This is a genomic window from Leucothrix arctica (genome assembly GCF_003172895.1).
GTDB classification, from domain to species: Bacteria; Pseudomonadota; Gammaproteobacteria; order Thiotrichales; family Thiotrichaceae; genus Leucothrix; species Leucothrix arctica.
Window position 1 is genome coordinate 1 of sequence record NZ_QGKL01000040.1, and the last position, 43,996, is coordinate 43,996.

38 protein-coding genes and 1 other RNA gene are annotated in these 43,996 nt (G+C 42.7%); 27 read left to right on the plus strand and 12 right to left on the minus strand.

From position 1 onward, the window contains the following. The first annotated feature begins 56 nt into the window (after positions 1 to 56). Positions 57 to 596 (plus strand): DUF2058 family protein, encoded by a 540-nt coding sequence (locus tag DKT75_RS16020; protein ID WP_109824595.1) that lies wholly within the window; start codon positions 57 to 59, stop codon positions 594 to 596. Between the two features lie 135 nt (positions 597 to 731). Further along, positions 732 to 1,106 (plus strand): large-conductance mechanosensitive channel protein MscL, encoded by a 375-nt coding sequence (gene mscL, locus DKT75_RS16025; RefSeq protein WP_109824597.1) that lies wholly within the window; start codon positions 732 to 734, stop codon positions 1,104 to 1,106. Positions 1,107 to 1,162: 56 nt separating this feature from the next. Here the strand turns inward: mscL and gmk are convergent, their stop codons facing one another. The 3 genes from gmk to DKT75_RS16040 all read right to left on the minus strand — a co-directional run bounded on the left by gmk (position 1,163) and on the right by DKT75_RS16040 (position 2,774). Then, on the minus strand, positions 1,163 to 1,777 hold the full coding sequence (gene gmk / locus DKT75_RS16030) for a guanylate kinase (protein WP_109824599.1): 615 nt from the start codon (positions 1,775 to 1,777) through the stop codon (positions 1,163 to 1,165). 73 nt (positions 1,778 to 1,850) lie between these two features. After that, positions 1,851 to 2,393, minus strand: a complete 543-nt coding sequence (locus DKT75_RS16035) for a pseudouridine synthase (protein ID WP_109824601.1) — start codon at positions 2,391 to 2,393, stop codon at positions 1,851 to 1,853. Positions 2,394 to 2,396: 3 nt separating this feature from the next. Continuing rightward, entirely contained in the window at positions 2,397 to 2,774 is a 378-nt protein-coding gene (locus DKT75_RS16040; protein ID WP_109824603.1) for an SPOR domain-containing protein, read from the minus strand. A 458-nt stretch (positions 2,775 to 3,232) separates the two neighbouring features. Here DKT75_RS16040 and DKT75_RS16045 point away from each other — a divergent pair, with 458 nt between their 5' ends. Continuing rightward, entirely contained in the window at positions 3,233 to 4,690 is a 1,458-nt protein-coding gene (locus DKT75_RS16045) for a hypothetical protein (RefSeq protein WP_109824605.1), read from the plus strand. Then, positions 4,690 to 6,120: a tetratricopeptide repeat protein gene (locus DKT75_RS16050; RefSeq protein WP_109824607.1), complete on the plus strand. Its 1,431-nt coding sequence runs from the start codon at positions 4,690 to 4,692 to the stop codon at positions 6,118 to 6,120. Before DKT75_RS16045 ends, DKT75_RS16050 begins: the two co-directional genes overlap by 1 nt. Here DKT75_RS16050 and DKT75_RS16055 read toward each other — a convergent pair. The 3 genes from DKT75_RS16055 to msrP all read right to left on the minus strand — a co-directional run bounded on the left by DKT75_RS16055 (position 6,117) and on the right by msrP (position 9,010). Continuing rightward, positions 6,117 to 7,397: an HlyD family secretion protein gene (locus DKT75_RS16055; RefSeq protein WP_109824610.1), complete on the minus strand. Its 1,281-nt coding sequence runs from the start codon at positions 7,395 to 7,397 to the stop codon at positions 6,117 to 6,119. The two genes, DKT75_RS16050 and DKT75_RS16055, sit on opposite strands and share 4 nt — an antisense overlap. Positions 7,398 to 7,469: 72 nt before the next feature. Then, a complete protein-coding gene (locus DKT75_RS16060; RefSeq protein ID WP_109824612.1) occupies positions 7,470 to 8,066 on the minus strand; it encodes a protein-methionine-sulfoxide reductase heme-binding subunit MsrQ in 597 nt (198 codons plus the stop codon). A gap of 11 nt (positions 8,067 to 8,077) precedes the next feature. After that, the gene (gene msrP, locus DKT75_RS16065) at positions 8,078 to 9,010 is read right to left on the minus strand and encodes a protein-methionine-sulfoxide reductase catalytic subunit MsrP (RefSeq protein ID WP_109824614.1); all 933 of its coding nucleotides are present in this window, start codon (positions 9,008 to 9,010) and stop codon (positions 8,078 to 8,080) included. Between the two features lie 130 nt (positions 9,011 to 9,140). Between msrP and DKT75_RS22530 the strand changes: the two genes are divergently transcribed. Continuing rightward, entirely contained in the window at positions 9,141 to 9,428 is a 288-nt protein-coding gene (locus DKT75_RS22530; RefSeq protein WP_109824616.1) for a YkgJ family cysteine cluster protein, read from the plus strand. On the opposite strand, the gene lspA is transcribed toward DKT75_RS22530, so the two are convergent. Together lspA and ileS are read right to left on the minus strand one after the other, a co-directional pair. Continuing rightward, entirely contained in the window at positions 9,425 to 9,925 is a 501-nt protein-coding gene (gene lspA, locus DKT75_RS16075; protein ID WP_109824618.1) for a signal peptidase II, read from the minus strand. The genes DKT75_RS22530 and lspA overlap by 4 nt on opposite strands. Next, the gene (ileS, locus tag DKT75_RS16080) at positions 9,918 to 12,689 is read right to left on the minus strand and encodes an isoleucine--tRNA ligase (RefSeq protein WP_245923248.1); all 2,772 of its coding nucleotides are present in this window, start codon (positions 12,687 to 12,689) and stop codon (positions 9,918 to 9,920) included. Before ileS ends, lspA begins: the two co-directional genes overlap by 8 nt. 333 nt (positions 12,690 to 13,022) lie before the next feature. Between ileS and DKT75_RS21750 the strand changes: the two genes are divergently transcribed. The 7 genes from DKT75_RS21750 to DKT75_RS16110 all read left to right on the plus strand — a co-directional run bounded on the left by DKT75_RS21750 (position 13,023) and on the right by DKT75_RS16110 (position 18,787). Continuing rightward, a complete protein-coding gene (locus tag DKT75_RS21750; protein ID WP_146201398.1) occupies positions 13,023 to 13,496 on the plus strand; it encodes an Ig-like domain-containing protein in 474 nt (157 codons plus the stop codon). Positions 13,497 to 13,705: 209 nt separating this feature from the next. Beyond that, a complete protein-coding gene (locus tag DKT75_RS16085; protein WP_158278895.1) occupies positions 13,706 to 15,499 on the plus strand; it encodes an Ig-like domain-containing protein in 1,794 nt (597 codons plus the stop codon). 159 nt (positions 15,500 to 15,658) lie between these two features. Then, on the plus strand, positions 15,659 to 16,237 hold the full coding sequence (locus DKT75_RS16090) for a redoxin domain-containing protein (RefSeq protein WP_109824624.1): 579 nt from the start codon (positions 15,659 to 15,661) through the stop codon (positions 16,235 to 16,237). Between the two features lie 12 nt (positions 16,238 to 16,249). Then, entirely contained in the window at positions 16,250 to 17,011 is a 762-nt protein-coding gene (locus DKT75_RS16095) for a biotin--[acetyl-CoA-carboxylase] ligase (protein ID WP_109824626.1), read from the plus strand. Continuing rightward, on the plus strand, positions 17,011 to 17,760 hold the full coding sequence (locus tag DKT75_RS16100; protein WP_109824628.1) for a type III pantothenate kinase: 750 nt from the start codon (positions 17,011 to 17,013) through the stop codon (positions 17,758 to 17,760). Before DKT75_RS16095 ends, DKT75_RS16100 begins: the two co-directional genes overlap by 1 nt. 7 nt (positions 17,761 to 17,767) lie before the next feature. Beyond that, the gene (locus DKT75_RS16105; RefSeq protein ID WP_109824630.1) at positions 17,768 to 18,412 is read left to right on the plus strand and encodes a hypothetical protein; all 645 of its coding nucleotides are present in this window, start codon (positions 17,768 to 17,770) and stop codon (positions 18,410 to 18,412) included. A 3-nt stretch (positions 18,413 to 18,415) separates the two neighbouring features. Further along, positions 18,416 to 18,787, plus strand: coding sequence for a sirohydrochlorin chelatase (locus DKT75_RS16110; RefSeq protein ID WP_109824632.1), 372 nt, complete (start codon positions 18,416 to 18,418; stop codon positions 18,785 to 18,787). Between the two features lie 11 nt (positions 18,788 to 18,798). Here DKT75_RS16110 and ssrS read toward each other — a convergent pair. Continuing rightward, a non-coding RNA gene (ssrS, locus tag DKT75_RS16115) (6S RNA) lies at positions 18,799 to 18,977 on the minus strand. A 157-nt stretch (positions 18,978 to 19,134) separates the two neighbouring features. Between ssrS and lexA the strand changes: the two genes are divergently transcribed. After that, entirely contained in the window at positions 19,135 to 19,734 is a 600-nt protein-coding gene (gene lexA / locus DKT75_RS16120) for a transcriptional repressor LexA (RefSeq protein ID WP_109824634.1), read from the plus strand. A 131-nt stretch (positions 19,735 to 19,865) separates the two neighbouring features. Next, entirely contained in the window at positions 19,866 to 20,867 is a 1,002-nt protein-coding gene (locus tag DKT75_RS16125; RefSeq protein WP_109824636.1) for an ankyrin repeat domain-containing protein, read from the plus strand. 28 nt (positions 20,868 to 20,895) lie between these two features. On the opposite strand, the gene coaD is transcribed toward DKT75_RS16125, so the two are convergent. Genes coaD through rpoZ form a run of 3 tightly spaced genes read right to left on the minus strand, consistent with a single transcriptional unit; the run spans position 20,896 to position 23,808 of the window. Continuing rightward, positions 20,896 to 21,396, minus strand: coding sequence for a pantetheine-phosphate adenylyltransferase (gene coaD, locus DKT75_RS16130; RefSeq protein WP_109824638.1), 501 nt, complete (start codon positions 21,394 to 21,396; stop codon positions 20,896 to 20,898). Positions 21,397 to 21,423: 27 nt separating this feature from the next. After that, entirely contained in the window at positions 21,424 to 23,556 is a 2,133-nt protein-coding gene (locus DKT75_RS16135; RefSeq protein WP_109824640.1) for a RelA/SpoT family protein, read from the minus strand. A gap of 6 nt (positions 23,557 to 23,562) precedes the next feature. After that, entirely contained in the window at positions 23,563 to 23,808 is a 246-nt protein-coding gene (gene rpoZ, locus DKT75_RS16140; RefSeq protein WP_109824642.1) for a DNA-directed RNA polymerase subunit omega, read from the minus strand. A 199-nt stretch (positions 23,809 to 24,007) separates the two neighbouring features. On the opposite strand from rpoZ, the gene hemH reads away from it, so the two are divergent. The 13 genes from hemH to DKT75_RS16210 all read left to right on the plus strand — a co-directional run. Beyond that, complete coding sequence (gene hemH / locus DKT75_RS16145; protein ID WP_109824644.1) at positions 24,008 to 25,120, plus strand: ferrochelatase; 1,113 nt, start codon at positions 24,008 to 24,010, stop codon at positions 25,118 to 25,120. Next, entirely contained in the window at positions 25,121 to 26,065 is a 945-nt protein-coding gene (locus tag DKT75_RS16150) for a lysophospholipid acyltransferase family protein (protein ID WP_109824646.1), read from the plus strand. Positions 26,066 to 26,191: 126 nt separating this feature from the next. Continuing rightward, positions 26,192 to 27,070, plus strand: a complete 879-nt coding sequence (locus DKT75_RS16155) for an energy transducer TonB (protein ID WP_109824648.1) — start codon at positions 26,192 to 26,194, stop codon at positions 27,068 to 27,070. Between the two features lie 12 nt (positions 27,071 to 27,082). Then, the gene (locus DKT75_RS16160; protein ID WP_109824650.1) at positions 27,083 to 27,658 is read left to right on the plus strand and encodes a YqgE/AlgH family protein; all 576 of its coding nucleotides are present in this window, start codon (positions 27,083 to 27,085) and stop codon (positions 27,656 to 27,658) included. Between the two features lies 1 nt (position 27,659). Next, positions 27,660 to 28,079: a Holliday junction resolvase RuvX gene (gene ruvX / locus DKT75_RS16165; RefSeq protein WP_109824652.1), complete on the plus strand. Its 420-nt coding sequence runs from the start codon at positions 27,660 to 27,662 to the stop codon at positions 28,077 to 28,079. Positions 28,080 to 28,113: 34 nt separating this feature from the next. After that, complete coding sequence (gene pyrR, locus DKT75_RS16170) at positions 28,114 to 28,635, plus strand: bifunctional pyr operon transcriptional regulator/uracil phosphoribosyltransferase PyrR (protein ID WP_109824654.1); 522 nt, start codon at positions 28,114 to 28,116, stop codon at positions 28,633 to 28,635. After that, positions 28,625 to 29,620, plus strand: coding sequence for an aspartate carbamoyltransferase catalytic subunit (locus DKT75_RS16175; RefSeq protein WP_109824656.1), 996 nt, complete (start codon positions 28,625 to 28,627; stop codon positions 29,618 to 29,620). Before pyrR ends, DKT75_RS16175 begins: the two co-directional genes overlap by 11 nt. Further along, positions 29,620 to 30,912 carry a dihydroorotase gene (locus DKT75_RS16180; RefSeq protein ID WP_109824658.1) on the plus strand — a complete coding sequence of 431 codons (1,293 nt, stop codon included), beginning with the start codon at positions 29,620 to 29,622 and terminating at the stop codon, positions 30,910 to 30,912. Before DKT75_RS16175 ends, DKT75_RS16180 begins: the two co-directional genes overlap by 1 nt. Beyond that, a complete protein-coding gene (locus DKT75_RS16185; RefSeq protein WP_109824660.1) occupies positions 30,909 to 31,778 on the plus strand; it encodes a YicC/YloC family endoribonuclease in 870 nt (289 codons plus the stop codon). Before DKT75_RS16180 ends, DKT75_RS16185 begins: the two co-directional genes overlap by 4 nt. A 202-nt stretch (positions 31,779 to 31,980) precedes the next feature. Beyond that, positions 31,981 to 42,369, plus strand: a complete 10,389-nt coding sequence (locus tag DKT75_RS16190; protein WP_109824662.1) for an Lcl domain-containing protein — start codon at positions 31,981 to 31,983, stop codon at positions 42,367 to 42,369. Positions 42,370 to 42,371: 2 nt separating this feature from the next. Then, a complete protein-coding gene (locus tag DKT75_RS16195; protein ID WP_109824664.1) occupies positions 42,372 to 42,797 on the plus strand; it encodes a hypothetical protein in 426 nt (141 codons plus the stop codon). 280 nt (positions 42,798 to 43,077) lie between these two features. Beyond that, positions 43,078 to 43,254, plus strand: a complete 177-nt coding sequence (locus DKT75_RS22320; RefSeq protein WP_245923247.1) for a hypothetical protein — start codon at positions 43,078 to 43,080, stop codon at positions 43,252 to 43,254. A gap of 167 nt (positions 43,255 to 43,421) precedes the next feature. Beyond that, the coding region (locus tag DKT75_RS16210) for a hypothetical protein (protein ID WP_425451398.1) at positions 43,422 to 43,996 on the plus strand (575 nt) is incomplete at its 3' end.

The following is a 43,996-nucleotide window of genomic DNA, read 5'->3' on the forward strand; positions in this document are numbered from 1 at the left end:
CGTTATTGCTTAAGAATATTCTTTATTTTCAATGTAATAAGAGCGTTTAATTTAAGATGAGTTCGATACGGGATCAACTATTAAAAGCAGGTTTAGTTACTGAAGAACAGGTTAAACAATCTGAAACTAAGCCTAAGCCAAGTGGTAAAAAACACCACAAGCCTACTAATAAGCACAATAAGTCGAAGCCTCAGACTAAGAAGCCTGCAGTGCCCGCTAAAAAGAAAGAGTTGTCAGATCTTGAGCTTTTTTACAAAGAAAGAGAGTCCACAGAAAAAGCAGAGCAAGCAGAGCAAGATAAAGCGCGTAAAGAAGCGGCAAGAATTCGTAAGTTGAACAGGGCCAAAATTGGTGCACTGATTCGAGACAACATGCAAAACGATGAAGCCGCAGATATTAGATACAACTTCGTAGTGGGCAGTTCAGTGAAATATCTGTTCGTCACAGAAGCACAGCAAGACTTGTTATCAGCCGGTAAATTGGCTATCGCATTCCTTGGCGAAAAGCGTTGCCTGATCTCTCCGGAAGTGGGTGATCAAATTAAAGCGATCGAGTCTTCAAGAATTGTAATTCTTTTTGAACCTGAGTCTGAGTAAAAGCAACCTACCGTTGTTCATTGTAATAATAGACAAAATAACCCAGAAATAGCACCTCACTACTTTTAAAAAAATAGCTTAAAGGTGTGCGCGAGATTCTGGGAATAAATAACGTAATAAATAGGTAAGGCACTCATGGGTATGCTCAAAGAATTTAAAGATTTTGCAATGAAAGGCAATCTTGTAGATATGGCTACAGGTATTATTATTGGCGTTGCTGTTGGTAAAGTAGTTTCATCATTAGTTGCAGACGTAATCATGCCTCCAATCGGTGTTTTAATGGGCGGCGTTGATTTCTCAAATCTGTCTTATGTCATTCAGGAAGCTGCAGGTGACGTTCCAGCAGTTGCAATCAACTACGGTACATTTGCACAAACAGTTATCGATTTCTTAATCGTTGCTTTTGTTATCTTCATGATCATTAAGGCGATGCCTAAGAAAGAAGAAGAGCCAGCTGGTCCATCTAGCGAAGATCTACTTGGCGAGATCCGTGACTTGTTGAAGAAATAAGTTATAAACGCATAGGTTATTACTTCAATGCATTAACCTATGCGTGCTTTTTGTGACTAGCTCATTAGTTGCTTAAGCATATCTGGTTCACGCTTTTCAAGCTTTTCACGCTGGGTTCTCGGGCTAATAAAAATACTTTTTAACTCTGTCAAAGCCGTATCAAAGTCTTTGTTGATAATGACGTGGTCGTACTCATTATAATGAGTCACATCTTCTTTAGCCTGAGCGACACGCTTGGCAATAACATCCGCCGCGTCTTGATTGCGTTTTGTTAGACGATTCTCTAGCTCACTAATTGATGGTGGCAGTACGAAAATGCTGCGCGTATTTGGCGCAAGCTGCCTAATTTGTTGTGCCCCCTGCCAGTCTATTTCTAAAATTACATCAATACCTTGTGATAACTGATCGTTAACAGCGGTGTGGGATGTGCCGTAGTAATTACCAAACACGTCAGCATGCTCTAGAAAAAGACTCTTTTCTATGTCCTTTTCAAAGGCTTCTTTATCGACAAAGTGATAATGTTGCCCGTCTACCTCACCTTCGCGCATAGGGCGAGTCGTATGTGAAACAGAGACTTTAATGCCTTTGACTGTTTCTAACATTGCGGTGATAAGACTTGTTTTCCCAGCACCTGAAGGTGCAGAAACGATATAAAGTGTTCCAAGTGTCATTAAGATTTCCTAGCAGCGCTAGTCGATATTTAAAGAAACCAGTATATAACGGAGTGGGAGATAGGGGTATTGCTTATATCTTTTCGCTGCGCCACTGACCATTATCAAGACCATCGATAGTCCATGAGCCGATTCGGTAACGAATAAGACGCAAAGTAGGTAGGCCAACTGCGGCTGTCATTCGACGAACTTGGCGATTGCGACCTTCAGATATTGTAATTTCTAGCCAGTGATCGGGTACTGTTTTGCGCACTCTAACAGGTGGATCTCTGTCCCAAAGAATACTGGGTGCATCCATTACTTGGGCTTTTGCTGGCTTTGTCATGCCATCTTTTAACATGAGTCCAACTCTGAGTTGTTGAAGAGCGGCCTCATTGGGTTCGCCTTCGACTTGGACCCAGTAGCACTTTGACATTTTTTGTGTAGGGTTTGCTATGCGATGCTGAAGTTTTCCGTCATCGGTTAGCGCCATCAAACCTTCGCTATCTTTGTCCAATCGTCCGGCAGGGTAGCAACCAGGTACGTCAATATAATCAGCTAATGTTCTAATGCTATCTTCAGCAGTGAACTGAGATAAAACGCCATAAGGTTTATTGAATAAAATTAGCTGTGACATATATTACCGAGTACTTTTTAGGATGGCTGAACTTAGGAAGCTGAACTGAGGGTAGCGATGTATCACGCTCATTCTAGCCTGTTGAGCAGTATCTAACGACAAAAAAGGGCCAATTTGTACTTGGTAGTATGGTTTTCTTTGTTGTGAATGAATATTGATAAAAGCGGGGAAGCCTTGTTTGAGCAGTGTATTCTTCATGCCTTCAGCTTTGGTCGCGCTGAGAGTAGAAAAAAATTGTACGAAGTGCTGTTTAACTGAGCTAGTAATGACGGCTCGGTGAAAGTTTGTATCGGCTTCGTTAGATGCTATGGTGTTAGCTTGAGTTATTACTGGTGCGAGAAAAAATAACACCAGTAAGCTGGAAGTCTGTAGGGGGGTCATTGGGTGCGTCCTTATAAACAATAACGGGGCATCGGGTATGGGCTTCCTGCCCAACTTTAAGTGTATCACCAGAATTTTAAAAAAGGTCGAGCAAAAAAGCTTACGCTTAATTCTCGACCCTAAAAGTAGCGTTATTTACTTTGGCGCTCGTAGTGCCCTTGGAGGCTAAGTAAATTCCGCTGGTCCCCGAGATTACATCTCAAGACCCATAGTACGTCCCTGTTAAGGCTAGAGTAAGTTAGCAAGGTATTTTACTAGTAATCTGGCTGATTTTAATACGTAGCAACGCTTGTGGTATAACGTTGACTAAACAAGATAACGCGGATTGTACTTACAGACGTATGTCAGTAATATATGGCTTGTTAATAACAGTCAGCGTTAATGATTTTTAAGATGTTTTTCTTATCATGTGCGCGTACTGTGGCATTACTCCCCCGAGCTAATAAGTCCCATCATTGATGATCGATAAAGATAAAATATCTAAGGAATTGGACTACTTGTTGGCATCCTATTCATTTAGAAATAAACCACAAATACAGCGTTTGCTGAGTTATTTGGTTGATCATGCCATTGACGCAAGTGACTCCTCCTACGATCAAAGAGCGATAGCTGTTGAGTGTTTAGGACGTGGAGATGAGTTTGATCCAGCAGAAAATCCCGTTGTTCGTATTGAAATAGGGCGACTGAGAAAGTTACTTAACCATTTTTACAGTGAAGACTCAACTAGGCAGTTAGTCATTACCATTCCACTCGGGCAATACCGTCCAGTCGTTACCCAGCAGGCTGGGCACGAAAGTGAAAACTTCATCCCCTCACTGGTGATTTCTCCTGCAAAACCAGAAAGTTTATCGCTTTTATTGCAGTTTGAAACGGACGCTGAAGAGTGTTCTGAATTGTACCTATTGCGCCACCAAATTAGAATTGGTCTGACTGTCCATATTGGTAAGTTACAAGGTGTCAGGCTCGTTGTCGCACTGCCGGATGAAGAAGGAAATGTTAAAAGCAATATTGACTTCATTGTGCGTGTATCTGTTGGTCATACCAGTAGTGGTTATCAACTGTTTTATTTTGTAGTGACCAAAAGCAGCGGCACCGTTTTGTTTGAAGAGAAAGTAGATCTCCCTAAGCATTATGATACTCAGGACTTAAATAGACTTATTAGTCTATGGGGTACAGGCTTACTGGATCGCGAGATCGGTTTGTTATGGGCAGAGTGGGTGAGTCTGCGTAGTCATCCAGATAGTAATCACTCGCTTCGAGTTCAGGCATTAGTTAATTATCAACGATACCTATTGAAGGAGTCGGATGCAGACCTAGAGGTCGCATTTTTCTCTATTTACAAAGCGCAAAGTGAAGACTCGGATAACAATGTAATTAATGCCGCACTGTCTGAGTTATATTGTCGAATAGTGATGAGGGGCAGCAATATTGTTGCAGACCCTGTGGTTGACGGTCTTTTGCAAGTCCGTACTGCACTTCGAACTAACCCTTCTTGTACAAAATTGCATTTAGTTTTAGCGTTTATGATGTTCTTTTCTAAAGAGTATCAGATGGCTGAGATTGAGCTAAGCTTTTGTCTCGAAAAGCCTTTGGCTACATTTTCATTTAGATTTCACTCTCTAATCTTAAATTGTTTAATGTCAGGTTTAGATGAAGGTTTGAATGAATTAGAAGCGTTATGTAGTCAAGCAGGTGTTTATCCAAAGCTATATTCAGTGATGCTTTATTTACGTGCGGTGTTAGATGAAGATCATGCGCTAGCAACAACGTTATTAGAAGTTTTAGGCAAGGGGTACTTTTTGCCAACGATTCTCCAGTGTTTGGGTTATATGAAACTTCCTGCTAAATATGAATCGAATGGGGGTCGACAGCAATTTAGGAAAGATGTTTCACAGCACTTGTCGCAGGTAAAATGATGGATGAGCTGTTAGTTGCAACTGAAGCTCAGTTATTAGAAAGTCACGGATTTCGTAGCAAGCCTCAAATGCAGCGTCTGTTGAAATACTTGATTAAACACTCGTATGATAATAATGAAACAGCGCTCCAGCAAAAAGAAATAGCAATAGAGTGTCTCGGTAGGACCAGTGACTTTATTCCATCTCAAGATCCTATTGTTCGTATTGAAGCTGTTCGTCTAAGAAAACTGTTAGACGCTTTTTATGAAGACAGCCAGCAAACGTTACCTTATCGCATGTCTTTGCCCAAAGGTTCCTATCGTATTCGATTCTCTCGAAATGAGGATAATACGCTAACGTCAGGGATTGGCTTATTGCTTGTATGCCAAGCGCCAAAACATGCTTCAAAATCGACGTTGACATTAATGTCAAAGATCAGGCATACGTTGTCAGATCGCCTCTCATGTTTTCATCATTTGGAATTAATGGTGGAGCACCTACCTAAGCATCAAGTGGCACAAAAAGGCTCTATCCATTTTTTAGCTGAAAAGCAGCACGACTATGTGCTTAGAGTGGAAGTGGTTGATGATAGACAAGGTGGATGCTTAGTTAGTAGTGTTTTAATTCATCGAATTAGTCAGGAAATTCTCTGGAGTAATTCGACGTTGGTTTCAGCTAATAATCGGACTGAGTCGCTTGAGGTTTTCTATAAAAATTTAGTGCGCTCTTTGGTGGCTGACTCTTTTGGCTTGCTAGGTCAACATTGGTCTAATTTTACAACGCAGGAAGGGCTAGATAGTCTACCTAGTCAGCAGAGGTCATGGGCTTACCTGATAGGGTTGGTAAAAAAACCAAGTGCTAAGTTAGCCAAGAATTATCTCGATTTTCTTAATATAAGGCTACGAAAATATCCTCAAGATTATATTGCCTATGCTGGTTACTCGCATTTGGCTTTCTATGATTTAGTATTCAATTTTGGGCTTATGGATGAGAGCTTAGATGAGCGGTGCGAGCGCTTGCTAAAAATAGTAGGGGAGCATCCTACTTATGATTTTTTTACTGTCTTGTTGGGCGTGTATTGTTTCATGGCTGGAAAATATAAGGATGCAAAAGTGTACTTAGAAACAGGTGTTAGGTTAAACCCTTATAACACCTGTTGGGGTTTTTTTTATGGAGGTGTACTTTTCTTCATGGGAGAAAGAGAGAAGGGGATTAGCGTGATAAATGAGTGTAATAAAGACTTCGGCGATAGCCATGCGTTACCTGGCTATTATTTGCTACCAGAGTTTTTATACCATCTAGATCAAGAGGACCCGCAAAAGGTGCTCCAAATGGGGATGAAGTTAGGCTTAAGTACTGAGCAGTGGAGTGATATCGGGGCGCTAAAAAGTCACCCCGATTTATTGGAATACTGCTGGCGGGCAGTTAAACCGGCACTGTTACAGCCCTAGATAACAAACGGGTGACGGTACGTATTGATACGAATTGTCCATCCACGCATCCACTTAGCTTCGTTGCGACGAGGGTCAGAGTTTCTAACGCGGCGTTGTAATATAGCCGTTGCAGAGTCAGCAAAGTTATTCAATGCTTGTTGACCTGGTTGGCTAGGGCGCATATTTTCTAGCACTTGAAGTAAGCCCCAGTTTTGTCCTTTATAGCCGCCGTTACGACTTAACCCTTCACCTTTGAAGTTGACGTAGTCGATTAGCGCATACCAACCACCGCGAGTGTTAGCCACTGCATTTAGGTTTTGTCCAACAAGTCCTTTAAGATGTGTCGGGGTCGCTTTAACAACTCTCGGCATCGCACGTTTAGCGCGGTCAAAGATGTAAGTTGCCTGTATATATCTGGTTTGGTAAAGCAGATTTTGAAGCTCCTTTACCTGTCTTGAGTGTTTGGCGCTACCTAGTTCATTTTTTGTACGCCAAGGTGCACCAGAATAACGTGCTTGTTGGACCCAAACAGGTAGTTGAACACCGTTTGCCTTGAGGTGATCTAGGAGACCCGGGAACGTGTTACCAAAGCGAGCGCGTCTGCCAGCAGGGTACCATGTGAAATGTCCTATCCCCATTGATGCGAAGTTTTCGCCATTATTCCAATGAACAAGGTTGGCGATATTGCCGCCACTTTCATTTTTGAATATTTTGTCACCGATCGAGCGGATTTCGCTATCAGTTAAGCCGCTAATACCAGCACTACCTTGGGTCGACTCTGGTGGTTGTTGATAGCGCTGTTGTTGCTGACGTTGCTGTAGCATCGCTAATTGCTGCTGTTTTTGCTGTTGGCGCTGTATTTGGGCAAGTTGCTGCTTCTGAGTCGCCTGTTGTTGTTGCCATGCATTACGGGCGCGACTTTGTGTTATTTTTGCCTGTGCTTGGCGCTGAGCAGCTAGTCTATTGTTGTTCGCTTGGCTTTGTGCATTACGCTTTTGTGCAGCCTGTTGGTTTTGCCAAGTTTGATTGTAAGCGAGTCGTGCCTGTTGGTTTTCTTTTTCTTTCTGTTTTTGTAAGGCGATTTGACGTTGCTGGTTTGCAATTTGTTGATTACGGGCAGCATTTGAGAGAGCATAGTTATTGTTATTACTCGTCACTTGATTTGAAGCTTGAGGTATAACTTTAGGTATGCTTTTAACTATCTTCGTCTGATTAGAGTTCGTTGATTGCGTACTACAAGCGGACAGCCCAAGTACCGCGATCAGGGGGATAGTGATGAGGATATAATTCTTCATAAAGTATGCCATTGCTTGTTATTATTATTTTGTAGCGGGTGCAAGTGGTTCAGTTATGAAACCATCATCGTTTTAGCGTCGTTCTAATTTTCCCCAAGCTCTTTCTGCAAAGAGCACCGCCATCAATCCAGCGTAAACGAGTGGTTCAGTGATGTCAGCTTTTACCAGCCACCAAAAGTGTATCACGCTAAAGATGACTGCAGGATAAACGAGCAGGTGAAGGAGCTTCCATCGTCTGCCCATTTGTCGCATCATATTCTTTGTAGATGTTATGGCAAGTGGGAATATACAGAGAAAAGCCAATACTCCGGCAGTTATGAAAGGTCTATCCCAAATATCACTATAGATGGCGAGCCAGTCTAGGCTTTGCTCAAACCAGAGGTAAAATAGACTGTGTAGGCTGGCGTAATAAAAGGTGAATAGACCAAACATACGTCGTAGTTGTAATAACTGTGGCCATCTCAACGCTCTACGCAAGGGTGATAGCAATAGTGTCAGTAGTAATATTCTGAGCGCCCACTCGCCTAAACTATGAAAGACATATTCGGGCGAGTTGGCGCCTAAGGTATCAAAAGAGATGCCTTTAATAAGTAACAGCGTAGGGAGTAGCAACAATACAAAGAATATTGGTTTAATCGTGTTATTAAACAGTGCCGATCTAATGTGCAAAATAGAATCCGTTAAAAGAAACGTTTAAGGTCCATGCCTGTATACAGTTCAGCGACCTCTTTTTCATAGCCATTAAATAATTGTGTTTTACGCTTAGTAAACTCACCTACACGACGCTCTTTCGCTTGGCTCCAGCGCTGATGTGGGACATCAGGGTTTACATTGGAATAAAAACCATACTCTGATGAGCTTGATAGCTGCCAGGAGTTCAATGGCTGCAGTTCAGTAAAGCTAATTCTAGCGATGCTCTTGATGCTTTTAAACCCATACTTCCACGGTACAACGAGTCGTAGTGGTGCACCATTTTGATTGAGCAGGTCTTTGCCATATAGCCCCGTGGATAACAGTGTTAACGGGTTCATTGCTTCATCCATTCTCAAGCCTTCGACATAAGGCCATGATAGGGAGTCTGTACGTTGTCCCGGCATGTTATCTGGATCATAAAGGGTTTCAAAGCGAACGTATTTTGCTTTTGAGTTTGGCTGCATACGCTTGATCAAGTCTGCAAGCGGGAAGCCCATCCAAGGGATCACCATCGACCAGCCTTCAACGCAACGAAAACGATAAATTCGCTCTTCGATTGATACAGGCTTTAGTAGGTCTTCAAGGTCGTAAGTGCCTGGGTTGTCACATTCGCCATCGACATCTACCGTCCAAGGAGACGTGACTAGGCTGTGAGCGTGTTTAGCAGGGTCGCGCTTGCTAGTGCCAAACTCATAGTAATTACAATATGAAGTTATCGACTTATAGGAAGTAGTTTTTTCAGTCGTGGAATAGTTTGACGTCTTTGCTTTCGCATCTCCACTGAATGATTTCATTGCCAAGCCAGTGCTTGCGACAATGCCAAGGCCTGCCGCCGTTTTCATAAATGTGCGACGTTTTTTGTATGTTTCGTAATCAGTGATATCATTTTCACTAATTCCGGGATTTTTATCAAAGTCCATTGTGTCCCCCGAGTACAGCGATAATACGTATTGTAAGTAGTGGCTAAGCCACTTTTAGCGGATTATACTGCACATTGATTTACTCAGGCTTAAGTCATTTTTATAATTATTCTTAAACAAAAGTGTGTATATGTCTTCTAAATTAATTCGTACCATAACATCTATTCTACCTGTCCAAAAAGATCGTATTGGCGAATGCAATGGTTGTGGTGCTTGCTGTCATTTACCCGTTAGGTGTACGTTTTTAACGGAAGATGAATCTGGCTTGTCTCGATGCTCTATCTATAAGATTCGACCACCAAATTGCCGAAAGTTCCCTAGGACGCCTTCACAGTTAAAACTAGTGGAGAACGAATGCAGCTATTCATTCTCCACTATTAGTCCCGATAATATCGGTAAAGCTATACCGCGAAATTAGGCATCAGTTGTCTCTTTTTCTGCCTCTGGGAAAAAGCTAATGACGACCAAAAGTATTGCCCCAATCGTGATTGCAATATCCGCAATATTGAAGATCGCAAAATGACCATTATTCAAAAAGAATACGTCAAGGTCGACATACATATCAATAAAATCAGTGACTCGGCCGCTAATTAAACGGTCGATACCGTTACCTAAAGCACCCCCTAATACAAGCGCGAGTGCGATAGCTGTTCCTTTCTCAGTACGCTCAAGCTTGCGTAACCAATGAATAATGTAGCCACTAACAACAAATGATAGGCCCACAAAAAGCCATCGCTGCCAGCCGCCTTGATTACCAAGAAAACTAAACGCTGCGCCATAGTTATAGGCGAGCGTAAAGTTTAGGTGATCAAAAACAGCATTTCGAACACCTTCATCAAGGTTGGCAACAGCCATCCACTTTGTTAGCTGGTCTAGAATAACGGTGACAATCGAAATCCATACCCACTTAAGCATAGTGACGAACCTCACCCTCTCCAACGACATTTTCAGCACAGCGACCACATAGCTCTGGGTGTTCAGGGTCTGTGCCTAAATCTGTCTGGTGGTGCCAGCAACGAGCACACTTTTCGCCGCCTGATTTAGTTGCCGTAATCCAAGTGTCGCTAAGTTCTGCTGCAGGTAAAGAGCCTTCTGGCGCTGTTGTCGCTTCAACGACTTCAGCACTTGAGGTGATCAGTACAAAACGTAGTTCATTGTCTAATTTGTTTAATGCGGCAAACGTATCGCCTGAAGTGTATACAGTGACAGCTGCATCAAGAGAAGAGCCGATAAGCTTTTCGTTACGCAAAATTTCAAGCTGTTTACTAACAGCTTCACGTACTTTGAAAATATTGCTCCACTGTTCATTGCTCAATAACTCATTATCAGTCATTGGGAATAACTTGTCTGACCATGTCGTTAGCTGTGCGTACTCTAACTTTTGATCTTCAGCGTCATGAGGCATTTGTTGCCATAGTTCTTCTGCTGTAAACGTAAGGATAGGTGTCATCCAACGCACAAGCGCATGAAGGATCAAGTATGCCGCGCTCTGTGCTGAGCGACGAGCAATTGAATCAGCCTTCATCGTGTACTGACGATCTTTAGTGATGTCTAGGAATAGACTGCCCATTTCGATAGAGCAGAAGTGCAGCATCTCTTGGTAAGCCAAGTGGAACTGCATATTTTCATAAGCATCAGCAATACGCTTTTGTACATCTTTCGTCTTAGCGACAGCCCAGCGATCTAGCGGCAGCATATCTTCAGCGGCCAACATGTCGGTATCAGGATTGAAATCATTCAAGTTAGAAAGCAAGTAGCGTGACGTGTTACGAATACGACGATAAGCATCCGCAGTACGTGTGATGATCTCATCAGATACTGTGATTTCACGGCTATAGTCAGAAGACGAAACCCATAAGCGAAGAATGTCCGCGCCTAACTTATTGATAACCTTTTGCGGAGCAACGGTATTACCAATCGACTTAGACATTTTCTTACCTTTAGCGTCAACAGTGAAGCCATGGGTAAGTACATTCTTGTAAGGCGGTTCGTCATTCATTGCCATAGACGTCAATAGTGACGACTGGAACCAACCACGATGCTGATCAGAACCTTCAAGGTACATATCAGCAGGGAAGTTTAGTTCTTCACGTTGGCGCAGTACTGACTCGTGCGTCGTACCTGAGTCAAACCATACATCTAGCGTGTCCATTGCCTTTTCATAGTGCTCAGCGTCATCACCGATAAGCTCAGCAGCGTCGACACTATGCCAATACTCAAGCCCTTCCTTTTCCATGCCTTGAGCTACTTTTTCCATGATAGCTAACGTGTCAGGGTGAAGCTCTTGAGTTTCTTTGTGAGTAAATAGTGAAATCGGCACACCCCAAAAACGCTGGCGAGAGATACACCAGTCTGGACGAGTCTCGATCATCTTAAAGATGCGATCTTCACCCCAGCTAGGGATCCACTCAACGTCTTTGATGGCCGCTAATGTTTTCTCGCGTAAGCCTTCTTTTTCCATGCTGATAAACCACTGAGGTGTCGCACGGAAGATGATAGGTGTTTTATGTCTCCAGCAATGAGGGTAACTGTGACGAATTTTCGTTGTATTAAGCAGTTGACCATTTTCGGTCAATAACTCAATGATTGCTTTGTTTCCCTGGTAAACATCAAGGCCAGCAAGCAGTGGCGTATCCGATAAATACTTACCGTCATTACCCACTGGGTTATAAACTTCCAAGTCATACTTTTGACCAACGATATAATCGTCAGTACCGTGAGCAGGCGCAGTATGAACAGCACCCGTTCCACCTTCAGTAGTCACATGGTCACCACAGATGAACGGAAGCTCACGCTCATAAAATGGGTGCTTAACTAATACATGCTCTAAGTCTTGTCCAAGACAGCTACCAACAACTTCTGACTCTTCGATGCCAAAGCGAGCCAACGATGACTCTTGAAGCGTTGGCTCAAGGATTAGGTAGCCACGCGCTGTCTTTACTAGATTATAAGTAAAGTCAGGGTGAACCGTAATCGCCATACTTGCAGGCAGTGTCCAAGGCGTTGTTGTCCAGATAACCGCAGAAATGCTCTCGGGTGTATCAATGCCAAACTTAGCAGCAACGGCTGCCGTATCGACAACGTCATACTTCACATCAACCGTTGGTGAGGTTTTTTCCTCGTACTCAACTTCTGCTTCAGCGAGTGATGATCCGCAGTCAAGACACCAGTTCACTGGCTTTTTACCTTTCAGTAAATGACCTTTAGCAATGATTTTTGCGAGTGAGCGAACGATATTCGCTTCCGTGTCGAAGTTTTTGGTTAGATAAGGCTCGTCCCAATCACCATTAACACCCATGCGTTTAAAGTCTTCTCGCTGACCATCGATTTGCGTTTGAGCAAACTCACGGCACAACTGACGGAATTTCTTAGCGTCAACTTTTACGCCAACCTTTCCAACTTTCTCTTCAACCTTCTGCTCGATCGGAAGTCCATGGCAATCCCAACCTGGAACAAAGGCAGCATCGAAGCCAGCAAGGTTCTTACTTTTCGTAATAATGTCTTTCAGGATCTTGTTAACAGCGTGACCAATATGTAGGTCTCCATTTGCGTATGGAGGGCCATCATGCAACGTGTACTTTGGACGTCCTGCAGCGTGTTCACGAACACGTTTATACAGGCCATCATTAATCCACGTCTCTAACATTACGGGCTCGCGCTTCGCTAAGTTTCCTCGCATAGGAAAGTCCGTTTTTGGAAGATTTAGCGTTGCTTTATAGTCGCTTGTACTTTTTGTCACCGTCGGATACCTGAATGATCTTTTTCTGAACGATGGAGAATATCAAGTTTTGGGCCAAAAACCGATATCTATTCATTGAATGAGTATATTGCTGATTATTTTTCGTCCATTACACAGCTAAAGGTCGGTTTTTTGCGATGGGCGGTGACACGGAGTGACCTACAACTTGTCAAACTATGTAGATGAACGCGTTAGGAATAGTGACTATTTCTAGATAGCTTTAACAAGTATCACGCAATTAACGCGACATAATCAAAATAAAAGGAATTATTCATGTCTACATTATTATTCAGAGGCTCATTGCTTGCTTCAATAATTTTGATGGTAGCTGTTCAGTTTTACGCACCAACTGGTTATTCAAAAACACTGTCCGCCTTAAACAATTCAATTGGCAGTCGATCCGTGTCGACAATGTCACGACCCGTGGCTGGACGTAATCGTAGAAATGTGGCAATGAGTTCATATAGAACACGCTATCCTAGAGCGTTAAATGATCAGATCACTGTGCCTTCTCACACTAATAAGTTGAGAATTAACGTGCTGTCGAATGATTCTGGAAATCGTTTGAAAATTAGGGAGGTAAACAAACAATCTGCTAAAGGTGGGCGTGTTTATTTGCAGGGAAGGCATGTGGTGTTTTTGCCGAAGCGAAACTTTAAGGGTTGGGATAGTTTTTGGTATTCCGTAGTTGATGAAAATGGTCGTAGACATTCGGCCAAAGTTAATATTTGCCTCTGTGATAGGTAAAGGAGTATGTGAAATATAAGCGGTTGTTATTAGTCGATGAAATGTTGTTTGGTTTTAAAAAACAGATAAAAGGGTGAGAGGTGCAATCAGGGGGTTGAGATAATAGCCTCGGTAAACTTGCTGGTAAAGTAAATCTCCTGACATCGGATTGTTGGGGTTTAAAACAATAAATGAGACTCCCTCTCAAAAATTGTAATAGGAAAAAAAATATGATTCCCTCGATAAATAAAACATTACAGGTTGGTGCTCTACTACCTGTAATCTTTGGCTCTTTCGCCATTCAAGCAGCGGACTTTCCCGTTGCTAATACAGATGCTTACACTGCGGTATCTGGTCAAAGTATTACGGTACAGCCTCTTGCTAACGATACTGGTGACAGTATTTTCATTGAAGCTGTAAATAGCCCATCTCCTTATGGAACGGGTACGACTACGTTCACAGGCAGCAGAATTACTTACACTGCACCCGCTGGATTCGTTGGTACAACAGAGTTTTGGTACGGTATTAAGGATGCAGATGGCAACATCACTAGTGCGCCAATTACTGTGACTGTCTCTGCTGAAACAACTGCAGTGCCACAAGCGGTTGCAGACTTTGCTGAAACAACGTCAGGTCAAGCAATTACTGTTGATGTATTGGCAAATGACACAGGTAACGGTTTGTTTATCGAAGAAGTTGATTCTCCTGCGCCGTTCGGTACAGGTACATCAGCTATCATCAACAACAAGGTGGTCTACACGCCACCAGCAAACTTTGTTGGTTCAACTAGTTTTTTCTACGGTATTAAAGATTCAGCAGGTCAAATTACGAGTGCTGAGCTAAGTATTACTGTTGCTGCTACAGAAGTAACATCACCTTGGCCTACAGCTGGCGACGATCGCGCAACAACGGCTTCTGGTGAGGCAATCACCATTGATCCTTTGTGGAACGATACAGGTACTTCTCTAGAGATTACTGAAGTTAATGCATATTCAACGCTAGGAAGTACTGTTTCTATCGTGGATAACAAGTTGTTCTACACACCTTCTGAATCAGCGAAGGGTGAAGATGTATTTTGGTATCAAATCACGGATAGCCTAGGACGTACTAATGCAGCGCCGGTAACTGTTGTTGTCGAGCATGCTGAAGTTAACCTAGGTTCATGGCCTACTGGTGGTTCTGATTCTTACACTGTGAATCAAGACTCTGCTGACAATGTTTTTGATGTGTTTGCAAATGACACAGGTTCAGGTCTAACTGTTCTTGAATTGTTTGAGTACACACAGAAAGGTGGTCGTGTATACGACGCTGGTAGTAACTTCACTTATACAGCGCCTACTGGATTTACTGGAACAGATGAGTTCTGGTATGCATTTACAGACGCATATGGTCGTTCAAACGCTGCAAAAGTAACAATTGAAGTAGTCGCTGTTGAAACGGGTCCAAACAATGCACCGAATGCTGTAGAAGATGGCCTATCAGGCATCGTTAATGCATCAGAAGCTGCGCTAGATGTATTGGCAAATGATACAGATGCTGATGGTGATGCATTGAGTGTGATTGAAGTCGGTGACGCACGATTTGGTTCTGTACGACTTGTTAACGGTGTTGTTCTTTACACGCCACCTGCTACACCACAAAGTGACGCGTTTAGTTACACTATTTCTGATGGCCGTGGTGGTACGGATAGCGCAGTAGCAACGATAAGTGTTACTGACCCTAGTGATGATAACTTTAGTTTCCCTGTAATTACGGGTGAGTTCGTTACCGTTGCTCCAGGTGCTACAGTTATTATCAGAGTGCTTGATAACGACACTGATGCTGATGGCGATACGCTAATCTTGGACGAAGTAACAAGTGGTGGCCAAGGTTCAACAGTAAAGGTTGAAGACACAAACGGTAATTTGGTTTGGGTTGAGTACACTGCATTATCGACAGCGACTGGTACAGATGAGTTTTATTACGGCGTTCATGATGGACGTGGTAAGAATGGCTCAGGAAGAGTTGCAATTACTTTCGAGTAAAATGAGCTAAAACTTAGCGCATAGGCCGCTAGTGAACTTGGAGTAATCCGAGGGAGCTAGCGGCTTTTTTGTGCGTCATAAAAAAATGTTTCTATGTTAATATGCGAAAAGTAGTGGTTCGAGGCCACGCTATTGAATTGTTCAAAAAGGATAATGTAAATGTCGCAGACAGTATTAAAAAAGCGTAAGCGTAGCTGGTTACGTCTATTGGCCGAAATTATTATAATTATAGCGATTGTGTTGTCTGTGCGTTATTGGTTTCAGCGTGACTTACCTTCAGGTAAGGCGCCCGACTTCCAAGCTGTACTAATGGATGGAAAGTTGGTGAACCTCAAAGATTATAGAGGCGAACCTGTACTGCTAACGTTTTGGGCGACGTGGTGTAAGTTTTGTGAAATGTCAGAAGACAGCATTACCGAGCTTAATAAGGATTGGCAAGTCTTGACGGTTGCTTACCAGTCAGGAAAAAAGTCTGATGTTGAAGCGCATATCAAAGCTAGAAAGTTAGAATCTTGGGATGTTATTCCTGACCAAGATGGTCGTTTAGCTGAGCTGTTTAGTGTCAATGCTGTGCCGGCGAGTTACATCATTGATGGCAAGGGTAATATTCGCATTAAAGAGGTAGGCGTGACGACGGGTTGGGGCCTCAAGGCTCGACTATGGTACGCACAGAATATTGATGAATGGTTGGGGCGTGTTGGTGTTGGTGTCACAGAAACAAAGTCGGCAGACAGTTAACTAAGGTATTTCATGAGTGTTAACAAAATTGATGCAAACTTTTTAAAGCGTCACGGGCAGTATGCTTGGTCTGACATCAGTGTTTTTGAGTCGATTGACTCAACTAGTACATGGGTTAAGTCCCAGTCTGAAAGTCAGGTAGTTTGCCTTGCAGAACATCAAACAGCTGGTCGTGGTCGGCATGGTCATCAATGGCAGTCGCCAAATGCAGAAAATATCTATTTATCCTTAAGTTGGCAGTTTGATGGGCAGCCCGAACATCTTTCTTTGCTGAGCTTATGGGTGGGTGTCATTGTTGCAGAGGCGCTTGCTGATGCTGGTTTATCAGGGCACGGCATAAAATGGCCTAACGATATCTATTGGCAGCAGCAAAAAATGGGCGGGATATTACTAGAAACGAGTAACTTAGCGTCAATGATCGTTATTGGTATTGGGTTGAATGTAAATATGCAGCACGACAATAGTATCGACCAACCTTGGGTAAGCTTGAATCAAGCGATGGGGCAAGCTGTAGATCGTAACCATATACTGCTTGGGTTGCTGGATAAACTACACGCTGGTTTAAGCGCATTTGCATCAATGTCAGTGAGTGAGCTTAAGCAGCAATGGCAGAAGTGGGACTTGATACGAGATCGTAAAGTGTCATTTTTAGATCGTGAAAATAAGCTTGTCGGTGATGCATTAGGAGTTGATGACTCGGGTCAGCTGCAAGTCCGCTTAGAGTCAGGTGAGATGAAATCTTTTGGTACGACAATAAGCAAGGTGCGCTGGTAATGATATTACTGATAGATGCTGGTAATAGTCGAATGAAGGCGACTACATTTTCAGAATCTGTTTTAGGTGATGTTTTTAGTGTGCCTTATGATGATAAGCAACCGCTAGATTGCTTAGTGTCATATTTAGAGGCGAAGTCGCCTGTTGACTCTTTAGTGCTGGTGTCAGTGCTCGGTACTAAATTTGAGCAGGCTATCAAAGAGTATTGTACGGACAAAAAGATTCGATTAGTCTGGGCTTCGTCATCTCAAGTTGCTCATGGTGTTAAAAATAATTATGACGATCCTACCGCATTAGGAAGTGATCGTTTTGTCGCGCTTGTCGGTGCTGTCAAGCAATTCCCTAAGCAGTATTGTATTGTTGTGGACTGTGGTACAGCCGTCACTATTGATGGATTGACTATAGAAGGTGAGTTTAAGGGAGGTGTTATTCTCCCCGGCCTACAGCTTTGGGGGCAAAGCTTGATTGGGCGCACCAGTCAGTTAAAAGAAAACAACCTTAAGTCACCCCCGCTTTTTGCCAAAAATACGGCAGATGCTATCGGTGGTGGAAGCGTTTATGGTTTAGTGGGTGCGGTTGATAGTGTCTGTACAAAAATGAAGCAACACTTTATTGAAAGTGGGGCAAAAGAGACATCAATTAAGTTGGTGATTTGCGGCGGGGATGCGGCACTAGTAGCGAGTCACTCTCAGTTAGAGTTTACGCTGTCGCCTCATTTGGTTTTAACAGGTTTAGTACACTACATTTGAATTCATAATGCGTATTTTGATTATTGCACTGCTAGCACTAAATATACTCTACTTTGTAGGCGTGTATCTTTTTGGTGTGGTGTTTAATCAGCCCCCACGTATAAAAGAGCCGGATGTACCGACGATTACGTTACTGAGTATGAAGTCATCGGGTAACTTGGCTACTCAAGGGCCGCAAGCAGGGACCGTTTGCTACTCAGTTGGGCCATACAGTGTTGAAAAGACCGCACGATTAGTGGCGAATAAGATAGCAGATGAAGGTTATGCTGTTAACATTCGTCGTCAACAGACTGATCGAATTAATAAATATCTAGTTTTTTTGCCGCAACTCGCGAGTCGAGCACTGGCTGGTGACGTTGTTGCAGATATCAAAAAACACCAGATTAGGGACTACTCCGTTATAGAAACGGGGCCTTATAAAAACGCCATTGCGTTAGGTACATTTGATGATTTGGATAAAGCTAGAAGGCATGCCGAATACGTACGCTATTTAGGTTATGACGCGCGATATACTGAGCAGCGTCAGCGTGCTTTAGTTTATTGGATTAGATATGACGAGCCTTCTGGTCAGTCAGTTCCCGTTGTGGAATGGAGTCAGTCTGTAGATCAAAAAACAGTTATTCAAAAAATCCCCGAGGCTTGCGAGTTCTAGAGAATGAAATCCCTTTTGTTGGTTGCACATGGTAGTCGTAGAGAGTCTTCGAATGATGCTGTAAAGCAGCTAGTTACTAAGCTTCGTCATCAGTTAGCTGGTTCCGGCTTTGATGAAATTACCCATGCATTTCTAGAGTTAACGACACCGTCCATCGAAGATGGGGTGAGTATTTTAGTGGATGCTGGTTCAATAGATATTGTCGTAATGCCATACTTTTTGGCACCTGGAATACATGTAGTTGATGATTTGCCAGAGTTGATTGACGTCGCTAGAACAACATATCCATCGGTTAACTTTACAGTTACGCCACACTTGGGTGAGGTAGATGGGATGGTTAGCTTGATATTGCAGAGTGCTGGCGCTACAGCTTAAGAAAAATAAGGATGAAAACCAAGCGGCCGTTGTAGACATTGACCTTGAACCAGAGGTTCAAGTGGGAGTCATGAGAGTAGGATTAGGCTTACCGTAGACCGGTCATGCACACAGCTACTCCACACTCATTCCCGGGCAAAATAAATAGGCTCAAGGGATACCCGAATACTGACAAACAACACAGTAGTCATCCGTAGAACCAATATAATGCATATTTCTGGGTTTGTTAAGTACTCCTCGTCGAAATTACCGAATTGTATAAAATAACTTCAGTCTTAATTGATAACTTGAAAGTTTCCTTTTTGTTCGTTATAAAGGCCAGAGGGTAAGAGTAAAAGGAATCAGGTATGTTGACGAATAAACAAAATTTAGTACTAAATGTAATCCGTGAGTTCATTCGCGACAATCAGCGCCAACCGACACTAGAAGAGATTGGTCAGGAGTTAGGAATTGGTCGCAGCACCATACATAAGCACGTTCAGGCGCTTATTCGTACTGGGAATTTATTGCAGTCATCAGGGAAATTCGCATATGAGTATGCGGGCGATGATGAAGAGTTGGGTAGCTTGCCTTACTTAGGTCAGATTGCTGCAGGTAAGCCTATCGAAGCAATCGTCGATCAAAAACAGATTAATCTAGCGAAATTCTTTTGTGGAGCTGGGCGTTACGTATTACGTATTAGCGGTGATTCGATGATAGAAGCAGGTATCTTCGATAAAGATTATGTTGTCATCCGAAAGCAAGAAACCGCAAGACCAGGCAGTATTGTGGTTGCGTTGGTTGAGCAAAGAGAGGCGACACTTAAGTACTATAACCCCATGCCTACGGGTGTGGTGGAGTTAGAGCCAGCTAATAAGGCGCTTACAACGATGTATTATCCCGCTGATCAGGTCGTTATTCAGGGTGTTTTGATTGGTGTATTTCGTGACTATCAGGCGGCAGCGTAAATTTTCACCATAAACCCAATATTCTTATTCTCTGATGCTTGTTTAATGATCTCGTAACAGAGAACTGTACACATTAGCGCATGATTTGGGCTACACTTGTAGGTTCGATTACATAGTATTGGGGACACAAGATGTTATCGCGTTACTTAAATAGTTTGCATTTAAAACCGATGGCTTTAATGGTTGCTTTAGCAGTGCCTGTGTCTGCTAGCGGCAATGTTTTGCTTGATACCAATGGTAAGCCTTTGCCCGATGACTTTAGTGCATTAATAGAGTTACTTGATGGGACTAATGAAGCTAAAAGAAAAGTACTTGGGCTAAGTACTGAAAAAGCAGAGTCGGTGCCATTAAAAGAGAAAAAAGTAGCTTCGGAAGTTGTTAAAAATGAAAAAATAACAAAAAAATCTAAAGTTGCTAGTAGTTCTGCAAAGACGGTTAATGTTGAAGCTGAGGAGGAAGTTGCTCCTGAGTCGTTAGCTCCAAAAAAGAATCCAGCGCATTATGATGCTGATTTAGCACGTAGGCTTTATGACGCACTAGCTATTGGTGATGCTGCGCGTGTGAAGTGGATGCTACAGTCTGGTGCGGGTAATGTTTACGTATCTGATACTAATGATACAAGTTTACGTTTAGCTATTCGTAAAGGGTGGGCTTCTGTTGTTCGTGTTCTTCTTGAGCGGGACCCTGATCTTGAGCATGAGCTATCCGGAAAGGTAAATCTTTTACACGAAGCAAGTGTGAAAGGTGCTTACGATATAGCGAAGATGCTAATTGCTGCAGGTTTGGATCCTGAAGCTAAGACTAGTAAAAACTGGTCAAACCTTCATTTGGCTGCAAGATATGGCCATGTTGACTTGATTCGTTATTATTTAAGTTTGGGTCTTGACCCTGATGCGCGTAACTCGGAAGGAAATACCGCTCACTGGTTGGCAAATCATCTAAGGCATTATCAGGCGGCTGGTTATCTCGCGTCTCGTACTAATGTATCGTCATACCAGATATTTGAAGGCAAGGACGGTAAGAAAATGAGCAAGAAGAAGCGCGCAGAAAAACTTAAAGAGGCTCGTAAAACAGCTCGTAAATCTACTCCAGCGTTCACTCCTGCTCAGATAGAAGCAATTTTAAGTCAGTAAGAAATTTTAAGCGTTAATGGGTGACTATTTAGTCATCCATTCCGTTATGTAGCGCGTCTAAAACTGCAGGATGTACAAAGCGAGATACATCGCCACCTAAGGAAGCAACTTCCTTAACAAGTGAAGATGAAATAAACGCGTACTTCTCTTCTGGCATTAAATACACAGATTCAATTTCAGGTCGCAAGTTACGGTTCATGCTGGCTAGCTGGAATTCATACTCAAAGTCAGAAACGGCTCTCAGTCCTCGAATAAGTACTGTTGCGCCTTCCTTATGAGCAAAGTCAGTCAGTAGAGTGTTGAAGCCTTTTATGCTTAGGTTATCTGCTTTGTCTCCATAAACCTCTTCAGCCAGTCTAATTCGCTGCTCTTGCGAAAATAGAGGGCTTTTTTTGGAGTTAGTAGCAACAGCTAAAATGACGTGGTCAAATAGATCACAAGCCCGGCGAAGCAGGTCAGTATGCCCGTTAGTGATTGGGTCAAACGTTCCAGCATAAATTGCGGTAGTAGGTACTTTTGCTCGTGTCATATTGCTAAGGCTTCTAGGTGAAAGTGCTTAATGAGATCGAGTCACCGAGATGACAAGTTCTAGTTCTTGCAGCTTGCGGGCAATATTTCGTAAATGCTTAATATCCCACACTTCTATAATCAAGTTACAGGTCTTGGCGTCTTGCTCGCCACCGACATGCAGTTCTTCAATATTTACGCCAAGATCTTGGAGGGTATGTGTGATACCTGAGATAGCGCCAACGCGATTTCTCACTTCAATAGTCACAGCTGCTGAGTATTGCTGCTGTTGCTTGCCGTCAGCCCACGAAATTTTGAGAGGAGCAGGGCTGATATTCTTAACTTCTGGGCAAGTGGCTCTGTGTATTGCCATGCCTCGGCCCTGCTCTAGTTGGCCGACAATGATGTCATCTGGAAGAGGGTAGCAGCAAGTTTGTAACTGAACGGCTAGGCCTTCAGTACCTCTAATCAGTATGGTCCTGTCCGTATCATCTTCGGCAGCTTTTAATAAACTGTCCTCATCAGCAAGACGGCGTGCTATTAGTTTCGAACAATGCATGCCTTGTGCTATGTGGCTCAGTAGCATGTCCGTCGACTCAAGACTTAGTGTCTTGAGTGTCTTGTTTAAATGCTTCGCTGGAATTGACTCTAGCTTTGACTGATAAGGCTCTAGTGCTTGGTTAAGTAAGTCTTTTCCTAGCTCAATATATTCATTATCTTTTCGGCTATTAATCCAGTGGCGAATAGCCGCACGTGCTTTACCTGTAGAAACAAAGTTTAGCCAGTTAGGTTGTGGTTTGGCATCATCACTCGTATAAATTCGCACAATAGCGCCATTTTTAAGTTGTGAGCCTAAAGCAACGCGTCTATGGTCAACTGTCGCATAATCGCAGTGGTTACCGACATCAGTATGTATTTCGTAAGCAAAGTCTATCGGTGTTGAACCGTTAGGGAGTGTTTTGATTTCTCCGCGAGGGGTATACACCTGTATATCTTCTAGAAATAAGTCAGACTTAATGTCTTCCATGAACTCAGAAGGACTACCGTTGGTATCTTGTATCTCAGAAACTTGCTTAATCCATCGATTTAAATAAGTCTTTGAAAAGTCCAGCGTACTCATGGAGTTAGGGTATCGAAAGTGTGAGGTCACGCCGTATTGTGAGACTTGATACATTTGTTTAGTTTGAATTTCGACCTTCAATAAATGTCGGTCGTAGGTCATTAGCTCAGTTTGTAGTGCCTGGTAGCCATAAGCTTTACGAGCCGCAATGTAGTCTTCAAATTTACCAATCTTAGGATGGTAAAGTTGATGGATAACGCCGAGTGCAAGATAGCAGTCAGATACTTTGTCGACCAGTATTCGAATCTCGATACCGTCCGCTTCATTACTGAGGTACTTATTAGAGCGGTATCGCTGCGCATCTTCATAGATGCGGTAGAGGTTTTTTTCCCATAGGAAGCATGAGCTACTGACATTTTGACTGCGTAAGGACTGTGTCAAATCATCAAGAATGCGGTCATAGGTGCCTTGGTTAAGCGCAAGGTTAGCCTCAACCGATTTTTCTAACACTTTAAAGCGCCAAGGGTGTAAGTGCATCAAACATAGTGTTTGTAGTTCTTTACGTAACCGGTGCATACCCATTTTGCGTGCAAGCGGGGCATGAATTTGAATGGTTTCTTTGGCGATGCGACGCTTCTTTTCGGCTGGCATTGAGCCAAGTGTTCGCATGTTATGTAGGCGGTCTGCAAGCTTGATAAGTACGACTCTATAATCTTGAGTCATCGCAATCATCATTTTCTGAAAGCTGGCTTCAGAGGCTTCGGTGCGCGAAGTAAAATGATTACCTGCCAACTTAGTCACGCCGTCGACTAGTTCAGCAACGACCGCACCATAGCGATCGCAGATGTCGGCTTTACTAAACTCTGTATCTTCAACTACGTCGTGCAGAAGTGCGGCACATATAGTGTCCACGTCCATATGGAGGTCGGCAAGAATGCGAGCAACTTCCAAAGGGTGGTGTATATAGAGCTCACCTGACTTTCGTCGGACACTAGAATGAGCCGACGCAGCAAACTCGTATGCATCACGAGTTAGCTGTATTTCTTCATCTGTCTGGTATCGCTGGACAATACGATATAAGTCCGTGGACTCAAACTCTGGCGCAGCAGATCCAGTATTCATGATGAATTACGCTTCGATGCTGATTTCAAAAGGGTCTTGATCAAGCTTTGCAGCTTCAGCAGCAGGGTCCTCTTTTGGTACTACTTCATCGGCGATTTCGCGTAATGCTAGAACAGTAGGCTTGTCGTTATCACGCTCTACTAGTGGCTCAGCGCCTTCAGCAATTGCGCGTGCGCGCTTAGAAGCTTGAAGAACTAGATCATAGTTGCTGTCAAAATGTTTTATGCAGTCTTCGACCGTGACTCGAGCCATATTAATACCTGATTTTTTTCATACAAGGAAAGTCAATTATAGACCCACATTAATTAAATGCTAGCTTAAAAAACTGCTATTTGATGAAATAAACCCTATAAAGTGGGATAAATTCAGATCATTCAATCGCTATGCTATTCTGCGTGATCAATTAATGTCATTAATTCAAATAATTTAACGCGTAAGTGGAAGAAATATAATGAGTCGATACAGCCATGATGAGCAGTTTTTTCACGGAAAGTCGGAGAGTCTAGGTGTTTTGTTGGTTAATTTAGGTACGCCTGATGAGCCAACGACGTCAGCTGTGCGACGTTACCTCAAAGAGTTTCTATCTGATGGTCGCGTCATTGAAATACCTAAAGTTATTTGGTGGTGTATTTTAAACGGCATCATTTTACGTCGTCGACCGGCTGCGAGTGCTAAATTGTATGCAACGGTTTGGAGTGAAGACGGTTCTCCGTTGTTAGCGAATGGTAAAAAACAGCAACAGGCACTTCAACAAGAAATGTCCGTGAGATTTAAAGGGCCTGTTCATGTGAAACTTGCCATGCGCTATGGCAACCCTTCAATTCTTAATGGTTTACGAGAGTTGAGAAAAGAGGGTGCTAGACGTTTATTAGTGTTACCGCTTTATCCTCAGTATTCCGCGACAACGACAGCAACCACCTATGACGCAGTCAGTAAGGAAATGAAGCGCTGGCGTTGGCTGCCAGAGATTCGTTTTGTTAATCAATATCATGATAATTCTGCCTATATCGACGCATTAGCAAAAAGTGTGAGAGCGCATTGGGCTGAACATGGTCGTAAAGAAAAATTAATGATGTCGTTTCATGGTTTGCCTAAGCGGAACCTTGAATTAGGCGACCCTTACCACTGTCAGTGTCATAAAACAGGGCGTTTATTGGCTGAGAAGTTAGGTCTGAAGCCAGAGCAGTGGCTAGTCACATTCCAGTCACGCTTCGGTCGTGCTGAATGGTTGAAGCCTTATACCGATAAGACTTTGGAAAAATTAGCACAAGAAGGCGTTAAAAGTATCGACATCGTTTGTCCTGGTTTCCCAGCGGATTGCTTAGAGACACTGGAAGAAATTGCGGTTGAAAATCGTGATGTATTTATTGAAGCTGGCGGTAAGGATTACACTTATATTCCTGCCTTGAACCATGACGCTGATCACATTCAAGCACTTGCTGATATTGTGCAACAACACACGCAGGGCTGGCCAGAAGTAAGTCCTGACTGGAGTGAGTCTGCGATATCTGCGGGGAATAAAAAGTCTCAAGAGTTAGCCAAAGAAAAAGGCGCGAAGCTCTAAGTGTCGGAAAGTAAGCGTACAGATCAATCTGGCTTGCCGTTTCATAAGGGCTTGTTGCACCCACGTTATTTAGTGACGTGGGTCGGTTTGGGGATAATGGCACTTGTGTCGTTACTTCCAGCCAGCATCAGGCATAAGCTTGGTGGTGCAATTGGTGATTATTTATTTCGTAATCATAAAAAGCGCCGAAGCGTTGTTGAAGCCAACCTGAAACAAGTCTTTCCAGATATTACCATTGATGCACTTGCTGAAAAGGTACAGTCACACTTGCAGTGGTATGGCAGAGGGCTGATTGATTACAGTGTGTTCTTTTTTGGGCGTAAAAAACACTTCTCCAAAAAAGTGACTATCGTTGGTGAATCGCTTCTGCAAAAAGCTAAACAAGCAAAGCAACCCGTTGTGTTGCTATTGGCTCACAGTGTGATGTTGGAGTTTGCCGCGGTTGCGTTATCAGTCGGTAACTACAGCTGTTTCGGTTCTTATAAAACATCAAAAAACCCAGTTGTAGATTGGATGATTGCACGCAGCCGGTGTCGGTTTGTAGACTTTGTTGTGTCACGCGAGCAGGGTTTGAGGCCATTGATTCGAGGTATTCAGTCGGGTCATATTATGGTTTTCTTGCCCGATGAAGACTTGGGTTTAGATAACTCGGTGTTTGCGCCATTGTTTGGCCGAGAGAAAGCTACGCTGACCACGCCTGCACGGTTAGTGAAAATGGGTAAAGCCAAGGCAGTTGTTGGTTTTGTGGCATTTGATAAAAAATCTGGGCAATACCAGCTGCGATTAAGTGAATTGCCTGAAAGTTACCCCGAAGCAGATGTAACTCTAAATGCAGCCACGATGAATGAGGCTCTAGAACAGCTTATTCTACAAAGTCCTGAGCAGTATATGTGGACGATGAAGTGGTTTAAAACTGTTGGCCCTGAAGAGGCTTCTTTTTACTGAGGCGGGTTCTATTAAGATAAGGGCAAGCGAAGAGCGAGTAAATTGACGAAAGGAGTATATGGGGATACTCTTGTCCTTAATAAGACTTACACAATAAAAACAATAGTTCGCAACGAGTCATACACTATGCCTTTGAATTTATCACAAATCAGTCCAATGTTTGCAACGCTTCCAGCGGCTGCAGTGCTTCATGGTGTAATAATTTTAGGTACTGGGTTTGGTCTGCCTGAGCCTAATATTGCTAATAAAAGCACCTTGTTAGATATTACGATTGTGCATACTGACTCTGATGTCGCGCCGAAAGATGCTGACTTCGTTGCTCAGTCAAACCAACAAGGTAGCGGCTCTCTTAAAGAAAAAAGTCGGATTACCAGTCCTTTTGCTTCAGATAACCCAAGTAATACTAACGGTGATCAGACATTTGCGAGCGAAGAGACTGCACCTGAAATAGTGGTCGATCCTAAGCCGAAAATTTTGACGACTAAGGGTCAGACAAACAAAATCATTCAGAAAGAAGTCGAAGAAGAAGAAGTTAAAGAGCCTAAGATTGTCAGTCAGGATATCTCTGAAAAAGCAGAAGAAATTGCGACGTTAATGGCAGAAATGAATAAGGATGAAAAGCGCTACGCTAAGCGTCCACGTATTCACTTTGTTGACTCTATTAGCGCTAAAAGTGCAGTAGAAGCCGAGTACATTAACAACTGGGCAAAGAAATTAGAGCGTATTGGTAATATCAATTTTCCAGAAGAGGCGATTCGTCGTAGTCTGAGTGGTACGCTTATTCTAAATGCAACATTAGACCGTGCTGGGCGTGTTGTTGAGTTAGAAATTACTATATCATCGGGGAATAGAACACTGGATAAAGCGGCTTTGCGTATTGTGAAATTAGCGTCACCTTACCAACCACTTCCATCTGAGGTTCGCAAAAAATACGACCGCCTTAATATCACGCGTTCTATCGTGTTTAATAAAGAGAATGCTGGGGCGGCTTTTTACACCAACTAATACCCGAGTGTAATGCCTTCAAAACAATCTGCATCGTCTAACCTACGTAACCACCTGTTGATCGCCATGCCTGCCATGGAAGATCCTAATTTTGCCCAAACAGTGACTCTGATTTGTGAACACAATGAGGAGGGAAGCTTTGGTGTAACCATTAATCGACCAGTCAATCTGACAATAGGTCAATTATTTAGTCAGTTACAAATCGACTCCATTGATCAAGCCTGTTTGGACTCTACCGCTGTTGGTGGTGGCCCTGTTCATGCTGGACAAGGCTTTGTGCTGCACAGTACTGGCCGAACTTGGGAAGGCACTCTCAAAGTCAGCGACTTGGTTTCTGTGACTTCTTCCCGTGATATTTTAGATGACATTGCCTCTGGTGATGGGCCTGATAAATTCTTGCTTGCACTCGGTTGCGCTAGTTGGGAAGCGGGTCAGTTAGAAGAAGAGCTTTTACAAAATGAATGGCTAACCTGTCCTGCTGACTCTAAAATTATCTTTGATACCCCGCATGATGAATGCTGGCAGAGCGCGGCTCAAACGCTAGGCATTGATGTTTATCTCATGAGTGACACAGCAGGGCACGCATAATATGTCGACCGTTTTAGTATTTGATTTTGGACTGCAACGCACTGGTGTTGCGGTTGGAAATACCATCGTAGGTACGTCATCCGCTGTAGAGACTCTGCAAAGCATCAATGGCAAACCAAATTGGCCGGGTATCACTCGGCTTATTGAGCAGTGGGCACCAGCTCAATTAGTTGTTGGTATGCCAAAGCAACTGGATGGTACAGACACGCCATTAACTGCGCCGATTGAGAAGTTTTGTAATCAACTTAATGGCCGTTTTAACTTGCCAGTTGCTCAAGCCAATGAGCAGTTTAGTTCGATAGAGGCTGGGCGTCGCTTAAAAGAAGTCAGGCAAGCTGGCCGTAAGAAAAAAGTCAGCAAAGAAGACGTAGACCAACTGTCTGCTGTCATAATTTTTGAAAATTGGTACCAAAGCCAATAATCTACATCACTTGAATACTCTGGAATCCCCTTGCATGGAATACGATAACAAACGTGTGGATTCGCTGTTGATTACAATGCAACGCGATCTCGAAGCACACCTACAAGCGAATAAAATAGCAGAGCCTTTAATGGTTGGCATTCACTCCGGTGGTGTCTTGGTTGCAGAGCGCTTACATAAAGCGATGGCGCTAACTGAAGACTTGGGTACATTAAATAGTGGTTTTTATCGTGATGACTTTTCCAGCAATGGTTTGAAGGCACAGCTTAAGCCTTCATCAATGCCACTAAGTGTTGATGGTCGCCATATTGTATTGGTTGATGATGTATTATATAGCGGTCGAACGATTCGAGCAGCGATGAATGAATTGTTTGACTACGGGCGTCCAGCCAGTATTACGCTCGTTGTATTGATAGATCGTGGTCGTCGCGAACTACCCATAGAAGCGCAAGTGGTTGGTGTCACTCATGAGCTAGAGCCTGAAGAGTACCTTCAAGTATCAGGCCCTGATCAACTTGAAATGAGCATAATTCGTCGAGAGCCTAATGAAGTCTAAACTCGTTCCTGGGCCATTACCTTCTTCGATTCAATTATCAGAAGATGGCCAGCTAAAACACTTTCTGTCGATAGAAGGTTTGCCACGCGAAATGCTGGTAGAAATCCTCGACCGTGCAGAACAGTTCGTTACCTTGCCCAATAAAGCACAGAAAAAGTTTCCACTGTTGCGTGGTAAGACAGTGATGAATCTATTTTTTGAAAACTCCACACGTACCCGCATGACCTTTGAGCTAGCCGCTCAACGTCTATCTGCCGATGTTGTGAATCTGGATATCCGCAACTCATCCGCCTCAAAAGGTGAGAGCTTGCTGGATACTATTCGTAATCTGGAGGCGATGAATTGTGATGTGTTTGTGGTAAGGCATCATCACAGTAGTGCACCTCACTTTATTGCTAAGTACTGTGCACCTCATATTAGTGTGTTGAATGCAGGTGACGGTTATCACGAGCATCCATCTCAAGCGATGTTAGATATGTTGACAATTCGTCAGCACAAACCAGATTTCTCAAAGCTGACGGTTGCCATTACTGGTGATATTCGTCATTCACGTGTTGCCCGTTCAGAGATTCAAGCGTTAAAAACCTTAGGTGCTAAAGAAATTCGAGTGATTGCGCCGGGCACATTGATGCCAGTCGGGATTGAAGAGTTAGGTGTGAAAGTATTTACCTCGATGGAAGAAGGGTTGGTCGATGCGGATGTAGTGGTGATGCTACGCCTGCAGAAAGAACGTATGCAGGGTGCGATGTTACCTTCCGAGCAAGAGTACTTTTCACTGTACGGTTTGACGGAGCAGCGTTTGACGCTTGCTAAGCCAGACGCGATTGTCATGCATCCGGGGCCAGTTAATCGAGGTGTTGAGATTGCCTCTTCGGTAGCAGATGGGCCTCAATCGGTCATTATGCAGCAGGTTACTAACGGTATCGCGGTACGTATGGCGGTGATGTCGATGGTGATGGGTTCACAGTCTAAGGGGCTCAGCTAATGCCACAATTATTATTTAAACAAGGTCGCTTAATTGATCCAGCGAATGGTGTTGATCAAGTCTGTGATGTGCTGGTAACCGGTAAGAAAATAAGCCTAATCGCTAAAGAAATTAACGGTGCTAGTGATGCGGTTATCATTGACGCTAAAGGTCAGTGGATACTGCCGGGTGTTGTTGATTTAGGAGCATACATTCGTCACCAAGAGCGCAAAGCGACTGTTGAAACCGAGTCTGTTGCTGCAGCTCAAGCAGGTATCACGAGACTCTGTTGCATGCCAGAGCATGAGAAGCCAACGTACTCAACCGCTGAAGTTAACCTGATTCAAGAAAAGGCGACACGTGTTGGTAACGTGTGGTTTGAAGTAATCGGTGGTATGACGGTTGGCTTGAAAGGTGAGCAGCTAACGAATATGGGTGGGCTGAAAAAAGCGGGTTGTGTTGCAGTTAGTCAAGGTCACCATAAATTTGCAAGCTTAGACGTTATGCGTAAAGCAATGGAATACGCAAAAACCTGTGACTTAAAGCTATTTTTGCATCCAATGGAATATGGTTTGATTGGTAATGGGTGTGTGCATGAAGGCGCGATTGCAACACGTGCTGGCTTGCCAGGCATACCTGTTGCTGCTGAGACGATTGCATTGGCACAAATTTTATTGCTGGCAAAAGAAACGCAGAGTGGTGTTCATTTTTGTCGCCTTTCGAGTGCAGCAGGAGTGGACTTGATTCGTCAGGCTAAGGCGCAAGGTTTGGCAGTAACAGCAGATGTTGCAGCTCACCAGTTGCACCTAACTGAGTATGATATTAAAGACTACAACCCGTTATGCCACGTGACACCGCCACTTCGCAGTGAAGCTGATCGTAACGCACTACGTCAAGCCGTTGCTGACGGTGTGATTGATGCGATTTGTTCTGATCATCAACCACATGATATTGATGCGAAATTAGCACCGTTCCAAGAGTCTCGACCGGGTATTTCTGGTTTGGAGACATTACTTCCATTAACTATGAAATTGGTTGATGAGGGCGCGTTAACGCTGGAGCAGGCTATCGGTAGTTTAAGTTTCCGTGCTGCTGGGATTATTGATCAGCCTGTCGGCAGCCTTTCAGAGGGTAGTTATGCGGACATGATCGTTTACGATCCGAAAGTAACTTGGACGCTGAACCCACAAGAGATGTTGAGTAACGGTAAGAACACACCTTTCGGTGGTTGGACGTTTAACGGAAAAGTCACTCAGACTTATACCCGTGGATTGCGTGCAGATATAAATAGTATTGAAGGGGATGTCGAATGATCCGTAGTATGACAGCGTTTGCGCGTTGTGACCGACTAGTAAAGAGTTGCTCTCTGACGTGGGAAATACGTACGGTAAATCATCGTTACCTTGAGCCAACACTGCGTATGCCTGACGGTTTTCGCAGTCAAGAAAATGACTTTAAAGAGCTCGTTCGTAAGCAGCTTTCACGAGGTAAGGTTGATGCAACTTTGCGTTTTGATAGTGAGGAAGGTGAGCAAGCGTCTGCGATTAACGTCGATGCGGCAATGGTTAAAGTATTGCTAGACGCTCAAGCACAGGTTGCAGCCGTAAGCCCTGATGCGAGTGGTTTGTCAGTCTCTCAAATATTGAGTTGGCCGGGTGTGGTAAAGCCAGAGTCGATGGACTACGAAACGTTGTTTAAGGATGCCGCTGAGCTACTTGATGAGGCACTGGCTGACTTAGTGGCTGCTAGAGAGCGTGAAGGTGCGCGTCTAGTGTCATTTATCGAGCAGCGTTGTAATCAGATTGAAGATATCGTCGTGTTGGTTGCGGCGCGTCGTGAAATCGTGGTTGATGCTGCACGTGAGCGTTTGGTATTGCGTATTGAAGGTTTAGATCTTGAGTTTGATCCGACACGTTTAGAGCAAGAGTTGGCTGTTCAAGCACAACGTTTGGATGTGACTGAAGAGCTTGATCGCTTGGTTATTCATGCTGAAGAGCTGCGTGAGTTGCTGCAAACTGGTGATGCTGTCGGGCGACGATTGGACTTCTTGATGCAAGAGCTGAATCGTGAAGCAAATACGCTAGGGTCTAAGTCGCATGATGCTGAGACGACTAAGCACTCGATGGATTTGAAGGTGTTGATTGAACAGATGAGAGAGCAAATTCAGAATATTGAATGATGTTTCAAATTAGGTTTAAACTTCTACACATTAGTACTATTTATCCCTGTTACCTTCTCAGATATTGTTGAAATAACTTTCATTACAACACTAATTAACTTTTATCAATAATATTGCGCCGCTTATCAATACGGTGAATGTTGATGATATTTTGGTGATAGATAATCCAATTATTCTAGTTAACTCTGATAATTGTTGTTCTATGAGCCTACCTTTTCGTACTGCCCTTACTCTACGTAGTTGTTTAACACTGTTTTTTGTGTATCTACTAAGTCTAATAATTTTTCTTATACCTGCTGTTAGTAATGCAGATTGGCCTCAAGCTATTCAGGATAATGTTTCTGTTGTAGGTAACCAGTCTCTAGTTGTTTCAGTATTAGATAATGATGTCGGTGAAGGGCTTGAGCTAATCAGTGTTAATGAGGGTACCACACAAGGTGGTAGTGCTAGTATTAATGATGACAACCAGAGCATTACGTACCAAGCAGCTGCAGGATTTACGGGGACTGATTCCTTTTGGTATAACTTTCGAGATACTCAGGGTAGGGAAAATGCAACACAAGTTCTTGTTGAAGTTGCCTCAGATGGGCCCGTTAAGCCAGTAGAGTGGCCGGATGCCCAGTCTGATTCATCTGAGACTACATTGGATCAAGCAATTGACATAGAAGTGCTTTCTAATGATGTTGGTGTGAATTTGAAGATCATCCTTGTTAACACTTCAACTGTTAACGGTGGAGTGGCTTCAATCAGTACTGATGAACAAAGAATAAGATATATCCCGCCTACAGGTTTCATAGGTACAGACGAGTTTTGGTATAATTTCGAGGATCACTGGGGGCGTGTTAATGCAGCTAAAGTAACTGTTGAGGTTACTTCAGAAGAGTTAGTAAAACCTATTGAGTGGCCTGCTGCTAATGAAGACTTAATTGATGCTGTTATTGATACTACGACAATAGTTTCAGTACTAGAAAATGATATAGGTTCAGGGCTGATACTGACTAGTGTTAATACATCTACGGTTAAAAATGGAAGCGCCTCACTTAGTGAAGATAAGCTAAAAATTGTTTATATTCCTCCCCAGAGTTATATTGGTGATGACGAGTTTTGGTATGTCTTTAGCGATTCATGGGGACGTACTAATGCAGCTAAAGTGGTCATCACGGTCAAGCCTGATTATTCAGCTTGGCCAAGTGCTGTAGCTGATTATGTTGAAACTAATAAAAATAACTCTCTCCTCATTCCTGTATTAGACAACGATGTTGGTGAAGAACTTCAATTAGTAACGGTAAACACATTTACGACTGGTTCTGGTCAAGCAAAAATAGAAGAAGCAGGTATTAGCTATACACCAGCTATTGATTTCATTGGTACTGATTCATTTTGGTATAGCTTCGAGGATGCTCAAGGACGAAAAAATAGTACACAGGTTTTTGTGACAGTCTTAGATGTCACTGATACTGATGAAGATGGTATTTCAAATTCAGTAGATACTGACGATGATAATGATGGTGTACCCGATATAGCTGATGCATTCCCATTGAATGCAGATGAAACAATAGATACAGACAATGATGGAATTGGTAACAATGCTGATACCGATGATGATCAAGATGGTGTGCTTGATACAGCAGATGCTTTTCCTTTGGATGAAACTGAGTCGGTTGATACTGATAACGATGGCATGGGTAATAATGCCGATAATGATGATGATGGAGATGGATTTTTAGATCAAGTGGAGCTAACTGCAGGAACAGATCCCCTTAACCCAAGTAGCCGACCAGTTAGTAATGAACCTATCAGAAGCTCTATTATTCCCCAAACAGGAGAAACAACCGTATTCCAAGAGTTTGATGATGGCTCTATTCGTGCTGGTGTAGAAAGAAGTTATACCCGTAATGATAATAGCGAAACAGTTCTAGATAATATTACCGGATTAATCTGGCAGGATAATGAGGATGTAAAAGAGCTAGAGTTAAGTTGGGATGATGCTTCTTCATATTGCCAAAACTTAACATTAGCTAATATCTCTGACTGGAGGTTACCCGAAAAGTACGAATTGCTTTATTTGGTTGATCACTCTCGTGATGCTCGTGATGCTCGAGATCAATTGCTCGATGATGAATTCATGAATATGTATCGTGATGACGGCTATTCGACTCCCGCTTATTATCACTGGACAAATGACGTTAGCACTTACTCGGGTACTCGTTATGCTTTAGAAGTTGGTTTCCTTACAGGAGTGCTTGTCCAAACTCGTGTTGCTACTACTAATCATACTCGTTGTGTAAGTGGTAATACTACCTATGCCCCAAATATTAGACATTTTAGCGATGACTTAGCCGTAGATGTGAATAGTAAGTTAATGTGGCAGGATGATATAACGGTTGTTGACAATAAAGTTAGCTGGTCAGATGCAATCACTTACTGTGAAAATCTAGAGTTAGGGGGAGTAAATGATTGGCGTTTGCCGAATGTAAATGAAGGGCATAGCATCATCGGTGGGTCTGCTTATTCTCTATTTTCTAATAGGCATAGCTATACCAACTTTAGTAACAAACCTTATTGGTGGACTTCAAATGAGCATCGATCGAGAAGTGGCGAGGCTTTAGTTTTTTATTCTGTAACAGGAAGTTATAAGCAGTTTTATGACTATAAAATTCGTACCAATTATGTACGTTGTGTTCGTGACTATAAGGAACCAGTCATTATATGGGAAGGTGATTCAACCATTACACAAGGAGAATCAATTACTCTTGATGGCTCAGCTAGCTATGATCAAGATGGTACGATTGTAAGCTACAGATGGTTCAATAGAACACTATTTGAAACTATTTCTACTGAGCAAACAGCGACAGTAAATAATTTACCGGCAGGTGAGCATGAAATTTACTTCGAAGTTACGGATAATCATGGCTTATCTAATGCAACTGTATTCATATTAACTGTACTAACAGATCAGAGACTCAATACCTCCCCCATAGCAGATGTAGGCTCCGATCAAACAGTTTTTATTGGTAATGCAATCACGTTTAATGCAGGTAACAGTTCTGACAGTGATGGAAGTATAACTTCTTATGAGTGGAAAGAAGGAGGCACAGTCCTAAGCAACAGTATTAGTTTTACAAAAAATGATCTTTCTGTTGGAACCCACGAAATTTATTTGACGGTTACCGATAATGAAGGTGCTACTAGTACTGATAGTTTGACCGTTACTGTTGTGCCTATTCTCAATGAGCCACCAGTTGCGGATGCAGGTTCTGACCAAGTAATTATTTATGGGACTTCAGTTACTTTAGATGCTAGTAATAGCTTAGATCCAGATGGCAGCATCGTATCTTATGAGTGGAAAGATGGTGGAGCCTTACTTAGCTCTGATGTTAGTTTCACTACAGATGAGCTCAGTGAAGGTTTGCATGAAATTCAATTAACGGTAACTGATAATAATGGTGCAACTAATACAGACAGCATAAATATTACTGTTAACACCCAGCCTATAGAATATGAATTGCAAGTATGTCCGGTTAACCAGGTAATAGATGATTCTGCATTTGTTGATAGGTACCCAGATGAAAATATTGCTTGGATTGGGGCTAACTATTCTGATGTATTGGAGATAAAAAAAGCATTTAATAATGCACGTTTAGTGGATAACTCGGTATTCCAGTATTTGGAGATGCCATCTCAAGCAGTTTGGGATGGAATGTCACTCCAAGAGAAAGGCCTTTATTTGATCAATAGTGAGAGAACTGCTAGAGGCCTTAAACCTTATGAAGGAGTGAGTCAAAATATAGTTGATGTCGCCACACAATATTCTGATTACATTAGAGAAAACAATCAGGTTATAGGCCACTACAATGATGGTAATAGCCCTGTTCAAAGGTTACGCCAAGATAGTGCAATAGAAGCTAATGGGAGTTTTCAGGGGTGGGAGAATGTTTATTCCGTATATGGCGCATCAGGTTTACCTGTAGCAACAGAGGAAGTAGTAAGAGCTATTTATTATTGGACCTATATAGATAAGTATCCATTGTCGGGTCCTTCTTGGGGGCATCGTAGTCTTATTCTTCAGAAGGGATTGGATGATGATAGCGGTAGTTTTGGTCAGGAGGGACTAATCGGTTTGGGAGTATCTATTGGAGCATATGATCCTTCAAACCTTAACCCTAGTTATACAGGTGCAGTTGTTACTCTAAACTTGTTTGACCCACTATCTGGTTGGGATCATAGTGGTACAATCACTGTAAATGTAGATGGCGCACAGCTTTGTAATGATTACGCAGCTTTAGAGATTGACGAGTCGCAAGTTTCTCTTGATGGTTTAGTTTCTCTAGAAATAGCTTCAGCTGACATTTATCTAACACCAAATTCAAGTGAGCAAGTTCAGGTGATGGCTGTTCTTGAAGATGGATCGCGTTTAGATGTCAGCCATGTGGCTGAGTTAACACCAGATTTTCGTTCCGTCATTAGTATTGAAGCGGGAAATATTGTTGCGCTGAGATATGGCAGTGTATACGTTTCAGCTAAAGTTAATAACGTAGTTTCCAATAGAGTCTTGGTTGTAGTTAAAGATAAAGGAGATACAACCAACCTGACAGGTACATATGCTGAAAGCTATCAGGACTATATACCAAGTAATGCCAGTATAAGTCATTATGACCCCAAAGCATTTAGTCTATTGACAGGGTTTGTTAAAGACAGAAATGGTCTTCCTTTAAGTGACGTTAATATGTCAGTTTTAAATGCCCCAGAGTATGGAAGCATAAAAACGGATGATGATGGTAAATTTGTTCTCACTGTAGAAGCAGGCAGCAGACAATTGGTCTATCAAAAGTCAGGCTATTTAACAGTTCATCGTAAACAGAATGCAGCGAGTAATAATTGGGCTGTGTTAGATGACGTAATTTTGCTTGAGGTGGACTCAAAACAAACCCAAATTGACTTGAGTGAAAACACACCACAAACCCATGTGTCAACATTAGTGACGGATGAGTTTGGATCACGCGCTACAACGCTAGTATTTAATGGTATTAGCTCTGCAACAGTAAAGTCTACTGATGGAACGAACCGTGTACTCACTGACTTTTTTGTTCGTGCGACCGAATATGAATTACCACAGTCTATGCCAGCAGATTTACCGGCAGAATCTGCTTTTACCTATTGCTCAGAGCTACAGATTCCAGGGGTAAGAGATGATGAAGTTGTAACATTCGATCAACCTGTTGTGATGTATGTAGATAACTTCCTAAACTTTAATGTTGGTGAAATAGTTCCTATCGGTTATTACGACAGAAATGACGGTGAGTGGAAAGCATCCGACAATGGTGTTGTTGTTAAGTTATTGGATACGAGCGGCAATGGACTAGTAGATGGTTTAGACCTCAATGATGATGGTATTGCCGATGACTTAAATGGCAATGGTGAAACTGCCGATGAAGTTGTTGGCATTGACAACTATCAAGTTGGAAAAACCTATTGGCGTGGAAGCTTTGACCACTTTACTCCATGGGATTTTAACTGGCCATACCTTCCGCCAACGGATGCAGTTGCTCCGAGTGAAGTGAAAGCTGAGTCTAGTAAAGAAGACAAAGAAGATATGGAGTGCGTAGCAACTAATTCGTACGTCAAACCTTATCCTCAAGCATTTCATGAAGATATTCCAGTCACTGGTACTGGGCTGACACTTCATTACTCTAGTCAAAGGACAGCAGGCTATGAGCATAAAATTAATTTCCAAATGAGTGGAGACTCCATACCTAGTTCAATGACACAAATGATTGCTAGGTTAGAAATTGGTGGTAATGTATATGAAGAAACTTTCGCGCCAGAGGCAAATAAAAAAGTAGAATTTATTTGGGATGGTAAAGATCCATCAGGACAGCGTGTAGAGGGTGCTGTAAGAGGAACGCTGAATATTGGTTACAAATATCAAGCGGAATACAGCAGTGCAGGCGCAATAACGACCTCTGCTGAATTGAGTAGTTTTGAGACCGCTTGGGCTCAGTTAGGTTCTAATACAACGGGTATTACAGGGCGTGATGATTTCATTAGTTGGAAGAGCAGCTTTATAGATGTTCAAAACACTTATGACAACCAGCTTGCAGAAGGTTGGTCTCTTTCTAACCATCATACATCTAGCACCATAGGCTCTATTTATAAAGGCGATGGTGAAATTATTGATGGAGATAAAGCATCTTTAGTGCTTAAGACTGGTATTACAGAAAGCCAGCATACCGGAGATGACGGTTTCTATCAGAAGGGCGGGAGTAATATTGATTACTTCATTAACTCTAATGGAGTCTTAGAAGATAGGGTAACGGGATTACAGTGGCAATATTCATTCCCAAGAGAATCGTTTAGAAGTCAATTGCTCGCGAGTGATTATTGTTCGGTTATCTCGAGAGATACAGGCCAGGCAGGCTGGAGGCTACCCACTTATAAAGAGCTTGTGTATACGGTTGATAAGTCCGGTGGGGATCATGATTTTCCTATCTTCCAATTTGAAGCCCTAAATTACTGGAGTGACATAACGTTTAACACTAATCAGGCTTTAATTCCCCTCATTTGTGTTAATGGAGACCGTATTGATACGAGCTATATTGCTGACTTATCTAGAAACGATATTGATGAAGTGGTCGTTGATGGTCAAAATGGATTAATGTGGCAGGATGATATTTCAACGACGACACATACTTCCGATTGGGTAAGTAGTATTGAATACTGTGAGGGGTTAGAGCATGCTGACTATTCAGATTGGCGTTTACCTAATATTAACGAACTGACGTATGTGCTTCCAAATACTGTTTTTGTTAATCAGACAGAAATACCAGATGAACCTTGGAACCCAACAGTAAGTTTCAGAAATCCTTATTGGACTTCAACCCCTAATTACCAAAACAGTGATCAAGCATGGGCAATGGAGAGCTCTAGCCCCTCAAGCTATCGTTTCAGCAAAAGTGATCAAAACTATGTGCGCTGCGTAAGAGATAACTTACAGTCAGTTCGGAGTCCTTATCGCTTTGATGAGAACCGAAAGCATATTAAGACGGTTGATCTCGATACTGGCGTGACGTTGACAACGTTTGCTTACGATGAAAATGGCCGTTTAAGTACAATGACGGACCGTTTTGGTGACACAGTAACGATCAACCGTGACTTCACAACAGGCCAAGTGACGTCTATTACCTCTCATGATGGCTATGTGACTGAGCTGTCCATTGGTTATGATAATAATAATCTGACTCAGGTAAGTTACCCTGATGGAACTTATTATCAGTTCATCTATGATGAAAAGTCGTTGATGACAGATGAAATTAAGCCTAATGGGTATACCTTCCTCCATCAATTTGACGAAAATGGACGTGCTGTACAAACCAGTGACCCAGAAGGAGGTGTTTGGGATTTCTTTAGTAATAGATTACTTGATGGCAGTGTTCAATATGGCTATTCAACATCGGAGTCAAATACTTATCAAACAGTACGTACCATCCTTGATAACTATGATGTTCAAAAAGTAACAACGGATACCACTGGCACTGAGTTCATTAATGTGAAGCAAGCGGATGATTTAAAAGAGTCATCGCAAAGCTGCTCTATAGAAACTGTTGTTGATAGTGTGATTGACAGTAAGACGAAAGAAGAAATTCCAAGTCAAATCACGATTACTTTACCTAGTGGTTTAGAGCACATAACCGAAGTTACAAAGACCTATGCTGAAAATGGTGCTGACACAAGTAAGCAAACCATTACCATGAGCATAAACGGTAAAGTGGGTACAGTTCATAGTGATTCTAAAACAGGTATTTCAACAGTCACTTCCGCTGAAGGTCGCACCTTTACCTCTTATGCCGATCGAGAAACACTGTTGTTACAGTCGACACAAACGCCAGAGTTGCTAGATACGGCTTACACGTATGATAGCCGTGGTCGAGTAACCACCGTGACGACAGGCGATCGTACAACCACGTATTATTATGATGATGCAGTGAGTAAAGGCAAAGTCACCTCGATTATTGCGGCAGATGGTCTCTCGACTGATTATGAATACGACTCAATGGGCCGTGTGAGTAAAGTTACTTATCCTGATGGTCATAGCACGCAAAATAGCTATGATAGCCAAGGTAATCTGAAAACCTTAGTCATCCCAACACCTGCGACACACAGCTTTGCACATAATAGTAATGACAATGTCACGAGTGAAACCACTCCGCTTAACGAACAGACAGAGTACAGCTATGATCGTGATCGGAGACTGACGCAAATCAGACTGCCTTCGGGTGACTTGATTAGTAATACCTATAGCGGAGGCTTGTTAACGCGAACAGCAACCCCTGAAGGTAATATTGATTACACCTATGAGTGTGGTGCCAAGGTTGGTTCGGTGACTGAAGGTAGTGAGAGTGCTTCATACAGTTACGACGGCAACTTAGTGACCGACATCAGTTACAGTGGTGTCTTAGATGAAGTCATCTCGCAAAGCTACAATAACGATTTTAGAGTCACGGCGTTGAACTATGCGGGTAACGCATCTACCTTTGCCTACGATGATGATGGTTTGATTATTGAAGTGAATGGTTATTCCATTTTCCGCAATCTTCAGAATGGTTTACCAGAAGCGCTAAACAATGGTGTATTCAGCCAGAATCGAAGTTATAACGGTTATGGTGAAACAGAAAACGTCAGTACCACCGTGAATGATGAAGCGGTTTATGACTACACCTTAAGTTATAACGACATTGGCCAAATCACGGCCAAACAAGAAGTACTGGACAATGGCAATGTCAATGAGTATGACTACACTTATGACAATAAGCGTCAGCTCGTTAATGTTGCTCTGAATGGTATGGCGGTTGAGCAGTATAGTTACGATGCGAATGGAAACCGCACCACACACAGCAGCACGCAACGCGGTATTTCAAACCAAGGGTCTGTTTATAACGTAGGAGATCAGTTGCAAAGTAGTGGTGATACAAGCTATGAATACGATGCAGATGGTCAGCTCAGTAAAAAGATAAACACGAACGGCACCACAAGCTATCAGTACAGTTCGCAGGGTCGATTACTACAGGTAGAAACCCCCAGCCAAATGATTAGCTATTTGCATAACGCGTTCGGTAATCGTGTGGCGAAGCGAGTGGATGGCGTCATCACTGAAAAGTACCTATGGTTGAATAAAACCCTGCTGCTAGCCACTTACGATGGCAGTGATAATCTGAAGCAGCGTTTTGAATACGCGGACGGTCATGTACCCAGCAGTTTTGTTCAGGACAACCAGACTTACTATATCGTCACCGACCACTTAGGTACGCCACGCGCTATCACTGATAGTACAGGTGTGGTGGTTAAGCGTATGACATACGATAGTTTTGGTAATGTGTTATCTGATACTAACCCAACACTGACTATTCCATTTGGCTTTGCAGGTGGTCTTCAAGATGTTGATACGGGATTCGTTCGTTTTGGTTATCGAGACTATGATCCAGAGACTGGACGTTGGACTGCAAGAGATCCGATTGGTTTTGCGGGTGGTGATAGTAATCTTTATGGCTATGTACTGAATGATCCGATTAACTTTGTGGATCAGGATGGTTTATTGCCTAGTCTTCCGCAAGGTCTAGTTGATTTTGCGGCTGGTTTTGGTGATGCAGTTTCATTTGGTGTCACTGACTGGGTTCGAGATAAGATTGACGTTAACTCTTCAGTTGATAAGTGCTCTGGTTCTTATGGTGCTGGTGCAATCACTGGCGCCCTTGCCAGTATCCCTAGGGGAGGCGGGTTAAAGTTAGCGGCAAGACGGTCATGCAGTTTCGATGGAGAAACGGAAGTACTGACCATTGATGGCTATAAGAAAATCAAAGATATTACTGAAGAAGATATCGTTCTTAGTCGAAATGAAGTGACAGGCGAACATAGTTTTGAATCTGTACTAGCACAATACAGCAATGACTATGAAGAGACTGTTTATATTACCATTAAGGATATTGAGTCAGAACAGGTACAAGTGATTACCTCGAATAAGATTCATCCGTTCTTTGTTAAATTGTCATCAGAGCGAGGAGAAGTTCCAGCATCATCTGAAGGCCATGATTATCAAGGAATTATTGAACATGGTCATTGGGTTGATGCGAGTGATTTAAAAGCAGGGTACTTATTATTAAATGATGATAAAACCTTTGCCGAAGTCGTTAGTGTTAGGATTGAAGGCGAAGCACTTGAAGCGTATAACTTAACGGTTGATCAAACGGCGACTTTCTTTATTCGGGGAGCAGGTAAAGGTGGGGCGGTTTGGGTTCATAATTGTCCTATCAGACCACCTGCAAAAAGATTGGGTGATGTTTTTGGAGTAGGACCAGAGGGTGCTAAAGATGCTCTTAATAAGCTAGAAAGAGGGGAACTAAATATTCCTTCAGATCTAACCAAAGCAGACTTATTAGCCTATAGAGAGTTAGCTATTAACGCAATTTCTAAACAAAGAGAAAGGGCTTCCAAGGAGCCATCACGAAAACGCTATGAGCAGTCAGCAAAAACAGACTCTGTTCAGGGGTATAGATTGAAAATAATAAACCACTTACTAATAAAATCAGGATTAAAATAGAGATGATTTTTGTCACTTTTAACCCATTAGAAATTCATCAGATTGAAGGTGTTCCTAATGTTAAAATAGAAATAGCTGGTGATATATTTATTGATGTTAATCAAAAATCTATTGATGCTTGCAAGTTTGATGGTTTTTTGGGGTTTTATGATTGGTTGATAAATAGCAGTGATGATGTCATCGGAGTATACTTAATGCTAGCTGATCATTCGAAAAACATTCTTTCTTATATTTCCGGTTTTGAAAACATTTCCATCGAAGCTGATGGGTCGGGCGTGTTTATTTTCTTCTCTGAAAATAAGGATTTTGATGAAAGTAGATCTAATTCTGAGAGTTTTGGTTGTAATAGATTGTATACGACTGAAAGTGGTCAAATAGCAATGTCATTTGAGTTACCTGAAGTAGGAAGAGTTGTTGGTTATAAATAATTCGAAACACTATTTTCAATTAAACAGAAGAGATAAGCTCGGGTTTTTTGTTTGATGGCACTGAGTTCGTTAATGTTAAGTAAGCGGATGAGTTAAAAGAATCAACTCAAAGTTGCTTGGTGGAAATCGTGATTAATAGTAAGACAAAAGAAGAGATTCCAAGTCAGATCATCATAATTTTGCCGAGTGGTTTAGAGCACATCACCTAAGTCACAAAGACCTATGGTGCCGACACAAGTCAGCAAACCATTACTATGAGTACAAACGGTAAAGAGGCTCGGTGCATAGTGATGCTAAAACAGGTGTTGCAACAGTCACTTTCGCTGAAGGGCGCACATTTACCGCGTATACCGACCCAGTGCGTGTTCGCTACATGGGAAAAAAGGGGCTACTGACAGACCAACTAAAGCAGTTGGGTCAATTGCCTCCAGAAGAGCGTCGTGAAGCAGGACAATAAAGCTATTCCAACACCTGCGGCACATAGCTTTGATCGTGATCGCAGATTGACGCAAATCAGACTGCCTTCGGGTGACTTGATTAGTAATACCTATAGCGGAGGCTTGTTAACGCGAACAGCAACCTATAGTGGTCAAGTGAAATTGGCCATAATGTCTCTCTGCAGTATTGGATGATGGCAATTTCAATGAGTATGACTACACTTATGACGATAAGCGTCAGCTCGTTAATGTTGCTTTGAACGGTACGACGGTTGAGCAGTATAGTTACGATGCGAATGGAAACCGCACCACACACAGCAGCACGCAACGCGGTATTTCAAACCAAGGGTCTGTTTATAACGTAGGGGATCAGCTACAAGGTAGCGGTGATACCAGTTATGAATACGATGCAGATAGTCAGCTAAGTAAAAAGATAAACACGAACGGCACGACAAGCTATCAGTACAGTTCACAGGGTCGATTACTAGAGGTAGAAACACCCAGCCAAATGATTAGCTATTTGCATAATGCTTTTGGCAATCGTGTGGCGAAGCGAGTGGATGGCGTTATCACCGAAAAGTACCTATGGCTGAATAAAACCCTGCTGCTAGCCACTTACGATGGCAGTGATAATCTGAAGCAACGTTTTGAATACGCGGACGGTCATGTACCCAGCAGTTTTGTTCAGGACAACCAGACTTACTATATCGTTACCGACCACTTAGGTACGCCTCGCGCTATCACTAATAGTACAGGTGTGGT

Bases quoted from the DNA above. Each gene is read 5' to 3' on its own strand.
- DKT75_RS16020 (WP_109824595.1), top strand. From the start codon at position 57: ATGAGTTCGATACGGGATCAACTATTAAAAGCAGGTTTAGTTACTGAA.
- mscL (WP_109824597.1), top strand. From the start codon at position 732: ATGGGTATGCTCAAAGAATTTAAAGATTTTGCAATGAAAGGCAATCTT.
- gmk (WP_109824599.1), bottom strand. From the start codon at position 1,777: ATGACACTTGGAACACTTTATATCGTTTCTGCACCTTCAGGTGCTGGG.
- DKT75_RS16035 (WP_109824601.1), bottom strand. From the start codon at position 2,393: ATGTCACAGCTAATTTTATTCAATAAACCTTATGGCGTTTTATCTCAG.
- DKT75_RS16040 (WP_109824603.1), bottom strand. From the start codon at position 2,774: ATGACCCCCCTACAGACTTCCAGCTTACTGGTGTTATTTTTTCTCGCA.
- DKT75_RS16045 (WP_109824605.1), top strand. From the start codon at position 3,233: ATGATCGATAAAGATAAAATATCTAAGGAATTGGACTACTTGTTGGCA.
- DKT75_RS16050 (WP_109824607.1), top strand. From the start codon at position 4,690: ATGGATGAGCTGTTAGTTGCAACTGAAGCTCAGTTATTAGAAAGTCAC.
- DKT75_RS16055 (WP_109824610.1), bottom strand. From the start codon at position 7,397: ATGAAGAATTATATCCTCATCACTATCCCCCTGATCGCGGTACTTGGG.
- msrP (WP_109824614.1), bottom strand. From the start codon at position 9,010: ATGGACTTTGATAAAAATCCCGGAATTAGTGAAAATGATATCACTGAT.
- DKT75_RS22530 (WP_109824616.1), top strand. From the start codon at position 9,141: ATGTCTTCTAAATTAATTCGTACCATAACATCTATTCTACCTGTCCAA.
- lspA (WP_109824618.1), bottom strand. From the start codon at position 9,925: ATGCTTAAGTGGGTATGGATTTCGATTGTCACCGTTATTCTAGACCAG.
- ileS (WP_245923248.1), bottom strand. From the start codon at position 12,689: ATGCGAGGAAACTTAGCGAAGCGCGAGCCCGTAATGTTAGAGACGTGG.
- DKT75_RS21750 (WP_146201398.1), top strand. From the start codon at position 13,023: ATGTCTACATTATTATTCAGAGGCTCATTGCTTGCTTCAATAATTTTG.
- DKT75_RS16085 (WP_158278895.1), top strand. From the start codon at position 13,706: ATGATTCCCTCGATAAATAAAACATTACAGGTTGGTGCTCTACTACCT.
- DKT75_RS16090 (WP_109824624.1), top strand. From the start codon at position 15,659: ATGTCGCAGACAGTATTAAAAAAGCGTAAGCGTAGCTGGTTACGTCTA.
- DKT75_RS16095 (WP_109824626.1), top strand. From the start codon at position 16,250: ATGAGTGTTAACAAAATTGATGCAAACTTTTTAAAGCGTCACGGGCAG.
- DKT75_RS16100 (WP_109824628.1), top strand. From the start codon at position 17,011: ATGATATTACTGATAGATGCTGGTAATAGTCGAATGAAGGCGACTACA.
- DKT75_RS16105 (WP_109824630.1), top strand. From the start codon at position 17,768: ATGCGTATTTTGATTATTGCACTGCTAGCACTAAATATACTCTACTTT.
- DKT75_RS16110 (WP_109824632.1), top strand. From the start codon at position 18,416: ATGAAATCCCTTTTGTTGGTTGCACATGGTAGTCGTAGAGAGTCTTCG.
- lexA (WP_109824634.1), top strand. From the start codon at position 19,135: ATGTTGACGAATAAACAAAATTTAGTACTAAATGTAATCCGTGAGTTC.
- DKT75_RS16125 (WP_109824636.1), top strand. From the start codon at position 19,866: ATGTTATCGCGTTACTTAAATAGTTTGCATTTAAAACCGATGGCTTTA.
- coaD (WP_109824638.1), bottom strand. From the start codon at position 21,396: ATGACACGAGCAAAAGTACCTACTACCGCAATTTATGCTGGAACGTTT.
- DKT75_RS16135 (WP_109824640.1), bottom strand. From the start codon at position 23,556: ATGAATACTGGATCTGCTGCGCCAGAGTTTGAGTCCACGGACTTATAT.
- rpoZ (WP_109824642.1), bottom strand. From the start codon at position 23,808: ATGGCTCGAGTCACGGTCGAAGACTGCATAAAACATTTTGACAGCAAC.
- hemH (WP_109824644.1), top strand. From the start codon at position 24,008: ATGAGTCGATACAGCCATGATGAGCAGTTTTTTCACGGAAAGTCGGAG.
- DKT75_RS16155 (WP_109824648.1), top strand. From the start codon at position 26,192: ATGCCTTTGAATTTATCACAAATCAGTCCAATGTTTGCAACGCTTCCA.
- DKT75_RS16160 (WP_109824650.1), top strand. From the start codon at position 27,083: ATGCCTTCAAAACAATCTGCATCGTCTAACCTACGTAACCACCTGTTG.
- ruvX (WP_109824652.1), top strand. From the start codon at position 27,660: ATGTCGACCGTTTTAGTATTTGATTTTGGACTGCAACGCACTGGTGTT.
- pyrR (WP_109824654.1), top strand. From the start codon at position 28,114: ATGGAATACGATAACAAACGTGTGGATTCGCTGTTGATTACAATGCAA.
- DKT75_RS16175 (WP_109824656.1), top strand. From the start codon at position 28,625: ATGAAGTCTAAACTCGTTCCTGGGCCATTACCTTCTTCGATTCAATTA.
- DKT75_RS16180 (WP_109824658.1), top strand. From the start codon at position 29,620: ATGCCACAATTATTATTTAAACAAGGTCGCTTAATTGATCCAGCGAAT.
- DKT75_RS16185 (WP_109824660.1), top strand. From the start codon at position 30,909: ATGATCCGTAGTATGACAGCGTTTGCGCGTTGTGACCGACTAGTAAAG.
- DKT75_RS16190 (WP_109824662.1), top strand. From the start codon at position 31,981: ATGAGCCTACCTTTTCGTACTGCCCTTACTCTACGTAGTTGTTTAACA.
- DKT75_RS16195 (WP_109824664.1), top strand. From the start codon at position 42,372: ATGATTTTTGTCACTTTTAACCCATTAGAAATTCATCAGATTGAAGGT.